This window comes from Streptomyces sp. NPDC091271, from assembly GCF_044757505.1.
In the GTDB taxonomy this organism is placed as follows: Bacteria; Actinomycetota; Actinomycetes; order Streptomycetales; family Streptomycetaceae; genus Streptomyces.
Genome location: NZ_JBIVVD010000004.1, coordinates 549,619 through 605,250, shown reverse-complemented (window position 1 = coordinate 605,250; position 55,632 = coordinate 549,619). Strand labels below are relative to the sequence as shown.

53 protein-coding genes, 2 pseudogenes and 1 riboswitch (2 of these 56 cut by a window edge) are annotated in these 55,632 nt (G+C 71.0%); of the genes and pseudogenes, 29 read left to right on the top strand and 26 right to left on the bottom strand.

The window, feature by feature from the left end:
- The 3 genes in view from ACIQM3_RS19255 to meaB are tightly spaced (at most 14 nt apart) and all read left to right on the top strand, a layout consistent with a single transcriptional unit that may run on beyond the window.
- Positions 1-82: the 3' portion of a methylmalonyl-CoA mutase family protein gene (locus ACIQM3_RS19255; protein WP_401625590.1), read on the top strand. The gene continues 1,727 nt to the left of window position 1, outside the view; only the last 82 of its 1,809 coding nucleotides appear in the window; the start codon falls outside the window, past its left edge; the stop codon is at positions 80-82.
- Positions 82-2,256, top strand: coding sequence for a methylmalonyl-CoA mutase (gene scpA / locus ACIQM3_RS19250; RefSeq protein WP_401625587.1), 2,175 nt, complete (start codon positions 82-84; stop codon positions 2,254-2,256). Before ACIQM3_RS19255 ends, scpA begins: the two co-directional genes overlap by 1 nt.
- 14 nt (positions 2,257-2,270) lie before the next feature.
- The gene (gene meaB, locus ACIQM3_RS19245) at positions 2,271-3,290 is read left to right on the top strand and encodes a methylmalonyl Co-A mutase-associated GTPase MeaB (RefSeq protein WP_401625585.1); all 1,020 of its coding nucleotides are present in this window, start codon (positions 2,271-2,273) and stop codon (positions 3,288-3,290) included.
- A 982-nt stretch (positions 3,291-4,272) separates the two neighbouring features.
- Here meaB and ACIQM3_RS19240 read toward each other — a convergent pair.
- Positions 4,273-5,238 carry a pirin family protein gene (locus ACIQM3_RS19240; RefSeq protein ID WP_401625583.1) on the bottom strand — a complete coding sequence of 322 codons (966 nt, stop codon included), beginning with the start codon at positions 5,236-5,238 and terminating at the stop codon, positions 4,273-4,275.
- A gap of 119 nt (positions 5,239-5,357) precedes the next feature.
- Here ACIQM3_RS19240 and ACIQM3_RS19235 point away from each other — a divergent pair, with 119 nt between their 5' ends.
- Complete coding sequence (locus ACIQM3_RS19235) at positions 5,358-5,735, top strand: tetratricopeptide repeat protein (protein WP_401625580.1); 378 nt, start codon at positions 5,358-5,360, stop codon at positions 5,733-5,735.
- A 47-nt stretch (positions 5,736-5,782) separates the two neighbouring features.
- Here ACIQM3_RS19235 and ACIQM3_RS19230 read toward each other — a convergent pair whose 3' ends face one another.
- Positions 5,783-6,478 carry a TetR/AcrR family transcriptional regulator gene (locus ACIQM3_RS19230; RefSeq protein ID WP_401625577.1) on the bottom strand — a complete coding sequence of 232 codons (696 nt, stop codon included), beginning with the start codon at positions 6,476-6,478 and terminating at the stop codon, positions 5,783-5,785.
- A 130-nt stretch (positions 6,479-6,608) separates the two neighbouring features.
- On the bottom strand, positions 6,609-7,358 hold the full coding sequence (locus ACIQM3_RS19225) for an SDR family oxidoreductase (protein ID WP_401625574.1): 750 nt from the start codon (positions 7,356-7,358) through the stop codon (positions 6,609-6,611).
- Between the two features lie 181 nt (positions 7,359-7,539).
- Between ACIQM3_RS19225 and ACIQM3_RS19220 the strand changes: the two genes are divergently transcribed.
- Positions 7,540-8,094, top strand: a complete 555-nt coding sequence (locus ACIQM3_RS19220) for a GNAT family N-acetyltransferase (RefSeq protein ID WP_401625571.1) — start codon at positions 7,540-7,542, stop codon at positions 8,092-8,094.
- 18 nt (positions 8,095-8,112) lie between these two features.
- Here the strand turns inward: ACIQM3_RS19220 and ACIQM3_RS19215 are convergent, their stop codons facing one another.
- Positions 8,113-8,784 carry a 4'-phosphopantetheinyl transferase gene (locus ACIQM3_RS19215; protein WP_401625569.1) on the bottom strand — a complete coding sequence of 224 codons (672 nt, stop codon included), beginning with the start codon at positions 8,782-8,784 and terminating at the stop codon, positions 8,113-8,115.
- Positions 8,781-9,686, bottom strand: a complete 906-nt coding sequence (locus ACIQM3_RS19210) for a metallophosphoesterase family protein (protein ID WP_401625566.1) — start codon at positions 9,684-9,686, stop codon at positions 8,781-8,783. The genes ACIQM3_RS19215 and ACIQM3_RS19210 overlap by 4 nt, the downstream gene beginning before the upstream one ends.
- A gap of 152 nt (positions 9,687-9,838) precedes the next feature.
- On the opposite strand from ACIQM3_RS19210, the gene ACIQM3_RS19205 reads away from it, so the two are divergent.
- The 4 genes from ACIQM3_RS19205 to ACIQM3_RS19190 all read left to right on the top strand — a co-directional run bounded on the left by ACIQM3_RS19205 (position 9,839) and on the right by ACIQM3_RS19190 (position 12,602).
- A complete protein-coding gene (locus ACIQM3_RS19205; protein ID WP_401625563.1) occupies positions 9,839-10,726 on the top strand; it encodes an SDR family oxidoreductase in 888 nt (295 codons plus the stop codon).
- Positions 10,727-10,847: 121 nt separating this feature from the next.
- Positions 10,848-11,219, top strand: a complete 372-nt coding sequence (locus tag ACIQM3_RS19200; RefSeq protein WP_401625560.1) for a VOC family protein — start codon at positions 10,848-10,850, stop codon at positions 11,217-11,219.
- Between the two features lie 111 nt (positions 11,220-11,330).
- A complete protein-coding gene (locus ACIQM3_RS19195; protein ID WP_401625557.1) occupies positions 11,331-11,867 on the top strand; it encodes an isochorismatase family cysteine hydrolase in 537 nt (178 codons plus the stop codon).
- Positions 11,868-12,002: 135 nt separating this feature from the next.
- Entirely contained in the window at positions 12,003-12,602 is a 600-nt protein-coding gene (locus tag ACIQM3_RS19190; RefSeq protein ID WP_401625554.1) for a flavodoxin family protein, read from the top strand.
- Between the two features lie 254 nt (positions 12,603-12,856).
- Here ACIQM3_RS19190 and ACIQM3_RS19185 read toward each other — a convergent pair whose 3' ends face one another.
- Positions 12,857-14,032 carry an epoxide hydrolase family protein gene (locus ACIQM3_RS19185; RefSeq protein ID WP_401625551.1) on the bottom strand — a complete coding sequence of 392 codons (1,176 nt, stop codon included), beginning with the start codon at positions 14,030-14,032 and terminating at the stop codon, positions 12,857-12,859.
- Positions 14,033-14,216: 184 nt separating this feature from the next.
- Here ACIQM3_RS19185 and ACIQM3_RS19180 point away from each other — a divergent pair, with 184 nt between their 5' ends.
- Positions 14,217-15,428 (top strand): phosphatidylserine/phosphatidylglycerophosphate/cardiolipin synthase family protein, encoded by a 1,212-nt coding sequence (locus ACIQM3_RS19180; RefSeq protein ID WP_401625548.1) that lies wholly within the window; start codon positions 14,217-14,219, stop codon positions 15,426-15,428.
- Positions 15,429-15,491: 63 nt separating this feature from the next.
- On the opposite strand, the gene ACIQM3_RS19175 is transcribed toward ACIQM3_RS19180, so the two are convergent.
- On the bottom strand, positions 15,492-15,779 hold the full coding sequence (locus tag ACIQM3_RS19175) for a DUF4190 domain-containing protein (RefSeq protein ID WP_401625545.1): 288 nt from the start codon (positions 15,777-15,779) through the stop codon (positions 15,492-15,494).
- A gap of 156 nt (positions 15,780-15,935) precedes the next feature.
- On the opposite strand from ACIQM3_RS19175, the gene ACIQM3_RS19170 reads away from it, so the two are divergent.
- Both ACIQM3_RS19170 and ACIQM3_RS19165 read left to right on the top strand, forming a co-directional pair.
- Positions 15,936-16,364 (top strand): hypothetical protein, encoded by a 429-nt coding sequence (locus ACIQM3_RS19170; RefSeq protein WP_401625543.1) that lies wholly within the window; start codon positions 15,936-15,938, stop codon positions 16,362-16,364.
- A gap of 120 nt (positions 16,365-16,484) precedes the next feature.
- Positions 16,485-17,078 carry a short chain dehydrogenase gene (locus ACIQM3_RS19165; protein ID WP_401625541.1) on the top strand — a complete coding sequence of 198 codons (594 nt, stop codon included), beginning with the start codon at positions 16,485-16,487 and terminating at the stop codon, positions 17,076-17,078.
- Between the two features lie 19 nt (positions 17,079-17,097).
- On the opposite strand, the gene ACIQM3_RS19160 is transcribed toward ACIQM3_RS19165, so the two are convergent.
- Positions 17,098-18,057: a MerR family transcriptional regulator gene (locus ACIQM3_RS19160; protein ID WP_401625538.1), complete on the bottom strand. Its 960-nt coding sequence runs from the start codon at positions 18,055-18,057 to the stop codon at positions 17,098-17,100.
- A 92-nt stretch (positions 18,058-18,149) separates the two neighbouring features.
- On the opposite strand from ACIQM3_RS19160, the gene ACIQM3_RS19155 reads away from it, so the two are divergent.
- The 6 genes from ACIQM3_RS19155 (at position 18,150) to ACIQM3_RS19130 (ending at position 24,907) form a co-directional block, all read left to right on the top strand.
- A complete protein-coding gene (locus ACIQM3_RS19155) occupies positions 18,150-19,673 on the top strand; it encodes an alpha/beta fold hydrolase (RefSeq protein ID WP_401625535.1) in 1,524 nt (507 codons plus the stop codon).
- Positions 19,674-19,777: 104 nt separating this feature from the next.
- A complete protein-coding gene (locus tag ACIQM3_RS19150; RefSeq protein ID WP_401625532.1) occupies positions 19,778-20,008 on the top strand; it encodes a DUF2945 domain-containing protein in 231 nt (76 codons plus the stop codon).
- Between the two features lie 138 nt (positions 20,009-20,146).
- Positions 20,147-21,412, top strand: a complete 1,266-nt coding sequence (locus ACIQM3_RS19145) for an NAD(P)/FAD-dependent oxidoreductase (RefSeq protein ID WP_401625529.1) — start codon at positions 20,147-20,149, stop codon at positions 21,410-21,412.
- The gene (locus ACIQM3_RS19140; protein WP_401625526.1) at positions 21,409-22,617 is read left to right on the top strand and encodes a lycopene cyclase family protein; all 1,209 of its coding nucleotides are present in this window, start codon (positions 21,409-21,411) and stop codon (positions 22,615-22,617) included. Before ACIQM3_RS19145 ends, ACIQM3_RS19140 begins: the two co-directional genes overlap by 4 nt.
- Entirely contained in the window at positions 22,614-23,348 is a 735-nt protein-coding gene (locus tag ACIQM3_RS19135; protein ID WP_401625524.1) for a class I SAM-dependent methyltransferase, read from the top strand. The genes ACIQM3_RS19140 and ACIQM3_RS19135 overlap by 4 nt, the downstream gene beginning before the upstream one ends.
- Complete coding sequence (locus ACIQM3_RS19130; RefSeq protein WP_401625521.1) at positions 23,345-24,907, top strand: FAD-dependent oxidoreductase; 1,563 nt, start codon at positions 23,345-23,347, stop codon at positions 24,905-24,907. Before ACIQM3_RS19135 ends, ACIQM3_RS19130 begins: the two co-directional genes overlap by 4 nt.
- 3 nt (positions 24,908-24,910) lie before the next feature.
- Here ACIQM3_RS19130 and ACIQM3_RS19125 read toward each other — a convergent pair whose 3' ends face one another.
- From ACIQM3_RS19125 to ACIQM3_RS19100, 6 genes are all read right to left on the bottom strand, one after another.
- A complete protein-coding gene (locus tag ACIQM3_RS19125; protein WP_401625518.1) occupies positions 24,911-25,918 on the bottom strand; it encodes a DUF5914 domain-containing protein in 1,008 nt (335 codons plus the stop codon).
- Complete coding sequence (locus ACIQM3_RS19120; protein WP_401625516.1) at positions 25,915-26,901, bottom strand: phytoene/squalene synthase family protein; 987 nt, start codon at positions 26,899-26,901, stop codon at positions 25,915-25,917. The genes ACIQM3_RS19125 and ACIQM3_RS19120 overlap by 4 nt, the downstream gene beginning before the upstream one ends.
- On the bottom strand, positions 26,898-28,433 hold the full coding sequence (gene crtI / locus ACIQM3_RS19115; RefSeq protein ID WP_401625513.1) for a phytoene desaturase family protein: 1,536 nt from the start codon (positions 28,431-28,433) through the stop codon (positions 26,898-26,900). The genes ACIQM3_RS19120 and crtI overlap by 4 nt, the downstream gene beginning before the upstream one ends.
- Positions 28,430-29,599: a polyprenyl synthetase family protein gene (locus ACIQM3_RS19110; RefSeq protein ID WP_401625509.1), complete on the bottom strand. Its 1,170-nt coding sequence runs from the start codon at positions 29,597-29,599 to the stop codon at positions 28,430-28,432. The genes crtI and ACIQM3_RS19110 overlap by 4 nt, the downstream gene beginning before the upstream one ends.
- 220 nt (positions 29,600-29,819) lie before the next feature.
- Positions 29,820-30,002 carry a hypothetical protein gene (locus ACIQM3_RS19105; RefSeq protein WP_401625506.1) on the bottom strand — a complete coding sequence of 61 codons (183 nt, stop codon included), beginning with the start codon at positions 30,000-30,002 and terminating at the stop codon, positions 29,820-29,822.
- Between the two features lie 51 nt (positions 30,003-30,053).
- Positions 30,054-30,542: a carboxymuconolactone decarboxylase family protein gene (locus ACIQM3_RS19100; protein WP_401625503.1), complete on the bottom strand. Its 489-nt coding sequence runs from the start codon at positions 30,540-30,542 to the stop codon at positions 30,054-30,056.
- A 140-nt stretch (positions 30,543-30,682) separates the two neighbouring features.
- Here ACIQM3_RS19100 and ACIQM3_RS19095 point away from each other — a divergent pair, with 140 nt between their 5' ends.
- Positions 30,683-31,666 (top strand): pirin family protein, encoded by a 984-nt coding sequence (locus tag ACIQM3_RS19095; RefSeq protein ID WP_401626465.1) that lies wholly within the window; start codon positions 30,683-30,685, stop codon positions 31,664-31,666.
- Entirely contained in the window at positions 31,663-32,001 is a 339-nt protein-coding gene (locus ACIQM3_RS19090) for a GNAT family N-acetyltransferase (protein WP_362937007.1), read from the top strand. The genes ACIQM3_RS19095 and ACIQM3_RS19090 overlap by 4 nt, the downstream gene beginning before the upstream one ends.
- 45 nt (positions 32,002-32,046) lie before the next feature.
- On the opposite strand, the gene ACIQM3_RS19085 is transcribed toward ACIQM3_RS19090, so the two are convergent.
- The gene (locus ACIQM3_RS19085) at positions 32,047-33,576 is read right to left on the bottom strand and encodes a glycoside hydrolase family 43 protein (RefSeq protein ID WP_401625500.1); all 1,530 of its coding nucleotides are present in this window, start codon (positions 33,574-33,576) and stop codon (positions 32,047-32,049) included.
- A gap of 253 nt (positions 33,577-33,829) precedes the next feature.
- Between ACIQM3_RS19085 and ACIQM3_RS19080 the strand changes: the two genes are divergently transcribed.
- Positions 33,830-34,729 (top strand): polysaccharide deacetylase family protein, encoded by a 900-nt coding sequence (locus ACIQM3_RS19080; RefSeq protein WP_401625497.1) that lies wholly within the window; start codon positions 33,830-33,832, stop codon positions 34,727-34,729.
- A gap of 120 nt (positions 34,730-34,849) precedes the next feature.
- A riboswitch (cobalamin riboswitch) is annotated at positions 34,850-34,920 on the top strand.
- 108 nt (positions 34,921-35,028) lie between these two features.
- Here the strand turns inward: ACIQM3_RS19080 and ACIQM3_RS19075 are convergent.
- A complete protein-coding gene (locus ACIQM3_RS19075; protein WP_401625494.1) occupies positions 35,029-37,377 on the bottom strand; it encodes a GH92 family glycosyl hydrolase in 2,349 nt (782 codons plus the stop codon).
- A 221-nt stretch (positions 37,378-37,598) separates the two neighbouring features.
- Here ACIQM3_RS19075 and ACIQM3_RS19070 point away from each other — a divergent pair, with 221 nt between their 5' ends.
- The gene (locus ACIQM3_RS19070; protein ID WP_401625491.1) at positions 37,599-38,771 is read left to right on the top strand and encodes a PP2C family protein-serine/threonine phosphatase; all 1,173 of its coding nucleotides are present in this window, start codon (positions 37,599-37,601) and stop codon (positions 38,769-38,771) included.
- A gap of 294 nt (positions 38,772-39,065) precedes the next feature.
- Positions 39,066-40,316 (top strand): MFS transporter, encoded by a 1,251-nt coding sequence (locus tag ACIQM3_RS19065; protein ID WP_401625488.1) that lies wholly within the window; start codon positions 39,066-39,068, stop codon positions 40,314-40,316.
- Between the two features lie 59 nt (positions 40,317-40,375).
- Here ACIQM3_RS19065 and ACIQM3_RS19060 read toward each other — a convergent pair whose 3' ends face one another.
- Entirely contained in the window at positions 40,376-40,738 is a 363-nt protein-coding gene (locus tag ACIQM3_RS19060; RefSeq protein ID WP_401626462.1) for a DoxX family protein, read from the bottom strand.
- A 36-nt stretch (positions 40,739-40,774) separates the two neighbouring features.
- Here ACIQM3_RS19060 and ACIQM3_RS19055 point away from each other — a divergent pair.
- Positions 40,775-41,581: pseudogene (locus ACIQM3_RS19055) on the top strand (LysR family transcriptional regulator); the annotation flags it as partial.
- 98 nt (positions 41,582-41,679) lie between these two features.
- Positions 41,680-42,636, top strand: coding sequence for a hypothetical protein (locus tag ACIQM3_RS19050; protein ID WP_401625485.1), 957 nt, complete (start codon positions 41,680-41,682; stop codon positions 42,634-42,636).
- Here ACIQM3_RS19050 and ACIQM3_RS19045 read toward each other — a convergent pair.
- The 8 genes from ACIQM3_RS19045 to ACIQM3_RS19010 form a co-directional block, all read right to left on the bottom strand.
- On the bottom strand, positions 42,623-43,150 hold the full coding sequence (locus ACIQM3_RS19045) for a hypothetical protein (protein ID WP_401625482.1): 528 nt from the start codon (positions 43,148-43,150) through the stop codon (positions 42,623-42,625). The genes ACIQM3_RS19050 and ACIQM3_RS19045 overlap by 14 nt on opposite strands.
- Positions 43,151-43,168: 18 nt before the next feature.
- The gene (locus ACIQM3_RS19040) at positions 43,169-44,239 is read right to left on the bottom strand and encodes a MerR family transcriptional regulator (protein ID WP_401625479.1); all 1,071 of its coding nucleotides are present in this window, start codon (positions 44,237-44,239) and stop codon (positions 43,169-43,171) included.
- An 81-nt stretch (positions 44,240-44,320) separates the two neighbouring features.
- Entirely contained in the window at positions 44,321-45,601 is a 1,281-nt protein-coding gene (locus tag ACIQM3_RS19035; protein ID WP_401625476.1) for a peptidoglycan DD-metalloendopeptidase family protein, read from the bottom strand.
- Positions 45,602-45,940: 339 nt separating this feature from the next.
- Positions 45,941-46,540 (bottom strand): class F sortase, encoded by a 600-nt coding sequence (locus tag ACIQM3_RS19030; RefSeq protein WP_401625473.1) that lies wholly within the window; start codon positions 46,538-46,540, stop codon positions 45,941-45,943.
- An 87-nt stretch (positions 46,541-46,627) separates the two neighbouring features.
- A complete protein-coding gene (locus ACIQM3_RS19025; protein ID WP_401625470.1) occupies positions 46,628-47,017 on the bottom strand; it encodes a hypothetical protein in 390 nt (129 codons plus the stop codon).
- Between the two features lie 101 nt (positions 47,018-47,118).
- On the bottom strand, positions 47,119-49,140 hold the full coding sequence (locus ACIQM3_RS19020; protein WP_401625467.1) for a sensor histidine kinase: 2,022 nt from the start codon (positions 49,138-49,140) through the stop codon (positions 47,119-47,121).
- Positions 49,124-49,846, bottom strand: coding sequence for a response regulator transcription factor (locus ACIQM3_RS19015; RefSeq protein WP_401625464.1), 723 nt, complete (start codon positions 49,844-49,846; stop codon positions 49,124-49,126). Before ACIQM3_RS19015 ends, ACIQM3_RS19020 begins: the two co-directional genes overlap by 17 nt.
- An 85-nt stretch (positions 49,847-49,931) precedes the next feature.
- Positions 49,932-51,224, bottom strand: a complete 1,293-nt coding sequence (locus tag ACIQM3_RS19010) for a YeeE/YedE family protein (protein WP_401625461.1) — start codon at positions 51,222-51,224, stop codon at positions 49,932-49,934.
- A gap of 983 nt (positions 51,225-52,207) precedes the next feature.
- Here ACIQM3_RS19010 and ACIQM3_RS19005 point away from each other — a divergent pair.
- Positions 52,208-52,381 (top strand): hypothetical protein, encoded by a 174-nt coding sequence (locus ACIQM3_RS19005; protein WP_401625458.1) that lies wholly within the window; start codon positions 52,208-52,210, stop codon positions 52,379-52,381.
- Positions 52,382-52,630: 249 nt separating this feature from the next.
- Here the strand turns inward: ACIQM3_RS19005 and ACIQM3_RS19000 are convergent, their stop codons facing one another.
- Entirely contained in the window at positions 52,631-53,671 is a 1,041-nt protein-coding gene (locus ACIQM3_RS19000; RefSeq protein WP_401625455.1) for an NAD(P)-dependent alcohol dehydrogenase, read from the bottom strand.
- 171 nt (positions 53,672-53,842) lie between these two features.
- Here ACIQM3_RS19000 and ACIQM3_RS18995 point away from each other — a divergent pair, with 171 nt between their 5' ends.
- The 3 genes and pseudogenes from ACIQM3_RS18995 to manD all read left to right on the top strand — a co-directional run.
- Positions 53,843-54,781 (top strand): helix-turn-helix domain-containing protein, encoded by a 939-nt coding sequence (locus ACIQM3_RS18995; RefSeq protein WP_401625452.1) that lies wholly within the window; start codon positions 53,843-53,845, stop codon positions 54,779-54,781.
- 52 nt (positions 54,782-54,833) lie between these two features.
- A pseudogene (locus tag ACIQM3_RS18990) lies at positions 54,834-55,178 on the top strand (ABC transporter permease subunit); the annotation flags it as partial.
- 37 nt (positions 55,179-55,215) lie between these two features.
- On the top strand, positions 55,216-55,632 hold the start of the coding sequence (gene manD / locus ACIQM3_RS18985) for a D-mannonate dehydratase ManD (protein WP_401625449.1). Its footprint extends 798 nt past the window's final position; only the first 417 of its 1,215 coding nucleotides appear in the window; the start codon lies at positions 55,216-55,218; the stop codon falls past the right edge of the window.

Below are 55,632 nucleotides of genomic sequence, written 5' to 3'. Positions count from 1 at the left end.
CGGTGTCGATACGTACGTCTTCAGGGGCTGCGACGCAGTCGCAGTGCTCTCCGCGGCCCTCGACCGCATGGGAGTGTCCTGATGTCCATCCCTGACTTCTCCGGGATCAAGCTCGGAACGCCGAAGGCCGAGGCCACCGTCGACGAGTGGCGTACGGCGGTCGAGCGAGTCTCCGAGGGCGATGACCTGCTCTGGGAGACGCCGGAGGGCATCGAGGTCAAGCCGCTGTACACGGGACGGGACCTGGAGGGGCTCGATTTCCTCGGGACCTACCCCGGCATCGCGCCGTACGTGCGCGGCCCGTACCCGACGATGTACGTCAACCAGCCCTGGACGATCCGTCAGTACGCCGGCTTCTCCACGGCCGAGGAGTCCAACGCCTTCTACCGCCGGAACCTCGCGGCAGGACAGAAGGGCCTGTCCATCGCGTTCGATCTGCCCACCCACCGCGGCTACGACAGCGACCACCCCCGGGTGACGGGTGACGTCGGCATGGCGGGCGTGGCGATCGACTCGATCTACGACATGCGCCAGCTCTTCGACGGCATCCCGCTGGACCGGATGTCGGTGTCCATGACGATGAACGGCGCCGTGCTGCCCGTGCTCGCCCTGTACATCGTCGCCGCGGAGGAGCAGGGGGTCGCCCCCGAGAAGCTGGCCGGGACCATCCAGAACGACATCCTCAAGGAGTTCATGGTCCGCAACACCTACATCTACCCGCCCGGCCCCTCGATGCGGATCATCTCCGACATCTTCGCGTTCACCTCCCAGAAGATGCCCCGGTACAACTCCATCTCCATCTCCGGCTACCACATCCAGGAAGCCGGCGCGACGGCCGACCTGGAGCTGGCGTACACCCTGGCCGACGGGGTGGAGTATCTACGGGCGGGGCAGGCGGCGGGCTTGGACGTGGACGCGTTCGCCCCTCGCCTCTCCTTCTTCTGGGCGATCGGCATGAACTTCTTCATGGAGATCGCGAAGCTCCGGGCCGCCCGGCTCCTCTGGGCGAAGCTGGTCAAGGAGTTCGGCCCGAAGAACCCCAAGTCCCTCTCGCTGCGCACCCATTCGCAGACATCCGGCTGGTCACTCACAGCCCAGGACGTGTTCAACAACGTCACCCGCACCTGCGTCGAGGCGATGGCGGCGACCCAGGGACACACGCAGTCGCTGCACACCAACGCCCTCGACGAGGCCCTCGCCCTGCCCACCGACTTCTCCGCACGCATCGCCCGCAACACCCAGCTCCTGCTCCAGCAGGAATCCGGCACGACACGCGTGATCGACCCCTGGGGCGGCAGCGCATACGTCGAGAAGCTGACACACGACCTCGCCCGCCGCGCCTGGCAGCACATCCAGGAAGTGGAGCAGGCGGGCGGCATGTCGAAGGCCATCGACGCGGGCATACCGAAGCTCCGGATCGAGGAAGCCGCCGCGCGTACGCAGGCCCGCATCGACTCGGGGCGGCAGCCCGTCATCGGGGTTAACAAGTACCGGGTGGAGACCGACGAGAAGATCGACGTCCTCAAGGTCGACAACTCCTCGGTGCGCAACCAGCAGATCGAGAAGCTGCGCCGGCTGCGCGCGGAGCGCGACGAGACGGCCTGCCAGGACGCCCTGGGGGCGCTAACCCGAGCCGCCGGGGGCGAGGGCAACCTGCTGGAACTCGCTGTGCACGCTGCCCGGGCGAAGGCCACGGTCGGGGAGATATCGGACGCCCTGGAGAAGGTCTACGGCAGGCACGCGGGCCAGATCCGCACGATCTCCGGCGTATACCGCAAGGAAGCAGGTCAATCCCCCTCCGTGGACCGCACACGGTCCCTCGTGGACGACTTCGAGGAGGCGGAGGGGCGGCGTCCGCGCATCCTCGTCGCCAAGATGGGCCAGGACGGACACGACCGCGGCCAGAAAGTGATCGCGACCGCCTTCGCCGACCTGGGCTTCGACGTCGACGTCGGTCCGCTGTTCCAGACGCCGGCCGAGGTCGCCCGCCAGGCCGTCGAGGCGGACGTGCACGTCGTGGGCGTCTCGTCGCTGGCCGCCGGTCACCTCACCCTCGTCCCGGCGCTGCGCGAGCAGCTCGCCGACCAGGGTCGCGAGGACATCATGATCGTTGTAGGCGGGGTGATCCCGCCTCAGGACGTTCCCGAGCTGCTGGAGATGGGCGCAGCGGCCGTCTTTCCGCCTGGGACGGTGATCCCGGATGCGGCCCACGACCTGGTCCGGCGGCTGGCCACCGCCCTCCGGCACGATCTCTGAAGGCCTCAATCACCATGGCGATCGACCTCGGCACGTACGTCAAGGGAGTGCTCGACGGTGAGCGGGCGGTCATCGCCCGCGCCATCACACTCGTCGAATCCACTCACCCCCGGCACCGGGCCATGGCCCAGCGGCTGCTGACGGAGCTGATGCCGCACAGCGGCAGGGCCCGGCGGATCGGGATCAGCGGGGTACCAGGCGTAGGCAAGTCCACATTCATCGACGCCTTCGGCACCATGCTGACGGAACGAGGGCACCGGGTCGCCGTCCTGGCCGTGGACCCTTCCTCCAGTCGAACCGGCGGCTCCATCCTCGGCGACAAGACCCGCATGGAACGCTTGGCCGTCGACACCGCGGCCTTCGTCCGCCCCTCCCCCACGGCCGGCACCCTCGGCGGCGTCGCCCGATCGACCCGCGAGTCGATCGTCGTGGTGGAGGCCGCCGGCTACGACGTCGTCCTGGTCGAGACCGTCGGCGTCGGCCAGTCCGAGACGGCCGTGGCGAACATGGTCGACTCCTTCCTGCTGCTTGCGCTGGCCCGTACCGGTGACCAGTTGCAAGGCATCAAGAAGGGCATCCTGGAGCTGGCCGACATCATTGCCGTCAACAAGGCGGACGGCCCTCAGCAGCGCGACGCCCGAGCCGCTGCACGGGAGTTGGCGGGCGCCCTGCGATTGCTGCACGGCAGGGACGCCTACTGGACCCCGCCGGTGCTCACCTGCAGCGCCCGGGAGTCGACCGGTCTCGATTCCGTCTGGGAGCGACTGGAACAGCACTGGACCCTGTTGGAGTCCACCGAACGTCTCACCGAGCAGCGCCGCACCCAGCAGATCGACTGGACTTGGACCATGGTGCGTGAAGAGCTGCTCGGTCGCCTGCACTCCAGCCAAGCCGTGCAGTCAGTGACACCCGCCCTGGAACAGCAAGTCAGAGACGGCGAGGTGACACCCACCCAGGCCGCCAAGCGCATCCTGAGCGCTTTGGCCGAACACAACGACTGCGGCGCCGCGCCCCGCACCAGCGACTCGGAGTAGGACGCTGGATCGCGTACTCGCCGCTGGGCCGCCGCTGGCACGGATGACCCTCCGGCAAGGCGGGCGGCGCGAGCTGGGATTCAGGTTGACCACGTCCAGGAGAGGCGTACACGGCCTCATCCTGTCGACAGTTACTGCACAGTGGGCACTCAGCCCGTCCGCAGCGCGAAGACGAGGACCGATCGATCGACTCGCACCTCCACACGGACTGGCATGCCACAATCCCTGTATATAGGCTCTGCTTACTTACGATTCACGGCAAGCGGCCCACTCGCTTCTCAGGAGCCCAGCCTCTATACCCCTACGCCATGTCGCGTACGCATCCTTGTCGCAGCCCATAAATGTTGACAGTTTTTCCACAGAGTCCCATAATGGTGCTCATGCCCCTCACCCCTCCCCGTCGCCCCCCTAGCCGCTGAGATGGCGCGGACGAGTTCGAGGGAACGCCCGCCCTCGGCGAGGGTGCCAAAATCCCGACAAGCATGCGCCCGATCGGCCGGATCAGGGCCGTTTTCGTCGCCGGTCCCGTCACGTCCCTCGGAAAGGCGTCACCTCTGCCCCGTCCGGAACGGAATGGCAGGGGCCAAGAACTTCCGCCGGTCCGGTGCTCCTGGACAGCCACCGGGCCGGCGGATCCGTCACCGTTCGCGTCGACCATGAGGCCACTCACACCCCGCCCCGGCCGCACCTGTCCGAGGTGCCCTGCCTCGCGGCCGGGGCGGTCAACTCGGCCCTCGGCACAGCTCAGCAAGCATGGTCGGCGTGAGGTCGGGAGCACGCCTGGACGAGCGGTTAGCTGACCACCCGTCAGCAGAGTCAGCATTGGTCCGTCCAGACCTGCACACACACGGCGAGACCTCCGCCTGACAGCCGACCCCGGACGGTATCGCAAAGCAAACTTGCAGCAGCAAGTCACGCCTGACAGTCAGGTGCGATCCACGCCCCCACTTCCGCTGACCTCTGGAGCCCTATAAAGCCCTGCTCAGCGAGTACGACCCCGCGGCTTCAAGGGCCCCGGCGGTAGCTCCGGGGCGGAGAGCCGCGCCCCTGCATACCCGTTCACCTCCCCGAACCTCACCCCCTTCACCCAGTCCTCGCGGGCCCTGCTGATGTCGTCGTGGGTTCTGGCCACGAAGTTCCACCACATGACGATCTCCTCCTCGAACGGCTCGCCGCCGAGGAGCATCAGCCCGGCATCGGACTCGGCACGCAGGGGAAGTTCGGTGCGGCCGCAGCCGAGGTAGAGCATCGCCCCCGCGAGGACCGGGACACCGTCGACATGGGCCTCGCCGGACATCGACAGCACCGCGTACTCGAAGTCGGGGTCGAGCGGCAGCCGGGCTTCCGCGCCGGCGGTCAGGGCCAGATCGGCTCCGACGATCGGGGTGTAGGAGCGGCCCGGCGATACTGCTCCGTCGAGTTCCCCCAGGATCACGGTGGCGGTGACCCCCGGCGCCGTGACGGCGGGCAGGTCGGTGTGGTGCTGGAAGTGCGGCTCGACATGCCGGTCGGCGTCGGGCAGGGCCACCCAGAGCTGGGCACCGTGCAGAAACCTGGCGTGTGGTTTCGGGCTCTCCTCGCTGTGGCTGATGGCCCTGCCGGAAGTCATCAGGCCCAGTTCCCGGGGCCGGATCTGCTGGAGGCTGCCCAGGCTGTCCCGGTGCAGCACCTCCCCTTCGTGCAGCCAGCTGACCGTCTGCAGCCCCATGTGGGGGTGCGGCGGCACCTGCATCCCGGGCTCGTCGGCGATGTCGTCGGGGCCGTAGTGATCCACGAACGCCCAGGCACCGACCATGCGGCGTCCCAGATTGGGCAGCAGTCTGCGCACCTCGGTGGATTCGCCGAGCTGGACATGGCGCGGGGTGAGGAGTTCACGTACCGGTTCGGCGACGACGAAGCCGCGTCCTCCGCAGACGGAGGGAGCGGCCTGGCGATCGAGATTGCTCATGGCGCACAACCTATTCCCGTACGGCGATGGAGCACCGGTCCCACGCCGAAATTTTAGTGGAATGTTCAACCACTGTGCGGTGTTGACGGGTCCGAAGGCATTACGGCCGAGGAGGAGAAGTGGACGACACCTACTACGAGTTCGGTACGCCCGCCGACCGCTGGGACCGGGCCCAGCTGTTCTTCGAGGCGAAGGAGTACATGACCGCGGCCCGGATCCTCGGCGGGCTGGTGCAGGAGGTACCGGAGCAGGTGGCGCCGCGGCTGCTGCTGGCCCGCTCCTATTACCACTCGGCGAGGCTCGGCAAGGCCGAGGCGGAGTTGCGCGAGGTGCTGGAGCGCAGTCCTGTCGAGGACTACGCGCGGCTGATGCTCGGGCGCACCCTCGAGCGTCAGGGTCGGCACGCGGAGGCGGCTCCCCACCTGCGGATGGCCCACGCGATGACCGGGGACCTCGGACCAGAGCTTCCGGCACGTGAGCAGCCGAACCAGGCGTGACACACGCACACCGGCCGGGGGACAACGCTTCAGTCCCCCGGCCCGGGTCACCTTTCCGCGTTCGACACCCGGTCCAGCCATTCGGTCATCAGCGCCGATTCAGCCGTACTGAGCCCTGATCCGTGCGACCGGCGCAACAGGGCCCCCAGCCTGGCGGCGGCGGAGGGGACTTCGGCGTCCACCGGCTCGCTCGCTCGCGCGTCCGGGGTGAGCACGGCGGCGTGCACGGCGTCGCGAACACGCACCGACACCCCGGCGTCCTGGAAGGTCGCGGGCCGGGAGACCAGCATCAGCGCGACACCCGTCGTGGCCGACATGATCATCTGGGCCGCCAGGTCGGGAGCTACGCGCAGCTTCCCCTGTTCGGCCGCCCGCTCCAGGTCCCGGGTCAGGATGCTGTGTGACTCGAAGGCGGCCGCCGGCGGCGTCCGCATCGCCGGGGAGTTCATCAGCCGGTACAGATTCGGGTTCCGGAGAGCGAAATCGACATGACTGTCCCAGCCGTTACGGAGATCCTCGACAGGGTCGGCGGTCTCGCCACGCTCCCGCTTGGTCGCCAGATAGGCGTCGAAGCCGTGGTCGACGACCGCCGACAACAGGCCTTCCTTGTCCCCGAAGTATCTGTAGAGGGCAGGTGCTCCGACCTGCGCCGCCTCGCACACGGCGCGCGTGGAGATGTCCCCGTCGGGGGACTCCGCGACCAGCCGGGCCGCGACTTCGAGGATGCGCGCTCGTGTACTCACCGGAGGGACGCTATCAAGCGCCCTACGGGGCGTTCCGGACGGTGGGGGCAGGGGCGTCCCACCCTCCGCGGCCTCCCCTTCGGCGCTTCGGCCCACGGCATATCGAGGCATGGCCGGACCGACCGCCCGCTCAGACGATTCCGCCGTTGGCACGCAGCACCTGGCCGTTGACCCAGCGGGCGGGACCGGCGAGGAAGGCGACGACCTCCGCGATGTCCTGGGGGACGCCCAGCCGCTCGAGGGGAGGCTGGGCGGCCATCCTCGCGATGGTCTCCTCGTCCTTGCCGTCCAGGAACAACGCCGTGGCGGTGGGTCCGGGGGCGACGGCGTTGACCGTGATGTCCCGGCCACGCAGCTCACGGGCGAGGATCAGCGTCATCGCCTCCACGGCCCCCTTGGTGGCCGCATAGGCGGTGTATCCGGGAATGGCCAGCCCCAGCACCGAACTGGAGAAGTTGATGATCGCCCCTCCTCCGCGCAAGCGGCGTGCAGCCTGCTGGTCGACGACGAAGGTCCCGCGGATATTGGTGCGGTACATCCGGTCCAGCGCGTCCAGGTCGAGGTCGACCAGCGGGGATAGCGACATGACGCCCGCGGCGTGAACGACGACGTCGACTCCCCCGAAGGCCTCCTCGGCGGCGTCGAAGAGAGCGGAGACCGCCGCCTCGTCGGCGACGTCCGCCTGGTGCGCGACCGCCTCGCCACCTGCGGCGACGACGGCGGCCACGGCCGCTTCGGCCTCGGCCTTGTTTCCGGCGTAGTTGACGACGACCGCGAACCCGTCCGCCGCCAGCCGCTCGACACTCTCGCGGCCGATACCTCGCGAGCCCCCGGTGACAAGCGCGACCCTGCGTGCGGGGGTGGTGTGCTGCTCGGTCATGACGTTGCTCCTGTGGCAGAGAACTTGCCGTCGGTTCCACGAAACCCTGACAAGAACAACGCTAACACTGCGCCGGTAGCACCGCTACCTCAAGGCCGTAGCGACGTTACTAGCGTCGCTACCCTCGCCGGGAGCGAATATTCGCGTGCGCCCGCCCTCCGAGCGCTGACAGTCAGGCGTCATGGACCTGGACATCCTCATGACCACCCGTCTCGCCCTGCATCCACTGACCGCCGCGCAGGCAGCAGTGGTGGAGGCCGGTGACACGCACACCTCTCCGGACACGGCACGGTGGGCGCCCGGTTACCCCGATGAGGGCGACCGGGCAGGCGCCCGCCGCTTCCTGGCGGCCTGCGCGACCACCGGAAACCCGCAGCCCTTCGGCCCGTACGAGATACGACGCCGTACGGACGCGATGGCGATCGGCGGCGTGGCCTTCCACGGCAGACCGGACACCGCAGGCCAGGTCACCGTCGGATACGGCGTCATCAGCTCGGCACGCGGCCGGGGCTACGCCTCCGAGGCGCTCAGGGCGCTGCTGGCCTTCGCCCGGTCCCAGGGGGTCCGTTCAGTGAAGGGTGACGCCGATCTGGACAACATCGGATCCCATCGCGTCATGGCGTCGGCCGGCATGCGCCTGGTCGCGGTGGACGACCGGCTGAAGCACTACCGCGTCGACTGGCCCGGCACTTCGCCGGGGAACGAAGTGCTCTGGTCCGACAGTGCGGTCCGGTGAGAAGGGACGCGCCCGCTGTCACACGGAAGAGCTCTCCGGGAGCACGATCGCGGTCACCGCGAAACCGTCGTCGATCAGCCACCTGCCCTCGTACGACTTCGGCATCCCGGGCGCTGTCAGCAGGAGTTTCGCGACGAACGTGCCTTCGGTGGCGGCATCCGGGCTCGTGCGGAATCTGATCTCCGCCTCTTCGAAGCCGAGTTCGATCCGGGTGAGCGGGAACCACGTCTTGAAGACGCTCTCCTTTGCGCTGAACAGCAGCCGGTCCCAGTGGATCGCCGGGCTGTCCGTGTCCAGGGGCACCCTCGCCCGCTCCGAAGGCAGTGAGATCACCTCCCACACACCGGGCGGAAGCGGCTCGTTGGGCTCGGCGTCGATCCCGATCGCGCGTACGTCGGACGCTCTTGCCAGTACCGCCGCGCGATAACCCACGCAGTGAGTCATGCTGCCGACGATCCCGTCCGGCCACAACGGCACCCCGCGATGGCCGGTCATCACCGGGGCCGGAGGCAGCCCCAGGGCGGCCATGGCCCGTCGCGCACACACGCGGACCGCCGCGAACTCGTGCCGGCGTCGGTCCACGCTCGCGGCCACCAGGCGCGCCTCCTCCGGGTACAGGCTGCCTGCCGGAGCGTCCGCGTCGTACGTGTCCGCGCACGCGACGTACGCGGGAAGGAGCCGTTCGATCACGAGGCGTCGCCCCTCACGCCCTGGGGCCGCTCTCCGTCGTACGGAAGGATCTGCCGCAGCAGCCCGCGCGGATGGCCCCGCTTCCGCCACTCCCGGGGGTAGCCGATCGAGACCTCTTCGAACCGTACGCCGTCGTGCCAGGTCGTCCGGGGGATGTGGAGGTGCCCGTAGACGACGGCCGCGACGTTGAAGCGGCGGTGCCAGTCCGCGGTGAGCTCCGTTCCGCACCACTGGGCGAACTCCGGGTACCACATCACGGAGGTGGGATCGCGCAGGAGAGGCCAGTGCCCGGCGATGACGAGCGGTACATCCGGGTCGTGCGCGGCGAGCCGCTGCTCGGTCAGCGCCACCCGTGCCCGGCACCAGTCGTCCCGGGTCGGATAGGGGTCGGGGTGCAGCAGGTATTCGTCGGTGCAGACGACGCCCGCCTCGTGGGCGCGGGCCAGGGACTCCTCCTTGGTCGTCGTCCCCGGGGCCCTGAAGGAGTAGTCGTACAGAAGGAACACAGGGGCGATCGCCACAGGCCCGTCCGGGCTCTGCCACAGGGGGTAGGGGTCCTCGGGTGTGGTCACGCCGAGCTCGCGGCACGCCTGGACGAGGTGCTCGTACCGCGCGTGGCCACGCAGCCGTACGGGGTCCTTGTCCACGGTCCACAGCTCGTGGTTCCCGGGAGTCCACACCACATGGGCGAATCGGCCCGCGAGCAGTTCCAGCGCGCGTTCGACCTCCCCCGCCTGTTCGGCCACGTCCCCCGCGACGATGAGCCAGTCCTCGTCGGAAGTCGGGTGCAGCCGGTCGGCGATGGGCCGGTTGTCGGCGATCCCGACGTGGAGATCGCTGACCGCGAGGAGCCGGCCGCCGCGTCCCGACGGGTGGGGGACCGGCCCGGTGGTGGAACTCATTGTTCGAATTTACCGTCTTCGCGGTTCCGCCGAGGCCACTCCGCCCGACATGCCCGCCGTTCACCCGCCCGAGATGATTGACCAGCCGCCTTGGGGGAACGCGGCGGCACGTGGCAGCACACCCGTAGACGTCGATGGAGAGGCAGACGCCGGTGACAGACGCCGAACAGCCGCAGGACCCGACACGGCGCTATCCGCAGCCGGATTTCCCCCAACAGGAGCAGGAGCATCCGGGCCGGACCGGCGCGATGGATCCGCCCCCTGACCATGGAGAGGACTCCTACCGGGGCAACGGTCTCCTGCTCGACCGCAGGACGGTCGTCACCGGCGGCGATTCCGGCATCGGCCGGGCTGTGGCCCTGGCCTTCGCGCGGGAAGGGGCGGACGTGCTGTTCACCTACCTGCCCGCCGAGAAGAGCGAGGCGGAGGAGACCTCCCGGCTCGTCGAAGAGGCAGGCCGAAGGGCGGTGGCGGTCGTTTGCGACATCCGTGACGAGATGCAGTGCCGGGCCCTCATCGAGGAGGCCGTGTCGGAGTTCGGCCGGATCGACATTCTGGTGAACAACGCCGCCTACCAGATGTCTCAGCCCGACGGCATCGCCGCCATCTCGACTGCCCAGTTCGACCGTGTGGTGCGTACCAACCTGTACGGGATGTTCTGGCTGTGCAAGACCGCCCTGCCCCACATCCCGGCGGGGGGCTCGATCATCAACACCACCTCGGTACAGGCCTACAAGCCCAGCCCTCATCTGCTGGACTACGCCATGACCAAGGGTGCCATCGTCACCTTCACCCAGGGGCTCGCCCAGATGCTGGCGTCCGACGGAATCCGCGTCAACGCCGTCGCCCCCGGGCCGGTCTGGACGCCTCTCATCCCCGCGACCATGCCCGACACGACGGAGTTCGGAAAGCAGAGCCCCCTGGGCCGGCCCGCGCAGCCTGCCGAGATGGCGCCGGCCTACGTCTTCCTCGCGTCCTCGAACGCGTCGTTCATCACCGGCGAGATCATGAACGCGACCGGCGGTACGCCGCTGCCCTGACGGTGAATGGTCCGACGGATCCCAGGGAAGGCGCTGGTCATGCGTGCAGATCATCATCAAGCACCCTGACCGCGCGGGGCCCCTGAGGGTTACGCGCGACACGACGGAAAGGAACTGACGCATGCCCATCGCCACGTACACCCTCGTCGCTCTCGACTGCCGCGCCCCTTGGTCCCTGGCCGGCTTCTACCAGGGCGTTCTGGGCGGTGAGATCAAGAAGTACGACGACGACTGGTACGACCTGCGAGTACCGGGCGGCGCCCATATCGCGTTCCAGAGGGCGGCCGACCACCGGCCGCCGGAGTGGCCGCGAGGAGACCGCAATTCGCAGCAGGCACACCTGGACTTCGACGTGCCGGACATCGAGCGCGCGCAGGAGGAGGTGCTGGCGCTCGGTGCGACACCGCTGGACCTCGACGACCGGGGCGGTGAGCGCAGGTTCCGCGTGTACGCCGACCCGGCGGGGCATCCGTTCTGTCTCTGCTGGCAGTGAACCCTCGGCGCATCCGGGCGGCCGCCCGGCCCCGGTCACGGGCAGCCCGCTGATCCGACGGTTCGTGTCGTCGCCGCGCCTCGCGTGCCGGCACGGCGAGAATGAGGAACCATGAGCCGAAGCGCACTCATCGTCATCGACATGCTCAACACATACAGCCACCCGGACGCCGAGATCCTCATTCCCTCCGTACGCGAGGCACTCCCCCGCATCGTGGGTCTCATCGAACGCGCCCGTGACGGGGCTGTACCGGTGATCTACGTGAATGACAATTTCGGGGAATGGCGGTCCCACCACGGCGAAATCATCGACACGACGCTGTCGGGGCCGTACAGCGAGCTGGTGGAGCCCGTTCTGCCGGACGACGATTCACTGTTCGTCGTCAAGGCCCGGCACTCGATCTTCTACGAGACGCCGCTCACCTACCTTCTTTCGCAGCTGGACGTGGACCGTGTGGTCCTCTGCGGTCAGGTCACCGAGCAGTGCGTCCTGTATTCCGCCCTCGACGCCCATATCCGCCACCTGAGTGTGACGATTCCTGACGATGCCGTTGCCCATATCCATCCGGATCTGGCAAAAGCATCTCTCCAGATGATGGAGCGCAATATGGGCGCGTCGATCCGGAAGTCCGTGGACGTCGAATTCTGATGTGCAGTTCTCGCGGGTACGACCGTGGTGCCGTACGGGGCATTTCTGCGGCCGTACCGAGTGGATCACGTATTCGGAGGGCACAGTGGCGCCGAAACCGAAGTGCGGTACTTGCCCGAAGGAGTGTTCCCAGCGATGCGTGCTCTGGCTTTTGTCTGCACCCTGAACTCCTCGCCCACCCCCTCCAGCAGCCATCTCATCGCCGACCAGGTGATGGCCGAGTTCGAGAGCCTCGGGGTGAGTGGCGAAGTGGTCCGGGTGGCCGACCACGACATCCGGCCGGGAGTGCAGCTCGACATGGGCGACGGTGACGCCTGGCCTGCCCTGCGCGAGAAGGTCATGGCTGCCGACATCCTCCTCATCGCCACCCCCATCTGGCTCGGCCATCCGTCCAGCGTCTGCCAGCGCGTCCTGGAACGGCTGGACGCCGAACTGTCCGAGACCGACGAGCAGGGCCGGCTGCTGACCTACGGCAAGGTCGCCGCCGCAGCGGTGGTGGGGAACGAGGACGGGGCGCACAAAGTGAGCTCCGACCTGTTCCAGGGCCTCAACGACCTGGGCTTCTCCCTGGCTCCGGGAGCCGTCACGTACTGGGTGGGCGAGGCCATGCAGGGCACGGACTACAAGGACCTGGACGGCCCCCCGGAGGCGGTCGCGTCGACGACTCGCACCCTCGCCGTCAACGCGGCTCATCTGGCGCGGCTGCTGACCGGCGGTCCGTACCCTGCCTCCTGACCGCCGCCCTGTGCAGCCCGGCAGTCAGGAAGGCTGGACCTCGTCGAAGAGGGCGAGGGCCCTGGAGGGGTCCGGGCGCACGAGGCGTTCCGGACCAGCCGTCGTGATGTCCGCCCATCTGCCGCCGCGTACTCACGTCGGTTCTCCGAATGCGCGGACGGCCTCGTCCAGATCTCCGGGGCCGACGGCGGAGACAGCCTCGGCGAGTTCGGCGCCTTCCAGCGTCGCGAGGTCCGCGCGGGGCGGCGCCACCCTCAGGCGCTCGCCGCCGTGCGGTAGGGGCGGAAGAAGGCCCGGAGCTCCTCCGCGTAGATCTCGGGCTCCTCGAACGGCGCGAAGTGTCCGCCACGCGTGGGTTCGGTCATGCGCACCATGTTCGTCGTGCGCTCGAGCCATGCCCGCGGCGGGCGGACGACGTCGCCGGCGAAGATCGAGAAACCGGACGGCACCTCGACCCTCCGTTCGTACTGTGCGGGCGGAACGGCGGCGTTCGCGTGGTACATGCGCATGGACGACCCGATCGTGCCGGTCAGCCAGTAGAGCGTGATGTTCGTCAGGATCTCGTCCTTCGTGAAGCTCCGCTCGACGTCACCGCCGCAGTCGCTCCAGCCCCGGAGCTTCTCCAGGATCCAGGCCGCGAGCCCGGCCGGTGAGTCGTGGAGCCCGAAGGCGGCTGTCTGGGGCTTCGTCCGGTGGATCGCGGCGTAGGCACCCTCGGTCCCGCCCCAGGCCGTGGCGGACTCGATCCAGGCCCGCTCCTCCGGCGCGAGTTCCGCCGGGTCACCGGTGAACCTCGGCAGGCCGCCGTCCGTGCGGTGCACGGCCACGACCCGTGCGGGGTGGTCCAGGCCCAGAAACCGGCTCACGTGGCTGCCGAGGTCCCCGCCCGCCGCGCCGAACCGCTCGTAGCCGACGACGGTCATGAGCTCGGCCCAGAGGCCGGCGACGGCGATCGAGTCGAGGGGCGGCCCGACGGGCCGATCGGAGTATCCGAAACCGGGCAGGTCGGGCACGACCACATCGAACGCGTCGGCCGGATCCGCGCCGTGCGCGCCCGGGTCGGTGAGGAGCGGGATGACCTTCGAGTAGCGCCAGAACGAGTCCGGCCATCCATGGCTGAGGACCAGCGGCAGGGCCGGCCCGGCGGACTCGGCGGCCCTGGCGTGCACGAAATGGATCCCGAGGCCGCCCAGCGGAACGCGGAAGCGGGGAAGCCGGGTGAGCGCCGCCTCCTGAGCCTGCCAGTCGAAGTCCTCCGCCCAGTAGGCGACGAGCTCGCGGAGGTAGGCCAGGTCTGTCCCCAGCGACCACCCGGCGTCTTCGGGCGCGTCGGGCCAGCGCGTCGCGCGGAGCCGTGTGCGCAGGTCTTCGAGCGCCGCGGGGTCGGTCTGCTGGACGAACGGCTCGGGGCGGGGCTGGGCTTCCGGCATAGACGCATCCTAGAAGGCCGCGGCGCACCGCGGATCGGAAGCGGGAAGTGTTCCGCCGTCGGGGCAGGCCCCGGGGCCGTCTCCCGGCCCACAGGTGGCCGGACCTCAGTGGGCCGTTCCGGAATGCGCGCTCCCCAGGAGTACAGTCGCCCTGCCCAGTCGCCCCAGGTCCACCAGGTGAGAGATGTCCAGCCACATAGATGAGCGGTCCACGCACGACAGACGCGATGCCGATCTTTACGCCGCGCGGGCGCAACGGCTCCGGCGGCGGCTGGAACGTCTGATCGGCATCGCCGCGACGGAGGGCAACAAGCTCGTTCCGCTCCGCAACGGCGACCAGATCTTCGCGTCGATGCTGGAGTCCATCCGTGGTGCGGAACACACCGTGGACATGATGACGTTCGTGTACTGGCGCGGGGATATCGCCCGCGAGTTCGCCGAGGCGCTGTCGGAGCGGGCGCGCGCCGGAGTGCGGGTGCGGCTGCTGCTGGACGGGTTCGGCTCCCGCCTCATCGAGAAGGGCCAGCTCGCGATGATGGACGAGGCCGGGGTGGAGGTGGCGTGGTTCCGCAAGCCGTTGTATCTCTCGCCGCTCAAGCAGAACCACCGCTGCCACCGCAAGGTCCTCATCACGGACGAGGAGACGGCGTTCACCGGCGGGGTCGGGATAGCCGAGGAGTGGTGCGGCGACGCCCGTGACGAGAAGGAGTGGCGCGACACCCATGTGCGGGTGCAGGGCCCGGCGGTGGACGGACTGGCCGCCGCGTTCGCGCAGAACTGGGCGGAGTGCCACGACGAGCTGTTCACCGAACGGGACAGGTTCGTCGACGCCACGGATCACGGTGACGCCGTGGTCCAGGTGGTGCGGGGCTCCGCCGGCTTCGGCTGGCAGGACATGCAGACCCTGCTGCGCGTCGTTCTGGAGTCGGCCGAGGAGCGGGTCCGGCTCTCCACGGCGTACTTCGCGCCCGACCCGTACTTCATCGGTGTGCTGTGCGACGCGGCCCGCCGGGGCGTCGAGGTGGAGATCCTGCTCCCCGGGCCGCACACGGACAAGCGGGTGTGCAGGCTGGCCGGGCAGCACCACTACGAGGAGCTCAACGCCTGCGGTGTGAAGATCTACCAGTATCAGCCGACCATGCTCCACACCAAGACGCTGACGGTGGACGGTATCGCCTCGCTGATCGGGTCGACGAACTTCAACCGCCGCTCCCTCGACCACGACGAAGAGGTGATGCTCGCCGTCCTGGACCGGGAGTTCACCGCGACGCTCGACGGTCACTTCGACGAGGACCTGGAGCGGAGCACCCTGATCGACGGCGCCCGGTGGAAGCGCCGCTCGCCCGTGCAGAGAATCCGGGAGACCGCGGTGCTGCCGATCCGCCGGTGGCTGTGACGCGTACATACGGATGCGCCACCACGAGCCGTGGTGGCGCATCCGTGCTTCTCTGGCGGCCGGTCAGCCGCCGACGTACCAGCTGAAGCCGCCGGACGAGGCGGCCACGACCATCAGGACGACGAACAGGATCACGTCGATGATGCCGAGGACCAGTCCGGCCTTCGCCATCCCGGCACCGCCCTTCGCGGGCACCTGACGCAGACCGAAGGCGCCGAGAACGATGGCGACCGGGCCGAGGATCACGCTGAAGAAGACGAGCCCCACGATTCCGCAGACCAGGCTCGCGACAGCGAGACCATTGGTCCCGGACCTGGGAGTGGCCATGGACGAACTGTCGTAGTGCGACATCACTCTCTCCCGTCGGTTCATCGTGCTGTGTGCTTACGGTGAAGAGCGGGTGCCCCTCTTCCGATGCCCCAATCACCCGGTTCCTGGGGGTGTGACGGCAGCCGCCGGGGGCATACGGGCTGTCACCTGCCGCTTGTCAGGTGAAGGGAGTGGTCCATGAGCGAGTCTGTCGAGACACGGCCGGATACGACCGCGGTGATGACGGAGCCCGTGCCCGATCTGCAGCTCCAGCTGCTGATCCAACTGCTGGACAGAGAGATGCGGTCCGGCCTGCCGATCACCCTCACGCTGGCCGGTGGCGTACTCCACGGAGACGTGATCGGCCACGAGGCGTGGAAGGCGGACTGGGCGCGGAGCCTGCGCCAGGTCGAGGGTGAGGGCGCGAACCTGATTGCGGAGTTCCCGGAGACGGTGGACCAGGGGATCAGGGAGCTGAGCACCGGGGAGGGGACCACGCAGCTGCCGCGCTGGATCCATCTCAGAGACGCCACCTTGGTCCTCGGCGGCACAGGGTCCCTGCGACTGCCCCTCTGGCGCGGGCGTCTTGCCGATGTGTCGGGCTGGGCGCTGGGACGGCCGCAGTGAGAGTGAGCTTGCGGTACGGCCGGCGGGGCGGATCACGCATCCGCCCCGCCGGCTGACCGCCGTCGGTCGTCCTGGAAATATCCGGGCGCGTGAGCGGGCCCCACTGACATGATCGGTGGCATGAAGATACTCGTGATCGGTGCGACCGGGACGATCGGCAGTGCTGTGGTCGGAGCGTTGGAGGCCTCTCATGCCTCTCATCAGGTCGTCAAGGCCTCCCGTAGCGCCCCGGTGAAGGTCGACCTGGACGTGCCCACCTCGCTGGACGCGCTCTTCGGCGACGTGCCGGCCCTCGACGCGGTGGTGTGCTGCGCCGCCAGCGGTCCGCTGGTGGACCTGGCCTCGGTGACGGACGCGGAGATCGCCGACGGGGTGCGGGGCAAGCTGCTGGGCCAGGTCGCACTCGTCCGGCGAGCCGTACGTCATCTGCGGGACGGAGGGTCGGTCACGCTGACCGGAGGCACCTTCTCCGCCCCGCTGGCCGGCGGCTCGCTGGGTGCGCTCGTCAACACCGGCCTGGAGGGCTTCGTCCGCAACGCCGCTCCTGAGCTGCCGAGGAATCTGCGTCTGAATCTCGTCAGCCCCGGCTGGATCAAGGAGACCCTGGAGAGCATGGGCGCGGACGGGGCGGGCGGCACGCCGGTCTCCGAGGTCGCCCGCGCCTATGTGACGGTCGTGGAAGGCACCGCGCAGGGCCTGACCGTACGTCCGTGACCGCCGCCGTGCGACGGTCCTAGGCGGTCAGCGTGGCCCCCGACCGGGACTCCAGCGCGGCGAGAAGCCAGTCGTGCGCGGACCCGGGTGTCGGCTCGGGCCTGCCGGCCGGCGGGCTGACCAGCTCGGCCGTCAGTTCCCAGTACCGGTCGATGCGCGGGTCGGCGGCGAGCTGCCGGGCGAGAGTGCGGCGGAAGCCCGGGGTGTCCGCCGTGTTCCGGGCGCTCGCGTATGCGTCCACGAAGCCGTCCAGCGCCTCCCCCGGGCAGGGCAGCCTGCCCTGGCGCATCTCGGTGGCCGCGAGGTCGTACGCCTCTGCCAGGCCCGCGTACAGCACGGCCGACGCACGGGCTCCCGCGGCTCTGTGCGCGTGGGGCTGGGTCGGCTCGTCCCTGCCGCACGGGCGGGTCACCATCGCGTACAGCTGGGCGAAGGCGAGCACCTGGGGCGGATCGGGATCCTCGGGTGGCTGCGGGACCGCGATCTCCAGGAACGCGGTGACGGCCCTGGCCGGCATGCGCGGCGGCAGCCATCCGCGCCAGAAGCGGGCCAGGGGTGTGGTGTCCGGCGGCGCGGTCACCGCACCGATCAGGCGCAGCCGGTCGGGGCGTTCGGCCGCCGGACACTCCTGCACCGAGCGGAGTGCCGCCTCTCGCCAGCGCAGCGCCCTCAGCCGGGAGCCCACTTCGCGCAACTGCCCCGCGACGGCATCCTCCAGGGCTCCGCCCGCACGCCCCGCGGTCTCCTCCTCGTCCAGGATGCGGCGCACCGCGGAGACCGGCAGGTCCATGGTGCGCAGGGAGCGGATCATCCGTAGCCGCTCGAGGGAGTCGGGGCCGTACCTGCGGTGACCGCCGGCGCTGCGGGACGCCTCGGGCAGCAGGCCGCTGTCGGAGTAGAAGCGGACCGTCTTGACGCTGACTCCCGCCCGCTCGGCGAGTTCACCGATGCCGCACAGTCCGTCGTACGACGAGAACACTTGAACCTCCCTCAGGGGGAGTTCCTACGGTACCCGCGAGAGGGACCGGCCGATCTGGCCGGTCCGCTGACGACGCGTATCGAGGAGAGATTATGACCGTGTTCATCCTGGTGTCCGGTGTGTTCACCGGCCCGCACGTGTGGGACGAGGCAGCCGCGCGACTGGCCTCGGCGGGAGCCGAGGTCCATGCGGTGGCCCTGACCGGACTCGGTGGGGCCCGCCCGTCCGCCGGTACGGAGACCGACCTGGAGACACACATCGCGGACGTCCTCGCGGTGATCGACTCGGTCGGACAAGGGGCAGGCCGGGAGATCGTGCTGGTCGGCCACGACTACGGCATCCATCCGGTCGTGGGAGCCGCCGACCGGCGGGCGGGGTCGGTCGCCCGGATCGTGTACCTGGACTCGGGGCTGCCCCAGGACGGTGTCCCGGCCCTGGCCGCCGTGCCCGACCAGGGTCTGCGCGAGGAGGCGCTGCGGGCCTCCGGGAGCGGGACGCCCGGCGCGGCGCTGCCGCCTCCGGCCCGTGACGCGTGGCAGCTCTGGGGCAGCACCGCCGGCGTTCCCGGCACGGCGCTCGACCGGCTCACCGCACTCGCCTCGCCGCACCCACTGGGCACGCTGCTCCAGCCACTGCGGCTGACGGGTGCGGCGGCCGAGATGCCCATGACCGGAGTGCTGTGCACCGGTAACGGAGCGAGCATCGCGATGGTCCAGGCCCGCGTGAACCTCGGCGAACCCAGCCTGCGGGCGCTGACCGGCCCTCGGGTCACCTTCTTCGAACTGCCCACGGGTCACTGGCCGATGCTGTCGAATCCCACGGCACTGGCGGTGACCCTGCTCAAGGCCGCGAGGGGCGAGGGGCAGCGGCTGACCCCGGTGGACGCCACGAATCCGCCCTCGCACCTGCTGCCGTTCCTGCTGGACGTGCCCGAGCTGCCCCGCGAGCGGACGGACACCATCGATCTGTATCTGCCGCCCGACAGCGACGGTCCCCGTCCGGCGGTGGTGTTCGTCCACGGCGGCCCGGTGCCCGCAGAGGCACGCCCCACCCCCCGGGACTGGCCGGTCCTCACGGGATACGCCCGCTACGCCGCCGGCCACGGAGTGGTGGGGGTGACCCTGGACCACCGTCTGCACGCCGTGGCCGACTACGAGCGGGCCGCCTCCGATGTCGCGGACGCGGTGGAACGGGTCCGCGCCGATCCCCGGGTGAACCCGGACCGGGTCGCCCTGTGGTTCTTCTCCGGCAGCGGCCCGCTCACCGCGGACTGGATGGCGAATCCCCCGTCGTGGCTGCGCTGCCTGGCGGCCGACTACCCCATCATGGCGCCGCTGCCGAACTGGGGGCGGCTCGCCGGCCGGTTCCACCCGTCGGAAGCGGTCGCACACGCGGGGTCCCTGCCTCTCGTACTCGTCCGGGCCGGGCTGGAGACCGCTGATATCGCGGTCACCGTGGAGGAGTTCCTGACCGCGGCGGACCGGTGCGGGGCCGACATCGAGGTGGTCGACGTGCCGAACGGCCACCACGCCTTCGAGACGATCGACCGGACCGAGGAGTCACGCGACGCCGTGCACCGCGCCATGGGCATCGTTCTGCGTCACCTGACGACCTGAACCCGTTTCCCCCGGGACCGTCGGCGAGCGGGTGCGAGGTCGCGCGATCTGCACGACGCTGGGATGGGTGTCGCAGGATCGACCAACCGTTCGAGGAGGTAGCTGTGACGAAGAAGAAGGACAGCCTGGGCAAGGGCGACAAGGTGGCCTGGAAGAGCCACGGCCACGACGTGACGGGCAAGGTCACCGAGAAGCACACGGACCGTACCCGTGCCGCGGGACGGACCGTCGACGCCTCCGAGGAGGAACCGCAGTACGAGGTGGAGAGCGACAAGTCCGGCCGGTCCGCCGTGCACAGGCCCGACGCCTTGCGGAAGAGGCGCGGCGGCTCCTGATCCCGGTGAACGGGGCCACGGGCGGGCAGTCGGGTCACACGAAGAGGCGATCCCCGTGGCGGCTGCTGGCTTCGGAGCCCGGAACGTGATCGGGTTGACACCCCGTCAGCCGTACGGGGACCGAGCCGAGGGACACGGATGACGAACCGACAGCACCCGCCGGCACCGGACGTTGTCGTCGTGGGCGCGGGCCTGGCCGGCCTGGCCTGCGCGCTCGACCTGTTCGGTGCCGGCCTCCGCGTCGAGCTGCTGGAGGCCTCCGACGGAGTGGGCGGCCGGATGCGCACGGACCGCAAGGACGGATTCCTCCTGGACCGCGGCTTCCAGGTCTTCAACACCTCGTACCCACAGGTGAAGAGGCGCCTCGACCTGCGCGCGCTGCGCCTGCGGCCGTTCACCCCCGGTCTCATCGCCCGTACGCCCGCCGGGCGGGTGCGGGTCACCGACCCCACCCGGCGGCCCAAGGACGCGGCACAGCTGCTGCCCGGACGTGTTCTCCCGGCCCGTGACCTCGCAGCCCTCGGTCTGCTCACCGCGCGGGACGTCCTGCTTCCCGCGAAGCGGCTGGGACGCACGCCCGACCGCACCGCGTCGGAAGCGCTCGTCCGGGCCGGGCTGTCGCCGCGCGCGATCGAGGACCTGCTGCGGCCGTTCCTCTCCGGAGTGTTCCTGGAGGAGGGGCTGGAGACCTCGGCGCGCTTCCTGCACCTGGTCTGGCGCAGTATGGCGCGCGGCACGCTCTGTCTGCCGGCCCGGGGCATCGGCTCCGTGCCGGCCCAGCTCGCGGCCGGGCTGCCGGAGGGCGCCCTCCGGCTCGGTACGGCCGTCGCCGAGGTCACGGACTCCGGGGTGCTCCTGGCCGACGGCGGTGAACGGCCTGCCGCCTCCGTCGTGGTGGCCACCGACTCCGCCACGGCCGGCCGCCTGCTGCCCGGCCTGCCGGTACCGGACAGCCGCACGGTGACGACGTACTACCACGCGGCCGACCGGTCACCGCTGAGCGAACCGACCCTGCTGGTGGACAGCGGTCTCGCCGTCCTGAACAGCTGTGTCCTCACCGAGGTCGCCCCCACCTACGCTCCGCCGGGCACGGCGCTGATGTCGACCTCCGTGCTCGGCTCCGGGCCGCCCGGCGGGGACACCACGGTCCGAGCGCGCCTGGCCGAGCTGTACGACGTGGACACGAGCACCTGGGACACGGTCGCCGCGTACACCGTGGAGGGCGCCCTGCCCGCCATGCGGCCTCCCTGGCCGCTGAGCCGTACGACCCGTTTCGCGCGGGGCCGGTACGTCTGCGGGGACCACCGGGCCACCGGCTCGGTGCAGGGCGCGCTGGCCTCCGGGAGCAGGGCGGCGCGCGAGGTGCTGGCCGACCGTGCGGCGGCGCGGACCCCCGGGACGTGACCGGACGCTTCCAGGGGCGGGTGGACGACGCCGTCCTCGTGGGCGGCGGCGCCGCCGGACTCTGCCTGGCCGACCGGCTCATCAGGGCCGGTACGGCGGTGACGCTGGTCGAGGCCCCCGACGGTCCACTGCGCCCCGCGGAGCGCACCTGGTGCTATTGGGAGGCGGGCGCGGGCGAGTTCGAGGACGCCGTCGTCGCCTCCTGGGAGCGGCTGCGGGTGCGGGAGCCGGGCGGCGGCGTCATCGAGTCGGACCCCGCACCCCTGCGTTACCGCATGGTGCGTTCGGGCCCCTTCGAACGGCTGGTCCACTCCCGGCTGGCGGCGTCCCCGGTGGCCCGCGTCGTCCGTGCCACCGCACACGAGGTGCGCGACGCACCGTGCGGCGCCGAGGTGCGCTGCACGACGGCCGACGGCGAACCGCTCACCCTGCGCGGCAGATACGTCTTCGACTCGCGGCCCGTGCGAGGTGCACCGCCGCACCGCACGCTGCTGCTGCAGCACTTCAGGGGCTGGTTCGTGCGCACCGCCCTCCCCCGCTTCGACCCCGGCGTGGCGGACCTCATGGACTTCCGGGTCCCGCAGCCCCGCCACGGCCTCGCGTTCGGCTACGTGCTCCCGCTCGCGCCGGACCTGGCGCTGGTGGAGTACACCGAGTTCTCCCGGGCCCCGCTCACGACAGCCGCGTACGAGGCGGCCCTGCGGCAGTACACGGGGGACGTCCTGCGACTCGGCCGGTTCGCCGTGGAGTCGGCCGAGCAGGGTGTCATCCCCATGACCGACGCCCGCTTCCCCCGACGGGCCGGCCGCGCCGTCTTCCGTATCGGGGCCGCCGGGGGCGCCACCCGCCCGGCGACCGGCTACACCTTCGCGGCGGTGCAGCGCCAGAGCCGCGCCATCGCCGCCGCCCTGCACAGCGGGTCCCCGGCGGTGCCGCCGCCGCACGGCCGCAGGGCGCTCGCCATGGACGCCGTGCTGCTCCGGGCCCTCGACACCGGGCGTGTGGACGGGCCGCGCTTCTTCACCGACCTCTTCCGCCGCATCCCCATGGAGCGGCTGCTGCGTTTCCTCGACGGCGGGAGCACGCCCTGGGAAGAGTTCGGGATCGGCCTGCGTACGCCCGTGGGCCCGATGCTCCGCACCGCGGCCGAACTCCCCTTCCTCACCCGCCGGGCCACCGGCCGATCCGAAGAGAGCCCCCGATGACCCTCCTGAGGGACCACGATCTGGCACACGCCTTCGATCACGCGTCGCACACGTACGACCGGCTCACCGCGCTGAATCCGGGTTACCGTTCCGACCTCCTCCGCTCGGCCCACCGGCTCCGGCTGCCGCGCGGCGGAAGGGGGCAGCGGGTGCTCGATCTCGGCTGCGGGACGGGCGCCTCCACGCGGGCGCTGCTGCGGGCGGCCCCGTACGCCGAGATCACGGCGGTCGACGCCTCCGCGGGCATGCTGGAGCGGGCGCGTGCGAAGCGCTGGCCCGCGAACGTCCGCTTCGTGCACCGGTCCGCGGAGGACCTCGCCGTCACCGACGACGACGGCTCGTACGACGCCGTCTTCGCCGCCTATCTCTTCCGCAACGTGGCCGAACCCGGTGCGGTCCTCGATGCCGTGCGCGCTCTCCTGCGCCCCGGTGGCCGTCTGCTCGTCCACGAGTACAGCCTCAGCGGCTCGCCCGTGCACCGGGCCGTGTGGAACACGGTCTGCCGGGGTGTCATCGTCCCGGCGGGCACACTGACCGGCGACCGCGCGCTGTACCACCATCTGTGGCGCAGCGTCCTGGCGTTCGACACGGCCCCCGCCTTCGAGCGACGGATCGCCAAGGCCGGATTCCCCTTCGTGCGGACGGTGCCCGGCGGTGGCTGGCAGACCGGGATCGTCCACGTGTTCCTGGCCCGGAACGGCGTGGACGGCGTACGGCCCGAGGCGTCATGACCGTCCGCGGGCGCCGCCCCGATCCCGCCCGGCACGGTCGTGACCGCCGGGCCGAGGTGCTCCTGCCCGGACCCGGGCGCGAGCGCTTCACCGGCGAAGCGCCTTCGGCCGCGGTCATCGGCGGCGGCATCGCCGGGCTCGCGGCGGCGACCGCGCTCGCCGAACGCGGTGTACGCGTGACTCTCTACGAACAGGGCGAGGCGCTCGGTGGCCGTCTCGCCGGGTGGCCCGTCCGCCTCGCCGACGGGTCCGGGGTGACGATGAGCCGCGGCTTCCACGCGTTCTTCCGCCAGTACTACAACCTGCGCGGCTTGCTGCGCCGTTCGGATCCCGGGCTGGCGGCACTTACCCCGCTGCCCGACTACCCGCTGAGGCACCGCGACGGGATGTCGGACAGTTTCGCCCGCGTGCCCAGGACCCCGCCGTGGAGCGCGCTCGGATTCGTGGCGCTCAGCCCGGCGTTCGGCTGGCGCGACCTCGCCGCGATGAACCCCCGTGAGGCCCTGCCGCTCCTCGACGTGCGGGTCCCCGAGGTGTACGAACGCTTCGACGGGGTCAGCGCCAAGGACTTCCTGCACCGGATCAACTTCCCCGAAGCGGCCCATCACCTGGCCTTCGAGGTGTTCTCCCGCAGCTTCTTCGCCGACCCGCGCGAACTGTCCGCCGCCGAACTGCTGCTGATGTTCCACATCTACTTCCTCGGGTCGTCCGAGGGGCTCCTCTTCGACGTGCCGCGCGAGCCGTTCCCCCAGGCCCTCTGGGAACCGCTGGGCGGCTATCTGCGGCGGCTGGGAGCCGAGGTGCGCACCGGCACCCCGGTCCACCGTGTCCGGCCGGCCGCAGGCGGGGACCTGACCGTGGAGACCGAAGGGGCGGCCGACCGCCATCAGGCCGTGGTCCTCGCCCTGGACACCAGTGGCCTGCGTCATGTCGTGGGTGCCTCCGAGCAGTTGGGGGACGCGTCCTGGCGTGCGGACATCGCGGCCCTGCGCACGGCGCCGCCGTTCCTGGTGTCCCGGCTGTGGCTCGACCGGCCCGTGCGCGAGGACCGTGCGGGGTTCCTCGGCACCAGCGGCTTCGACGGGCTCGACAACGTCAGCGTCCTCGACCGTTGGGAGGGTGAGTCGGCCCGCTGGGCGGCGCGGACGGGGGGCTCCGTGGTGGAACTCCACGCGTACGCCGTCGACGAGGGCGCTGAGCGGAAGCAGGTCCAGCGCCGGATGCTCGACCGGCTGCACGAGGTCTATCCCGAGACCGCGGACGCCGGAGTCGTCGACGTCCGCCATGAATGGCGCGCCGACTGCCCCGTCTTCCCCGTGGGCGGTTACGGTCGGCGGCCCGCCGTGCGAACGCCTCACCCCCGACTCGCACTTGCGGGCGACCTGGTCCGCACCGGCCTCCCCGTCGCCTTGATGGAGCGGGCCGCGACCTCGGGTTTCCTGGCCGCCAACGCGCTCCTCGCCGGCTGGGGCATCCGGGGCCAGGTGCTCTGGACCGTCCCGCGCGCCGGGCGCTCCGGGGTCCTGCGCGCCCTCGCCGGCCTGGCCGCGCGGCGCTGACGGTCAGCCGGGGAAGCGCCCGGTGCTCCGCAGCGACCAGCGGCGCTCGGCGTACGCCAGGTCGTCCCGCCAGAGCCGGCCCGCGGTCCGGCGCATCAGGGGGCGCAGGGCGGGCGCGGCGACGCGTGCCAGAGCGAACCCCCTTCGGCCCGACGCGGCGACGACCGCCTCGACGACCGCCGTCCGCGGTTCCGCGGCGCCGGGCGCCGTGAGCGGCGTGGCATGGGTCTCCACCACCGACCCGGCGCCCTCCCCGTCGGTGATCTGCATGACCACCGTGCGCGGCCCGGGCGCGGTGAACACCGCCCGCACCGGCACGACGAACCGGCCGGCGACCTTGAACGACACGTCGACGGCGAACCCGTCGCCCCCGCCGTCCTCGGGGGTGCCGGCCACCTTCAGGCCGACGAACGCGTACGGGTGGAACCACGAACCGTGCCAGGGGTCGAGCCGGTTGGCGACCACGTCTTCGGGCTCGCACCGGCCCACGGCCGTGAACACCGCGTCCACCGCGTCCACCGGTCGCGGCCTGGGCGGCACGGCCGGGCGGTCCAGCGCCGGCTCTCCCCCGGCCCGGTCCAGTCGCACCCAGACCAGGACCCCGTCGTCGTACACCGGGTACGGTTCCCACCCGGCGAACGGGCCGCCGTCCAGGGCCAGGCCGTGCCAGCGGCACAGGAGCGTCCCGCACACCACGCGGCTGTCGCGCAGCGGGGCTCCCAGGTGGGGGCACTCCCCCGGGCCGGCGCGCAGCGCCCCGTCCTCGGCCCGCCACAGGACGACTTCAAGGCCGGCGATCGTCCGGCCGTAGGGGCGGGCCCGCGCCACGATCGCCCTGGAGGCCCCGACGGCGTACCAGTTGCCCGACGGGCGAGCGGAGGCCCGCTTCAGTGCCTCGGCGATCACGGTGGGCTTCGCCTCGCGCCAGGTAGGGACCTGCCGTTCCCAGCGGGGCGCTCGCCGTACCCGCAGGGGTGACGTCCACGACCTGCTTCTCCGCGGGGTGTTCATCGCGGGGATCCCTCCGCCCCGGCGACCGTGTCCGGCACCGAGGCGGGCGGGCGGGTCCGCATCCGCGCTCCGAGGATCCGTACGAGGCCGCCTGCCGCGGTGGCGGCCCGCCGCCGGCGTGGCACCACGGCGCGTCGGTGCGTCACCCGGTAGTCGTCGGCGGCGATCGCGTCCAGGATGCCCCGGTACAGGACGAAGGCCGTACGGATGCAGGGCCGTGCCCGCGGCTCCAGCATGGCGATGCCCGGTGCGGCTTCCCGGTACACGGAGCGGATGAGCGTGTCGGCTTCGGCGAAGGCGGCCCGGAGGCGCGGGTCGTGCCGCCCGGTGCGGCGGCTCCACTCCAGCAGGCGGCGGTCCACACCGTGGGCTGCTAGCAGGTCCGCCGGCAGGTAGACGCGCCCACGGTCCAGGTCCTCGCCCACGTCCCGCAGGAAGTTGGTCAGCTGGAAGGCCACGCCGAGCGCCGCGGCGTGCGGAGCCGCTTCCTCACGGGCCACGACCGTCCCGAGCACGGGCAGCATCTGGAGGCCGATCACCCCTGCCGAACCGTGGGTGTAGGCGCAGAGATCGGCGTACGTCGGATAGTCGGTGACCGTCAGGTCGCTGCGCATGGACACCAGGAAGTCGGCGAACAGCCCGTGGTCGATGGCGTATCGGCGTGCGGTGTCCGCCACGGCCCTCACCACGGGCTCCTCCCCGCCCCCCGTACGCAGTCCATGGGCCAGGTCGCTCTCCAGCAGACGCAGCAGGCGGTCACGTTCGGTGGCGGGCTGCCGGCGGTCCAGGTCGTCCACGATGTCGTCGGCCCACCGGGCGAAGCCGTACAACGCGTGCACGGCGCTGCGGCGTTCGAGCGGGAGCAGCCGGGTGGCGAGGAAGTACGTCCGGCCGTGCTGCGCGTTGAGCCGTCGGCACCGGGCGTACGCGGCGCGCAGGGCGGGCCCGGTGATCCCTGCGGCGTCCAGTTCACGGTGGTTCATCGGCTCTGCCCTTCGAGGACGGGGGGTCGACGGTGCGCGCTCTTCGCGGAGGAAAGGCCGGTGATGCGGGCCGCGGCGAGCTTGCCGCTGACGAGTACGGTCGGCACGCCCACCCCGGGTGTGGTCCCGCACCCGGCGAGGACGACGTTGTCGTAGCCGCGTACGAGGTTGCGTGGCCGGAAGGGGCCGGTCTGCGCGAAGGTGTGGGACACGGAGAACGGGGTGCCCGCCGCGTGGCCCCGGGCGGTCCAGTCCACCGGCGTGATCAGCAGCTCCCGGTCCATGGACGCCTCGAAGCCGTCGAGGCCCCGGCGCTCCAGCTCCGCCAGCAGGGCGTCCCGGTAGCGCGGCCCCAGGCCACGCCAGGTGACCGCCGACGGGCCGGTCGTGGTGTTGGGGCACGGGGCCAGGACGTAGTGCAGGTGTCTGCCCTCCGGGGCCAGTGACGGGTCGTGCGTGGTCGGACGGGTGATCAGCAGCGACGGATCGCTCATCACCCGTCCTGACCGGGTGAGTTCGTCGAACGTGCGCTCCCAGGCGGCACCGAAGGAGAGCGTGTGGTGCGCCAGTTCGGGCCAGGTGCGGTCCGTGCCGGCGTGCAGGACCACGGCCGACGGCGCGTGACGCAGCGGCACGGGGCGTCGGGGTGCGCGGCCCAGAAGCCTGTGGGCCACGGGGAGATCCGGTGTCAGGACGACCGCGTCGCAGGCGATCCGCTCGCCCGAGGCCAGGCGGACGGCCCGTACCCGCCCGGCGGCGCGCTCCAGCCCGGTCACCTCGGCCGACCAGTGGAACTCTCCTCCGGCGTCGGCGGCCGCGTCCGCCATCGCCCGGGGCAGTGCGTACATGCCGCCCTTGGGGAACCACACGCCCGCGACCGTGTCCATGTAGGCGATGACGGCGTAGGCGGCGAGCGCGCGGGCCGGGGCGACTCCCGCGTACAGGGCCTGGAAGGAGAACACCCGGCGCAGCCGTGGGTCCGAGAGGAATCTGGCGATCTGCGGGTCGAGCCGGCCGAAGCCGCCCAGGGCCGCCAGCCGGGCGAGGTCCGGGTGCAGGAGCTGGAAGGGCGAGTCGAAGTTGGTGTCGATGAAGCGGTGCATCTGCGCCTGGTACATCCGCTCCAGCCAGCGCCGCAGCCTGCGGTAGCCCGCGGCCTCCGCTCCCCCGGCGAAGCGGCGGACCTCGGCCTCCATGGCGTCGCCGTCCGTGTGGACGTCCAGCCGGCTGCCGTCCGCGAAGCGGGCCCGGTAGGCAGGGTGCAGCGGAATCAGCTCCACGCGTCGATGGAGGCTGTCCCCGACAGCGGCGAAGGCCTCGTCGGCCAGGTGCGGCATGGTCAGCACCGTCGGCCCGGTGTCGATCCGGTATCCGCCGAGTTCCACCCGTCCCGCGCGGCCCCCGGGCCCGGAGCCCTGTTCGACGACGGTCACCCGGCGTCCCGCGCCGAGCAGGTGAAGGGCGGCGGCGAGGCCGGACAGCCCGGCGCCGACCACCACCACATGGTCCGTGGGGCCGGACACGGTCCTCATGCGCCCTCCCCGTCGGGGGTGGTGCCCACGGCTCTGGCCACCAGCGCGGCGAACTCCTGCCGGGCACGGGCGTCCGTCCCGGCGGCCGCGAAGTGACGCAGGCTCGACGCCGAGAGCTCGGCGATCTCCTCCTCCACCACCGCACGCGCGCCGGTACGTTCCAGGGCGGCACGCATCCGGTCGACCATCCCTCCACCGCCGCCTTCCGCACCGAGTACGGCCAGCGCCTCGGTGTCGTCCGACTCGGCGGCGAGCCGGAGGGCGACCGCGAGGAGACAGGTGAGCTTGCGCGCCCGCAGGTCCTCGTCCGAGGACTTTCCCGTGACGGCGGGGTCCCCGAAGGCGCCCAGCAGGTCGTCACGCAGCTGGAAGGCGAGTCCCGCGCAGCGTCCTGCGGACCGCAGCCCGCCCATGACGCGGGCGTCGGCGCCCGCCAGTGCCGCGCCCAGCGCGAGAGGCCGCTCCACGGTGTAGAGCGCGCTCTTGAGCGTCGCGATGTTCCTGGCCCGGTCCAGGTCACAGGAGCCGGTCGCCTGGGCCCGCATGTCCAGGTACTGCCCGGCGACCATCTCGCCGCGCATCGCCTGCCACTCCCGGTGAAGCTGCTCGCCGTACAGGGAGGCCAGAGCGGTCTCGGTGAACAGATCGTCGGCCCACGCCAGCGCCAGGTCCCCGGCGAGCACCGCGGCGGTCGCCGAGAAGGACGCGGCGGAACCGCGCAGGCGGCTCGTCCGGTGCATGTGCGCGAAGTCCGCGTGCACGGCGGGTGCGCCCCTGCGTACCGGCGACTCGTCCATGACGTCGTCGTGGACCAGTGCGCAGGCCTGCAGCAGTTCCAGGGCGGCGCCGATACGCAGCGGCGTCCCGGGGTCGCCGGTGCCCCCGGCGGCCAGCCATCCGCACCGGACGAAGGCTGTCCGCAGCCGTTTGCCACCGTTCAGGACGAACCCGGCCACCCGTGAGGCCACCTCCTCGGCGAACACGGCGTCCACGCGCCGGGCCTCCTGGAGCCTGGTGTGCAGATGCTCTGCGAGGACGGCGTCGACGGCCGAGGCCGCCTCGTCCGCGGGGTGCGGAAGACCGCCCGGGCGGGGGCCTCCGCCGAGGTCGGGGCGGGGGCCGGAGCCTCCGCCGGTGCCTGCCCGCGTCGCCCGTGGACCGAGCATGGACCGCCCCTTTCGCTCGGTTGTCCGCTTCCGCGTCCACCGCTGGTTCCGGCCGCGAGGACCGCGGATGCCCCTATGCCTGCCCGTCACCCGGCCTGTTCGGAGCGGACTTCACCCGGACGGCGGGCGGAACGGCGGCGCCGAACGGGGGCAGCCGGGCGCGGCGGCTCGGCGCCCCCCTGAGCTTTCGGGAGCGCCTACGGAGCTGTCGGCCGAGGGATCAGCCGCTGTCCGACACCCAGGACGTACGGTCCTCGTGCCGGTGGACCCGTGTCCGGGGACGGGGCCTGATGTCCACCGCCACGACGGAACGGCGGTCGCGTATCCGGGGCGGCAGCAGGAGGCTCCCCCGGAAGAGCGCGAACACGCCCCCGAGGATCAGCCCGGCCACGGGCTCGGCCACGGCTCCAGCATGGCTGCCCGGGGGCGCAGGCGGAAAAGGAGCGTGGCCGCCTCACTGCCGGGGGACACCGCGCACGGGGTGCTTACTCATGATGGAGACCCGGTTGAAGGCGTTGATGGTGACGGCCACCCAGATCACAGCGGCTGTCTCGTCGTCGGACAGGGTGAGGCGTGCCGTGGCGTAGGCGTCCTCCTGCAGGGCGGCGTCGGCGGGGTGCGTGGTCGCCTCGGCCAGGGCGAGGGCCGCACGCTCCTGTGCTGTGAACACCTCGGTGTCACGCCAGGCGGCCAGCACTCCCAGCCGCTGAGACGTCTCGCCGGCACGCAGCGCCGCCCTGGTGTGGACGTCCAGGCAGAACGCGCAGCCGTTGATCTGTGACACCCGGAGGTTGACCAGTTCGACCAGGGTGCGGTGGAGCCCCGCCTCCTGGGTGACCGTGCGTACCGCTTCGGCCGTGGCGGTGAGCGCCTTGTAGGCCTCGGGACTCTGCTTGTCCACGTAGACCCTCTTCTTCGTACGGTCCGCGTCGGTACCGTTCATTCCTGCGCTCCTCACCGGGACGTACCCGTCCCCTCACCGTGCCGTGCGCCCCGAGTGCGCGACGGCTTATGATCAAGCATGATTGTTGAACATGCAAACACCTTGGGAGTGCCGGGGGGTCCTCGATGAGCGGCGCCGGCATGGGCCGGGTCGCGCCGCCCACCGGGGCCGACGGCCAGGGCCCGGTGCCCCGACCGGGCGTGGAGGTGCTGACGGCACGGGACGTACCGCTGGGCGGTCCGAGGGCGATGACGGTCCGGCGCACGCTGCCGCAGAGGGCCCGCACGCTCATCGGGGCCTGGTGCTTCATCGACCACTACGGCCCCGACGACGTCGCCGTGACGGGCGGGATGGATGTGGCCCCGCATCCGCACATCGGCCTGCAGACCGTCAGCTGGCTGTTCAGCGGCGAGATCGAGCACCGCGACAGCCTGGGCAGCCACGCCTTCGTACGCCCCGGAGAGCTGAACCTGATGACCGGTGGCCGGGGAATCAGCCACACGGAGGTCTCCACCCCCGGCACCACGATCCTGCACGGTGTCCAGCTGTGGGTGGCGCTCCCCGGGGGGCACCGGGAAGCGGGGCGCGACTTCCGGCACCATGTGCCGGATCCGGTCCGCCGGGACGGCGCCGTGATCAGGGTGTTCCTCGGCACCCTCGCCGGAGACACCTTCCCGGTCCCGGCCTTCACCCCTCTGCTCGGCGCCGAGATCGTCCTGGAACCGCACGCCACCGCGATCCTCGACACGGACGCGGCATTCGAGCACGGCCTTCTCGTCGACCAGGGGAGCATCCGCCTGGACGGAACGCTGCTGCGGGCGGCCGAGCTGGGCTACCTCGGCCCGGGGAACGGCGAAGTCACCCTGGTCAACGAGTCGGACACCCCCGCCCGGGCCGTGCTCGTGGGCGGAACGCCGTTCGACGAAGAGATCGTCATGTGGTGGAATTTCGTGGGCCGCAGTCATGACGACATCGTCGAGGCACGCGAGGAGTGGGAGGCCGGCTCCGACCGTTTCGGCCACGTCGACGGCTACCCCGGCGCCCGCATCCCCGCCCCGGCTCTTCCCAACGCCACCATCACACCGCGTGGCAACCCCACACGCCCGAAAGGGAGCACACGATGACCCAGGCCGCCGCCCCCGTCGTCCGTAACGTCGACGCCAGGCACCGCTACGAGATTCTGGTCGACGAGGCGAGCGCGGGGTTCACCGCCTACCGTGACCGCGACGCGCAGCGCGTCTTCTTCCACACCGAGATCGACGATGCCTTCGCGGGCCGGGGGCTGGCCTCCGTCCTCGTGCGGGAGGCGCTCAGCCACGTACGGGACACGGGCAAGCGGATCGTGCCGGTCTGCCCGTACGTGGCCAAGTTCCTCAAGAAGCACGAGGAGTTCTCCGACATCACCGACCCGGTCACGCCCGAGATCCTCCAGTGGCTGGAGACCACCCTGGCGCGCTGAGCACCCGCGCCGCTGCCCGGACGGCGGCCGGGCGGCGGCGCTCCGTCAGGCCGGCCGCAACTCGAACCAGTCGAAGGCGAGAGTGCCCCGGGTCGCGTACATGCCGATGACCCGGCCGGTGAACCCGCCCGCGACCTCGGTGGTGAGGTAGCGGCCGTCGAGCTCGGCGAGGATCTCGAAGGAGCCGTCGTCGGTCTCGTACCCCAGTCGAAGGGTGTCGGGGCCGCCGACGCGCAGGCCCGCGTCGGCATCGGGGTCCTCGGGACGGACGGTGACGGTGGGCGGCAGGACTCCCGTGGTGGTCACGTCGACGCGCAGCGTCAAAGGCCCGGCGGGCACGGTTCGTTCGGCGACCGTCCGGCGCAGCGGGCCGATGCGGGCGACCGCACGGACCACGCCGCCCTCCGTCTCCACCTGGTAGTGGTGGGCCTCGTCCAGCCGTACGGCGAGGCCGCCCCGGCCTCCCTCGCCGGCCTCGACCCGCGTGCGCGCCTCGCAGTCGGGGTCGCGCTGACGCCGCCCCACGAACAGTGCGCCGGGCTTGTCCATGCTGTCCGCCCGGGCGTGCAGCACCAGATGGCCCGGCCGCTCGTCGAGTCGTAGGTCAGCTGGATCGCGGCGTCTCAGCGTCACCCAGCAGGGTGCCGGCGCCGGGGAGTCGAAGTCGTCGCGGTGCGGCTCGGCGGGCCAGGTGTGCTGCGCCAGGCCCGGCGCCTCCGCGCGGAGTTCCAGTGGTCCCGGCAGCGGCCACTCGTCCTCCCACCGCACCGGTGCCAGGAACGTCTCCCGCCCCATGCCGTGGAACCCCGGGGTGTCCCCGCGGGGCCGGGTGCCCAGCAGCACCATCCACCAGCTGGAGTCGTGCGCCTGCACCAGATCGCCGTGGCCGGTGTTCTGCACCGGGTGTCCGGTGCTGCGGTGGGAGAGAACGGGGTTGTCCGGGTGCGGTTCGAAGGGCCCCGGCAGCGAGCGGGCCCTGGCGACGGACATCGCGTGCCCGCGCTCCGTTCCGCCCTCCGACAGCAGGAGGTACCACCAGTCGCCGATCCTGTAGAGGTGCGGGCCCTCGGGGTACTGGAGCCCGCTCCCCGACCACATATCCACGGGCTCGCCGAGCAGTTCGCCCGTCTCCGGGTCGATGCGCACCCCTCGGATCCCGCCGTCGGAGTACACACACCAGCAGGCCCCCTCGTCGTCCCAGGCCAGATCGGGGTCGATGCCCGGTATGCCGACCCGCACGGGGTCCGACCAGGGGCCTGCGGGGTCCTCGGCGGTCACCAGGACGTTGCCCGCTCCGGCCACCACGGTCGTGATCATCCAGAAGCGGCCGTCGTGGTGCCGCAGCGTGGGGGCGTAGACCCCGCACGACGACGGGGCCGTGTCGGGGAGGGCCAGCTGCGACGGTCGGTCCAGGGCGTGCCCGATCAGCCGCCAGTGCACCAGGTCCCGGCTGTGCCACAGCGGCACCCCGGGTACGTACTCGAAGCTGGACGTCGCTACGTAGTAGTCCTCACCCACGCGGCAGATACTCGGATCCGGGCTGAAGCCGGGTATCACGGGATTGTCGAAGAGCATCAGGGCTGTCCTCCGGCTCGGGCCAGGACGCGGTCTCAAGGCCATGATCGTCGAAACGCTTCGAAGATGGCAGCCCGGCGTAGGAGTGTCAATAGACCCGCCACAAGTGAGGTCTGAGTGCCGGATGTTCGGGGAAACGGAGTCCGGCGGAGGGGGCTATGGGCACATTCCGCGCCTCCTCGGGGAGATCGCGTCGAAGCGCTTCGATGAAATGTGTGTGCGTAACCGCCAGGACGGGGGCCAGACTGCGGGCATGGATGAAGGTGCCGTCGGGCCCTCGCTCGTGACGTCCTCGGCGCGGTGGAACCGGCTTCTGGGATTCCCGGCCGATGCCCGCCTGCTGATCGTCAACTGCGACGACTTCGGCATGTGCCCCGCGGTCAACGCCGCGGTGATCGAGTCGATCGAGGAGGGTATCGCCGTTTCGTGCAGTCTCATGACCGTGTGCGCGGCTGCGCCGGACGCGATGCGGCTGCTCCGGCGACGGCCGGGGATTCCGTTCGGGATCCACCTCACCATGGTGTGCGAGACGCCCCACCGACGCTGGGGGCCCCTGGCCGCAAGGGAGACGGTTCCCTCCCTGCTCGACCCGGCAGGCAACTTCTTCGAGCCGACATCCGCAGGGCGGACCGCCCTGCTCGGCCGCGTCCGGCCGGACGAGGTCGAGACCGAGTTCCGCGCGCAGATCGACGCCGTCGCCGATGCCGGACTCACGCCGACCCACCTGGACTTCCACTGCCTGGCCGACGGAGGCCGCGACGACATCCTCGACCTGACGGTGGGGCTGGCAGCCGAGTACGGCCTCGCCGTCCGCGTCTGGCTGGAGCCCGGGCTGCGGGCCATGCGGCGAAGAGGACTGCCCGTGATCGACCATGACTTCCTGGACAGCTTCTCCCTCCCGACCGAGGGCAAGGCGGCCCGTTACGGCCGGCTTCTCCACGACCTGCCGGCCGGGCTCAGCGAATGGGCCGTCCATCCCGGTCTCGCCGGCCGGGAGTCGCGGGGCGCCGGCAGCGACCGCCATGTGCGGAGTACGGACCATGAGTTCCTCACGTCGCCGGAGGCCCGGGAGGCCGTGGCCCGGGAGGGCGTCACGCTGATCGACTACCGGGCGGTTCAGCGCGCATGGGCCCGGAACACGGGTCCCGTGTGAGCCGGCGCAGGCACCGTCCGCGTCCTGGGCCTGGCGCGCCGCGTCCTCGTACGGCCCCGTAGGCAGCTGGGTGCGGCTGGTTCGGCCGTCCGCCGGGCGGGGTTGAGTCGTAAGGGGGACCCCGGTGGAATTCCGGGACTGCCCCGCAGCGGTGAGCGGGAACCACCGCTCGCCGGGGAACCGCGTGACCGCGGCCCGCACCGTGCGAGGCGAGCTCTCGGCGTCCTGACGACCGGAACCGGCCGGGGCGCTGGGTGCGCCCCGGCCGGTTCGGCTGCGGACAGAGGTTGTTCAGTGGCTCACTTGAGGGCGGGCGGTGCCGCGTCCGCCGAGGTGCCCCACCGGGAGGGCTCCGTACCGACCTCGAAGGACAGGTCGCGTGTACCGCGGATGTCCTCGGTGGTCAGGTAGGTCTTCCCGTACGCGGCGCCGTCCGTGCGCGCCGACTGGATGTAGCGCGCCGAGTCGGAGGTGCCCGGGGCCTTCACCGTCAGCCGGCCCGTGGGGTAGTAGCGCCGGTCGAGGGTCAGGTCCACCCGCTCGAAGACGGGGGTCGAGAGGCCCCAGGTGTCGGTGCCCGGCTGGACCGGGAAGATCCCGATCGAGGACAGGACGTTCCAGGCGGACATCGTCCCCAGGTCGTCGTTCCCGGTCATGCCGGTCGGCGCGTCCGTGAAGAGCGTGAGCGCGGCGTGCACCACGTCGGTCGTCTTCCAGGGCTGTCCCGTGGAGAGGTAGGTGTAGGGGGCGATCAGGTCGGGCTCGTTCTGCGGGTTGTACTTGTCCGCGTTGTAGTAGTCGTACGGCCCGTTCACCCACACCTCGCGGGCGGTCTTCGCCGGGTCCTGCAGCAACTGCTCGTAGGCGAAGAAGGAGTCGAGTCGCTCGTTGGCGGACTCGGTGCCACCGATCAGGGAGACCATGCCGGGCAGGTCCTGCGGGACGAGCCACTGGTACTGCCAGGACGTGCCCTCGTGGAAGCCCTCGCTCTGTGCCGGGTCGGCGGGGCCGGTGAAGACGCCGTTCGCGTCCCGTGCACGGAAGAAGCCGGTCGAACTGTCGAAGATCTTCCGGTAGTTCTGCGCCCACTCCGCATAGCGCGCGGCGTCGTCGTCGTGACCGAGTTCCTTCGCCATCTGCCCGAGCATCGCGTCGGACAGCGCGTACTCCAGGGTCGCGGAGGCGCCGTGGTCGTAGTCGGAGTCGCCCGGCTTCACATGCGCCCGGTCCTTGATGTACGGCGCGAAACCGTCGGCGAGGTACTCCTTGTTGGCCTCACGGCCCACGGGGGCGGACTCGGCGGGCGGCACGCCGTCGGCGTTCTTCTTCAGCGCGCGGTACGCCTGTTCCTCGTACCCCTTGAGCAGGCCCTGCTGGTAGGCGTTGGTGAGGAACGGCGTGACGGGGTCACCGGTCATGATGTTCGTCTCGACCGTGCCGTAGCCCCACTTGGGCAGCCAGCCGCTGTCCTCGTCGATCTTGATGACGGAGATGGCCATGTCGCGGGACTCGTGCGGTGCGAGCAGCGACAGGAGCTGGGCCTGGGTGCGGTAGGTGTCCCAGAGCGACCAGTTCTGGTAGTAGGTGAATCCCTTGGCGCGGTGGATCTTCTGGTCCCAGCCCGTGTAGCGGCCATCGACGTCGCTGCCGATGTTCGGCGCGAGGAACGAGCGGTAGAGGGAGGAGTAGAAGGTCCGGCGCAGGGTCTCGCTGCCGCCCTTCGCCCGGACGTCGTCGAGGCGGTCCTCCCAGGCGGCCTGGGCGGAGCGTGCGACGCGGTCGTACGAACGGCCGCCCTCCGCACGCAGGTTGAGGGCTGCCCCCTTGGCGTCCACGTACGAGATCGCAGTGGTCGCCTCGACGGTACGGTCCTTGGAGGTGTCGAAGCGCACGAAGGCGCCGTTGCGCTCGGCAGCCGCGGACGAGGACTTCGAGCCCTCGGTGACCTTGTCACCCTTCCAGGTGCCGGAGGTGGTGAACGGCCGGTCGAAGCGGGTGATCGTGTACACGGTGTACGGCTTGGTGTCCTGGCAGAAGCCACTGCCGGTGATGGCCGTGCGTACGGTGCGGTTGTCGAGGATCTCGACCTCGGTGTCCACGGTCTTGTGCAGCGACTGGCCCGCGTTGATGAGGACGTTGGCCTTGTCCGTGGCGGGGAAGGTGTAGCGCTGCACTCCGGTGCGCTCGGTGGCGCTCAGCTCTGCCTTGATGCCTGTCTTGAGACCGACCTCGTAGGTGCCGGGGCTCGCCTTCTCGTCGTCGTGGCTGAACTCCGCCGCGTATGCGGCGTTGTCCGTCGACGTGATGTCACCGGTCGTCGGAAGCACCGGGAGGTCTCCGCCGAGGCCGCAGCCCACACCCGAGATGTGGACGGTGGAGAAACCCCTGATGTGGGTCTCCGAGTAGTCGTAGCCGGTGTTGTGCCCGGTGTCGGGCGAGAACTGCACCATGCCGAAGGGCACTGCGGCGCCGGGGTAGGTGTTGCCCTCGTTCTCGGTTCCGATGAACGGGTTGACGAGATCGGTGAGCCGGGCACGCTCGGCGTGCCCCTCTCCGTCCGCCGCGGCAGGCGCGGCGACGGCGCCGCCGAGGAGGGCGGCCGTGGCGGCCACCGTCCCCGCCCCGCGAATCCAGTGGGTCCATCTCATGGAATGAGCGCCTCTCGGACGTAGACAACGTTGTCATGCGCACTGCGCGATCATTCTTGGCCCGCATGCGTGTACTCGTCAAGAGCTGCGGCAGGCGGACGGCTCGGCGCTCGTCGGCGCCCGGCTTCCGCGTGCGGGAGACGGCTTCCGGCTCCAAGGTCGAGACAGGACGCAGAGCCTGCCGGACGGAGGCCTGCCTGTTTCACCCCGGAGGCGATGCCGTGAGCCCGCACCGCACCACGACAGGGCTGACGTCGCACACACCGCGGAACGAGAGCGATCTGCTCCCCCGGTGGTCACGGTTCGCGCCGTTGGCCCTGGTGGCACTCGGACTGGCGATCGACCTGCCCACGCCGGGAGCGTTCAGCGGGGACGTCTTCCTGATCCTGAGCTCCATGATCGCTGCCTGCGTGTACTCACTACGGGCCGTGGTCGGGGTTGCCGTCCTCAACAGCGTGGCCGGACTGGTGTTCCTGTTTGCGCGGCACCTGCCGTCCGACGGCGAGCACGCGGTGGTCGACTACGTCGCCATGGTGGTCCTCGCCTGGGCATCCGTGCCCCTGTGCCGGCTGCGGCTGTCCCTCCTGCGCCGGCTCCTGGGAGCCGAGCGTGTGGCGGAGAGCGCCCAGCGCGCAGTTCTGCCACCCGTACGGGCGTGGTGGGGGAACACCTGGATCGCGGTGCGCTACGAGGCCGCGTCCGCCGCGGCCTCCGTCGGAGGCGACCTGTACGCGGCGGAGCACACCTCGTACGGTGTGCGCCTGCTCATCGGCGACGTACGCGGCAAAGGACTGAACGCCGTTCCCGACGTCGCCGCCCTGGTGGGCAGCTTCCACGAAGCCGCGCACCACACCCCGACGCTGCCCGAGCTGGCCCGCCATCTGGACGAGGCGGTGTCCCGTCACACCAGGGAGACCGCCGCGGTCGGCGGTGGGAGCAACCTGAGCGGTGAGCACTTCATCACGGCAGCCATCGCGCAGATTTCGGACGACGGCACGGAAGTGCGGCTCATCAGCCGAGGGCACTGCCCGGCGTTTCTGATGAGCGGGACCGACCTGCAGGTCTGGGAGCCCGAGCATCCCGGCCTGCCCTTGGGACTCGGTGAATTCGACACGGGCCCGTGGGCCGACGAGTCACGCCCCTTCGGCCCGGGGAGTCTGCTTCTGCTGTGCACGGACGGGCTCCTGGAGGCGCGCGACGCCGACGGGCGCTTCTACACACCGGACGAGGTCCTGCGGGAGTCGTGGCGCCTGGGCCCGCCGACCGTGGTGGACAGACTCGCCCAGGCGGTCCATACCCACACGGACGGCGTTCTGAGGGACGACCTGGCGTTGGTCGCCGTCACCCGTGCGGAGCACGCTCCGCACGGGCCGGAACAGGAGCGCCGGCGCTGAGCCCCACTCGCTCCAATACACGGAGCGAACTCAGTGCCCGGCGACTGACGTCCTCCGGGGCCGCGTCGATGACGACATCGGAGCGCGGCCTTGGAGGCCTCGAGGTCGGCTATGGCCTGAGCGATGCGGTCACGCTCCTGGTGGAGTTCGGCGACCAGGTCCGAGCAGGTGGGAACAGGACGATCACTGCCTTCCGCCCGCCCCTGCACGGGGACCACGCAAGCTCGCACCACCGACGGCGTGTGCGACCGCTGCTAGCCTGCGCCCATGATCAAGGGGAGCTCGCCCGGTCGAATGGCTCACATAGCGGGGAGTAACAGGCCGGAGCGTGTGCTGATCCTGGCCAGCTTCGTGAACCGGGTCGGCAACGGGCTCTTCAACACGGCGTCGGCGCTCTACTTCACCTTGGTCGTGGATCTCCCGCCGGTGCAGGTGGGTGCCGCCCTCACCATCGCCGGCCTGATCGGCCTGCTCGCCGGGATACCGGGCGGTCATCTGGCCGATCGACGTGGCCCGCGCACGGTCATGATGCTCGCCCTGGCGGTCCAGGCTGTGGCGATGTCCGCTCTCGTGCTGGTCGAGAGCTGGGCCGCCCTCACGGTCATCGCTGCCGTTGACCAGCTTGCCGCAGCCACTGCCGGCGCGGCCTGGGGAGCCCTGGTGGTCAGGGTCGGCACCGACCGCCCGGCGCTGTTCAGAGCGAAGCTCCGTACGTACGTGAATCTGGGCGTCGTCCTGGGCACCGTGGGTGCCGGATTCGCGGTCGCGGCCAACACGCGTACTGCCTACATCGTGCTGATTCTCGGCGACGCGACCAGCTTCGCGTTGTGCGCCCTTCTCCTGTTCATGCTCCCCAGCTACAGGGCGTTGGCGCCGTCTTCGCAGGGGGCCCGCCGCTGGATCGCTCTCACCGACCGGCCGTTCGTGGCCTTCACAGCCCTCCACGGTGCGATGGGACTCCAATACCCGGTGGTCTCCCTGCTTCTGCCGATCTGGATCTCGGAGCACACGGACGCGCCGCGCTGGACCGTGGCCGCGGTCTCCGCGATCAATGCCGGAGTCTGCGTCCTGTTGCAGACCAGGATCGGATCCCGCATCGAAACCCCTCGCGATGGCGGCACGGCGTTCCGCACGGCAGGGCTGCTCTTCCTCCTCAGCTGTCCGATGATGGCCCTGACGGCGCACGCTCCCGTGTGGGCGGCTGCCGGCCTCGTGGTCGCGGCGATCTTCGTGCACAGCCTCGGCGAGATCTGGGAGTCATCGGCCGGCTTCGCCCTTGGCTTCGGCCTGGCACCGGACCATGCCCAAGGCCAGTACCAAGGGCTTCTCGGGCTCGGCTTCAGCGCAGGCCAGGCGCTCGCTCCCGCCATCCTCACGACCGTCGTGCTCGGGATGGGCACGACCGGCTGGCTGCTCCTCGGCGTGTTCTTCGCCGCCGTGGGGGCGGTCGGTCCCTCGATCGAACGCTGGGGCACACGAACGCGGTCCCGGCAGGGAGCCGCCACTGCGGAACCCGGCGGAGAGCTGGACGAGGCGCACACGTAAGCGCCCCCGGGGCCCGGTGAACGCGTTGCCCTGTGCGCACGGCCGGCGACCGTGCCCGGTCACAGCCAGGTGGAGGCCGGCCACATGACCACGGCCGCGGCCACGAGCACCCCGAGGTTGAGTGTGATCCGGCGGTCCTCGCCGGTTCTGTGGACGGCGATCGCGCCGAGTTGCAGGAGCACGAACCCGATGGCCGCCGCAAGCGCCGGCCGGGGTGCGATGCCGGTCAGCGGAGGAAGGATCAGCCCGGTCGCGCCGAGTATTTCGACCGCCCCCAGTGCCCTTACGGCCGACAGGGGTATGCGGTCGACCCGAGCCATCATCGGGCGGAGCTGATCGCTGCTGCGGACCACCTTCAGCGCGCCTGCGTACAGGTAGAAGAGCGCGAGCGGCCCGGCGATGACCCAACATGCGATGTTCATGGTTCCAGTGCACCGGCGGCGCCCCGCGAATGTCCGCTCCACTTCGGTCGGGCCGCCACGCGACTGCACATGAGTCAGCCGCCGCTGAGCCGGGCGATCAAGCAGCTCGAGACCGAGCTCGGTGCCCTGCTGCTCGTCCGTTCGCCTGTCGGCGTCACGCTCACACCGGTGGGTACCGTCCTGCTCGACGAGGCGCGTGCTCTGCTCGACCATGCCGACCGCGTACGCCGGCACGTGACCTCGGCGGCCGCCCGGGCGACCATCACCGTCGCCCTCCTCGGTGACAGCACCGACCTGGCGGCGACCAGACTGGCCGCCGCTTACCGCCGCAGCCACCCCGGCATCGACATCCGCATCCGCGACGCCGACCTGACCGACCCGATCTGCGGGCTGCGCGCCGGACTTGTCGACGTCGCCCTGACCCGGGCGCCGTTCGACGAGACCGCCCTGACGGTGCGGGGCCTGCGTTCCGATCCGGTGGGCGCGGTGCTGCGCGCCGACGATCCACTGGCCTGCCGCGACAGCCTGCGGCTGGCCGACCTGAGCGACCGCCACTGGTTCCAGTTCCCGCAGGGAACCGACCCGCTGTGGCGGTCGTACTGGAACGGCGGCGAGCCGCGCGAGGGGCCGGTGGTGCGCGTGGTCCAGGAATGCCTGCAGGCCGTGCTGTGGAACGGCACGGTCGGCCTCGCCCCGCTCGGTCACGACATGCCGGCAGGGCTGGCCGCGGTGCCGCTGACCGACATGGCTCCCAGCCGGGTGGTGGCGGTATGGAAAAAGGGTGACCGCAACCCGTTGATCCGTTCGTTCATCGAGATCGCGACAGCCGCGTACCGCCGCTGACTCTCTGCCACCTGGCGCGGTCAAGCGGCCGGTGTATCCGCCGGCGTGCGAGAAAATCCGTGGCCGAACCCGCATCCTGGCATTGATAATCGCCGCTCATGAAGCGACATCAGCCCGATGGAGATGCTCCGGCCAACCCGGCCTTACGACGCGTGCTGGGACGGCCTGGCGGCCCTGAACTGCTGGACCTGCTGAGCAACGGTATGTCCGGTGCCGATCTGACCACACTGCTGCTCGAGGTGTTCCGGCGCCGAGCGGATCAGCGCACGCCGGCGGAGGTGATGCGGCGCTACCGCGACGACCGGTTCGTAGCACCCGCACCGACCGGCTTCACCGCACTCCGCCGCACCGAAGACGCTCTGGTGTCCGCACTGCCCGACGGGTTCGAGACTCTCGTGCTTGCCCCTGTCCTGCCTCTGGCAGCCCATTCGGCCGTCGCGACGGTGGATCCGCGCAAGGTGATCGCAACGGTTCGCGGCAGCGAGGTGGCGGCTGACCCGACGAACGCGTTGGCCCTGGAGGCCTCCCTGCGACGTTCCGTGGCCCTGGCCGCCGATCCTCGTTCAAGGGTGCCGGTCAGGTTGGCCGCCATTCAGAGAGTGACGCGGGCACAGCACTTCGACGCTCCTGGGATGCTCGCCCACTTCCAGATATTCGGCCTGGTGACCGCCGGTCGAGATACCGGTAACCGGTCCTTCGAACACCAGCAGCTGACCGAGCATCTGCGGTTCGCCGCTCGAGCGCTGACCGCCGCCGGGGCACAGCACACGGAGATCCGGCTCACCTGCCTGGAGGACGCGAGCCGCCCGGTCATCGACCGGATTCGCGGTGATCTCGCCGCGTTGCCGGGCATCGCCGTGATCGAGGATCCCGACCGTACGACCGGACGCGGCTACTACACGAGCATGTGCTTCAAGGTCTGCACCAGCGTGGACGGCCACTACCTGGAAGTCGCCGACGGCGGCTTCGTCGACTGGAGCCAACTGCTCACCGGCAACCGTAAGGAACGCCTTCTGATCAGCGGCTACGGCGTCGATCGACTCACTGAACTCTGACGTCGGCGCCGCGGGAACCGGGTGCGGAGCCTCTCTGTGCGCGGTCCCGCCCGGCGATGGCCTCGGCGACCTCTTGGATCGCGCCGCGAAGAAGGTCACCGTAGGAGTTCCGAGGAAGGTCGGGGGCCAGCGCTCCGGCCGCGTCTATGTGCTCGGACGCCGCTTCGAAGGAGCCGAGTCGGCGAAAGTTGTCGGCCAGGTTGAGGTGCAGTGAAGGGTAGAAGCCGGCGACGTGCAGGCCGGCGTGGTGTTCCTGGACGCGCTGATCGGTCACGGCGTCGGCGGCGTCCAGAGCCCGGGTGTCCCAGACGAGGGCCTGGGCGGGGTCCTCGTAGAGATCTGCGAGGTAGTGGGCGAGGGAGCAGCGGTGCAGCGGGTCGCCGGTGACACCGATCTCGGACCACAGGGCCAGGAGTTTTCGGCGGGCAGTGACGATGTCACCGGTTCGGCCTTCGGTGACGGCCTGGCCGATGGCTTCCATGGTCGGGTCGGGAGCGGCGGGTGTGGTGGTCATGGAGTGTTCCTCGTTTTCTCAGGCGGAGTGGTCGGGTTTGACGGGCATGGCCACGGTGGTGAGATCGCCGCGGTCGGCGGAGCGGATGGTGACGGGCCGGTCGCTTCCCCTCAGGTCGAGCATCACGTCGGGGCCGATCGCGGTACTCACGGCGGGATAGAGCGTGGTCAGCTCGAACTGGATCTGGAGGGCCTGTCCCGTCGTAGCGGCCGGAACAGGGACGCCGGGGTGTTCGTCATTCGCCGACACGACGTTCACTCCGTGGTCGGCAACCTGCAGCGCCATGCGCGCGCCCGGGTGTTCCTCCAGCGCTCGTAGGAGCAGCTCTTTGGAGACCGTCACACGGGCGGTGACCTCGCCCAGCGACGCGAGCATCAGGCGGTGGTCGGGGAACTCCTCGGACAGCAGCCGGCAATGCCGGTCCTCCCGGCCGGCCACGCGGAGCCAGATCCCGTGAGGCACCGCTTCGAGTCGCACCTCGGCGCTGCGGCGGATCTCTGCGACCGCGATCCTCAGCTCGTCACCATCGACCGTGCCGGCCCACGTCTGTCCCGGTGGTTCAGCCGGCACCAGGGTTCGGGTGGAGAGACGGTAGCGGTCGGTCGCGGTCAAGGTGACCGTCTCTGGATTCGCCTCGATGCGCAGGCCGGCGAGCACCGGCATCCCGGGCTCATGTGCGGTCGCGGTCAGGACCTGCTCGATCGCATGCGCCAGCACGGGACCCTTCAGCACCGCGATCGGAAGACCTGGCACGTCGCCGAGCGCGAACTTGATGGCAGCGGCCTTCTGCCGTGCCGCTTCCGCGTCCCCCACGACCTTCGATACATACTCGTCCAGCAGCCGGGACGCGTCGTCGGCTCCTGCGTCGAGAACCGTCTCGACAGCCGCAAGGGGCATAGCCATCTCGCGCAGCTGACGCAGCACGGTTGCCCGTGCCACCTGGTCAGCGCTGTAGTACCGGTATCCCGAGACCGGGTCGACCTGGGCAGGGGGCAGCAGCCCGGAGTCGGCGTAGAACCGCAACGCGCTGGGCGTCAGACCACTGCGACGGGCGAAGGCCCCGATCGGCATCAGCTCAAAATTCGGCACCCCGCCATCATCGAGCTTCAACCAACTCGAAGGTCAACTTCGACGGGTGGAGCCCGGGATCCCTCGGTGGTTCCGGCCGGCTCAGCCGCCGTTGTCGAGCCAGGCGATCGGGTCCATGTACTGGCCGTCGAATAGAACCTCGAAGTGGAGGTGCGGGCCGGTGGACAGACCCGTCGAGCCGACCAGCCCGACGGGCTGGCCCGTGGTCACGCTCTGACCGGTTGTCACCTGGAGGGCGGACAGATGGCTGTAGGTGGTCTCCAGCCGCTTTCCGTCGATCGTGCCGTGGTCGATCACCACGCGGTTGCCGTAGGCCGGGGTCATGCCCGCGGACTCGACGCGTCCGTCCCGTGCCGCGGACACCTGAGCCCCCTGCGGCGCGCCGAAGTCGACGCCCGTGTGGAGCTTGGTGACCCCGGTCAGCGGGTGTGTGCGCGAACCGTACGACGAGGTGACGGTGAGCGTGGTGACGGGCGGAGCCAGAAGCGCGCCGGAGGCCGGGCCCGCCTCCTGCTCGGGGTTCCCCCGGACCAGTGCGTCGTACTGCGGAAGCCGCTTCTTGACGTCGGCGACGAAGGTGCGGGCCGGGGCGGGGACCTTGCCGGCCTCCTTGACCTGGCCCACCCCGGACGCAAACGCGGCGAGCGTGAGGTCGGCGACGTCGCCGTTGACGGTGCCCTTGGTGCGGAGCGCGGTCACCTTCTCCGCCAGGGAGCAGTCCTGCCGCCCCAGCGCCATGATCGCGTCCCCGGCGTCGCGCGGCGAGGAACTGCCGTTGCCGTCGTCGTCCCGGCCCCAGGTCTTCCAGCCGGCGTCCGTGAATCGGGCGATGCCCTGCTCGGAGAGGCTAGCGGTGTTGTCCTGCCATCCGGAGAGCTGGTCGATGTGCGCGGCGAGGAGTGCGGGGGTGATGCCCGTGCAGTCCGCAGTCGCCCTGCGCAGCCATGGGACGTAGGAGCCGTCCACATTGCTCACAGCTGACTGGCTCGGGCCCGGATCCTGCGGCGGTGCCAGGTCGAGGCCGCCGGTCAGGGCGAAGAGGAGGGCGACCCCGGGAAGTATCACCAGGCTGGGCAGCACGATCAGGGTGACGGGGCGGGGGCCGCGCCTACGTCTTGGGGCGGTGCGGCTGCCGGACGCGTCGACGGCCGGAGAGGTACTGGCCGACTCCGTGGCGAGCGGCTGCCGTTCGGGCTCAGCCGCGGCGTCCGCCGTGGGTTCGTGCCCGGTGGTTCCGGGCCGTCCTGGGCGGCTCTGCGCCGGATCGGGGTGCGGTGCTGCGGGGCGCGGCCGGAGGCCGTCGTCGTGCGCGGTGGTTCCCACCAGGTGGGGGAACGCCGTGCCTTCCCTGTCCTCGGTCACGTGGCGGGCCGGCTCCACGAGGGCGCCAGGGCGGGGCGTGATATCGGCGGGGTGTATCGGCTCACGCACAGACGCTAACCAATTGGTGACGGGGCGTCATCGGCCGCGAGGACAGGATGAACTGCCCGATGGGGCACAGTCGATGCCCGGTGGACTCCTCCTCGGTACCTGTCCCGGCTCTCGAACCGCCCCGGCGACCCCACGCCGCGCCGCCACCGCCCACAGCGGACCGGGGGCGCTGGAGCTCTTGCGGGGCACGTGATCACGAGCCCGCGAGTCTCCGGCGCTCCCCCGTTCCGGTGCGTATGCGTGGGTGGGACGCTTGCGGCCGGCTCGCCGTCAGCGCAGTTTCGCGTACACGATGAGGTTGTCCACGGGGTGACCGTCGGCGTCGAAGGCTCCGTCGCACGTGATCAGCCGGAGCACGCGCTCGTCGGTGGCTCCGTAGACCTTCTCCGTGGGGAAGGAGTTCTTGCTGACGGTCTCCGTGCCGGTGACCGTGAAGTGAGCCGCCTCCCGTCCCCCGCCGGACACGGCGATGTCCGCCCCCTTGGCGATGGTGTGCAGGTCGTGGAAGACGGCCTTGCCGAACCGTGTGTCGTTGTGGCCGATGAGCACGGCCGCGCCGGGCTCGCCGGGCACGGCTCCGCCCGCGTACCAGCCGGCCGTCATCCCCTTGTCCGCGGGCGGGACCTCGACCGTGCCGTCCTCGTTGAGTCCCAGCCGCAGTAGCGTGCTGTCTATCCCGAGTGACGGGACGGTCAGCCGCGTGGGCGCCGGTGCTTTGGGCGCCTCTTCGGACGGGGGCGCGTCGGAGGCCATCCTGACGGACGGCTCGGGGGTGTCGGACGCACCGCAGCCGGTGAGCGGGGTGAGCAGCAGAGCGGCTGCCGTCACGGACGCGGCCGTCCGCCATGACGAGTTCAGGTTGAGGGGCATGAGCACTCCGGGTGCGGGGCGAGCTGAAGGGGGGGAGGAACGGCGGGTGGCGCCGCCCCCGGGCGGGAGCGGCGCCACCGTGCGGGATCAGCCGTTGCGCTGTGCGGCGGACCGGCGGCGCAGCACGAGGACACCGGCGCCCGCGAGCAGCACCGCTCCGGCCGCGGAACCGTAGAGCGCGGTGTCACCGGCGCCCTGGGCCGGGCGCTCCCCGGCGTCGACGCCGCCGCGCGGAACCGTGCCGGCCGGCACGGACTCGGCCGGGACCGGAGTCGCCGCCTCGGTGGGTTCGGCGCCTTCGGGCGCGGGGGTGGGGGTCGCGCTGCGCTCGGCGGGCTCCGGGGTGGAGGTCGCGCTGCGCTCGGCGGCGGCCCGCGGGGGCGTGGCGTCGGCGACGGCCACGGTGGACGGCAGCAGGACCGCGCCCAGGCCGACAGTGGCCAGGACCGCGGTGCGCAGGGTCGGACGAAGGGACATGAAGGACTCCGATTCCAGCTCGGCGTGGGTGGTGCCCGCGCACGGATGCGCGTCGGGCGCCGGGCATGCCCACAGACTGGAGTGAAGTTGTGAGGAAGCTGTCAGACCGCCATGTTCATCGGATCAGGGCCGGCCGGCGGCAGCCGCAGGGTGAACACCGACCCTTCGCCCACCGTGCTGACCACGTCGGCCGTCCCGCCGTGCGCCTCTACGAGCTTGCGGACGATCGCCAGCCCGAGGCCACTGCCACCCGTACGCCGGCTGCGTGACTTCTCCGCGCGCCAGAACCGGTCGAAGACGTACGGCAGGTCCTCGGGCGCTATGCCTCTTCCGGTGTCGGCGACCTCCAGCACCACCTCCTCGTGCGCTTCGCCGGGCCCGGTCGCGTAGGCGCGCAGGGTGACACGCCCTCCCGCCGGGGTGTGGCGTACGGCGTTGGACACCAGGTTGCCGATCGCCTGCCGCAGCCGGACCGGGTCGGCGGTGAGTTCGGGGACCGGCTCGTGTCCCTCCGGGACGGTCGCTGTGAGGCCGACCCCGGCGACATCGGCCTGGGCCTGGTGGGCCGCCACCGCATGGGCGAGCAGCTCCTCGATCCGTACGGGTTCGGGGTGCAGACGCAGGACACCGGCATCGGCCGCCGACAGGTCCTGGAGGTCGTCGATGATGTGCTGCAGCTGCACCGCCTCCTCCAGCAGCGAGGAGACGAACATCGCGTCCACGTCGGCGATGCCGTCCTCGGCACCCTCCAGCCACCCGCGGATGTTGCTCAACGGGGTGCGCAGTTCGTGCGCCACATCGCTGACCATCACCTTGCGCTGTTGCTCCAGCCGTGCGCGGTGCGCCGACATGTCGTTGAAGGCGGCGGCCAGCCGGCCGATCTCGTTGTCCGCGGCAACCACCACATGCGACGGTTCCTCGCCGTCCCGCATGCGCTGGGCCGCTCCGGTGAGCGCGTGGAGCGGACGCACGAGCCGTACCCCGGCGAGGATCGAGGCGCCGACGGTGAGCGCGAGGACGAGCGCCGCGACGCCGGTGATCTTCGCCGTGTTCGCAGGGGAGAGCTCGAAGCCGGGCACGGCGCCGCCGCCCGGGTCGCCGATGAACAGCAGGGCGGGTGAGGCGACGTACGAACTGAGCTGCTCCTGGCGGGCGATGCCGACGCATGAGGCGATGTCGCGGTCGTTCTCGCTGTCGAGGGGCGCGGGGGTGGAAAGCTCTGTCGGCAGGGCCTCGCGCGGAACGCCGATGCTGGGCACGGGCGTCGGCTCGGGGGTGGCGGTCGCTGCGACCGGCTCCTCGTCAGTTCTCCACGAGAGGTCGAGATCGAGCTGTACGGCCTCGCGCCCCTGCCGGTCCAGGCACGCGTTGACGAGCTCGTTGAGGGCGGTGAGCGCCTTCGTCTCGGTTGTGGTGGGGCTGTCCAGGGCGTCCGTGGAGCACTGGCTGCCGCGCATGCGGTCCGGATCGTTGCCCACGACCTGGATACGGGGCCGCCCGCTGGGCCCCTCGACGACGTCGGAGGCGATCCCGGACCGGCTGAGACACTGCACCGCCTCGTCGGCGGCACGCCTCAACGACGTACGCTCGGCCTCGGGCAGCCTGAACGGTCCGACGGCCCGAGGGTCGACCCTGTCGTTGCCGGAGCGCTGCGCCCCTTCCGTGCCTGGTGCCGCGACCGTCACGGAGCCGGAGTCCGAATCGGCCTCCGAGGTGGCGGCCACGGACAGCGGGTCCACGACCGCCGAGGCCTGGGGAGGCAGGGCCGGAGGCGGCGAGGAGGAGGACGCGGCGGAGTCCGCGAGGATCTGCCGGCTCTGCGTCGTCAGCGTGATCCGCCGGTCGGACGCGTCGGCCAGTTCCTTCACCGTGGCCCCCACCCCGTCCCAGGAGGGGTGTTCGGCCGCATAGGCGAGGAGGGCGTCGAGGACGCGGGTGTCGGCGGCGAGGTTACGGCCCTGCTCCTGCTCGATCGCCCCGGATGTGGTCTGTACGGCCAGCCACGCGGTCGCGGCGACCGAACAGGCCGCGACGAGGGCCGACACCGCCAGCAGCCGGCCGAGGAGGCTCTTGCGCAGCGGGAGCCTCAGGCGCGGTCCGCCGCGCTCAGCGCGCCTCGGCACGCGGGGCGCCCTTCTGCGGGTCCATGAGCTTGTAGCCGACTCCGAAGACGGTGAGGAGCCGGACCGGCCGCCGGGGCGCGCGCTCGATCTTCTTGCGGAGGTTCATGATGTGCACGTCGACGGTCCGGCTGCTGATGTACCGGTCGAACCCGTGGAGTTCGGCGAGCAGCTGCTCGCGCGTGAAGACCCGTTCGGGCTCCGCGGCCATCGCCGAGAGGAGCCTGAACTCCCCCGGTGTGCACTCGACTCCTACGTCGTCGACCGCCACTTCGTGACGTACGGGATCGACGGCGAGCGATCCCACCCGCAACACGTGGCCGTCCTCGCGTCCGCCGTCCCGCCGGGTGCGCCGCAGGAGGGTGCGCACACGTGCCATGAGCTCCCGCGGGCTGTAGGGCTTGGTCATGTAGTCGTCCGCGCCCAGGTCGAGCCCGAGCAGCAGATCGTCCTCCGTGGCCCGGGCGGTCAGCATGAGGACCGCCAACTCCCGCTTCTCGGAACGCAGTATGCGGACCACGTCGAGCCCGTCCGCCCGGGGCATCATCACGTCGAGCACCAACAGGTCCGGAGCCCCCTGCCGCGCCTGTTCGAGGGCGGCGAGGCCGTCGGACACCACCGTGACCGCGTGGCCTTCGCGTTCGAGGTAGCGGCGGACCAGCTCGGCCTGTTTCGCGTCGTCTTCAGCGACTATGACGTTTGCGCACACGGGGGTGATCGTAGAGGAGGGCCCGGGCCGCCGGCTTCTGCCGTCTGGACGGGCAGGTCCGGCGGCCTGCGGGAGGGGGCTGCGATCAGCAGACGCCGTCCCCCGGCTTGGGGTTGCCCAGGCCGAACAGGGGACGCAGTTTGAGCCCGATCCACGTACCGGCCAGCGCGACCGCGCCCCACAGCCAGCCGCTGAGGCTGCCCGAGGCGACGCCTGCGAGGTAGGCGCCGATGTTGCAGCCTCCGGCCAGCCGTGCGCCCACGCCCATCAGGACACCGCCGAGCACCGACGCGACAGCCGTACGCCACGGGATACCACGGTGCAGGGCCCAGGTACCGCCGAGCGCGGCGGCCACCGCCGCACCGATCATGATGCCGATGTCGGTGAGGCTGGTCTTGTCCGCCAGCACGGGACCGGACAGCATCTCCGCGTTACCGGGCTGCCGCCACCAGGCCCAGTTCTCCGGGTGGCCGCCGAGGGCGCTCACCAGTTCCGAGCCCCACAGGCTGAACGCACTCGTGACGCCCCAGGCGCCGCCGGACACCAGCAGCACTCCCGCGCCGAGGACGGCCAGCACCAGGGCGCCGGCGGCGAGCGGCCAGGAGCCGCGGAAGGCCCGGACGGCCGAGGTGCGCGCCGAGGGTACGGCGCCGAGCGGCGGCGGGTTACGACGGGCCTGGACGCGTCGGGTGACGACGACCACCAGCAGCAGCGCGGCGATCGTCACCGCCCACGAGCCGAGCCAGCCGATGTGGTCGGAGAGCACGACCGGCTCCCAGGCGGGGAGGTCCTTCCACAGGTCGAACTGCCAGGCTGCGAGCGTGGCCCCCGCGATGAAGCCGCCGAGGGTCAGCAGCACCGAGGTCTGCCCCGAGCCGACGGCGAAGAGGGTGCCGGAGGCGCAGGCACCGCCGAGCTGCATCCCGACGGCGAAGAGCAGCGAGCCGACGGCCAGGCCGACGCCGATCGCTCCGCCGGACGGTGCCGGCTGCGAGCCGAACAGCCCGGTGCTCGTGCCGATGACGAGCGCGAAGAGGGTGGCCGTGGTGCCGAGCAGCAGCGCGTGCGCGCGCAGCCCGGTGCCGTTGCCGACGGCGATGAGCTGCCGCCAGGCGGAGGTGAAGCCGAACCGGGAGTGGAAGAGAGCGACGCCCAGTCCGAGCCCCAGCAGGAGCAGCACACCTGGTTTGGCGCCATGCGCGGACCACACGTACGCGGTCAGCGCGACGGCGAGCAGTCCGGACACGATGAGTGGCGTCCTGCGTACCGGGGGCAGCGGCGGCGCCTCCGGTCGCGGCACGGCGGTGGGAGAGGGTTCGAACAGGGCGGGCAGTGCGCGCGGCGGCGCGGCCGGCCCGGCAGGTGGCGCGGTGGTCACGAAGGTCTCCGGGATGATGCTCGGCGGACAGCGGCATTGGCTGTCGACAGCGCGGCACGCGCCGCCGACGCGGGGCTCAGCCGCGACAGAGGCCGTCGTCGACGCACCACGCCGAGTGCGCGAAGAGCGCGAGGCACAGTGACAGGGCCGATGCAGACATGCGTACGAATATACGGACGAGGACCCTCCGCATGCCGGGCCGTCTCGGCATGCGGAAAGCCTCTGAGCCTTCGCAGCCCGATGCGCGTTCGCCGGAGGCGTACCCGGCCGGTCCGACCAATCCGCGGAGCCTTCGGGTCCGAATTGATGGGAGGGCTCCGCCGTGCCGGACTTATCAGGCACGCGTGGCACGGGCCCGGGAAGAGGGCGCTGCCGGCCTGGGGGCCAGCAGGCCGGGACCGAGGGAGAGGCACGTGGGCATACGCAGCGGCACAACGAGCGGTCTACGGGGCATATCAGGCGGTGGGGTGGGAGACGGCGACGAACCGGGCAGCGGACACCCGGCGGGTTCGGCCCACCGGGCTGTCGCACCGCTCGCCCGGCCGGTGTTCGTCGACACCACGGGGAGACGCAGCCGAACCTGGCGTCGTGCAGGGGCCTTTACCGCGATCTGCTGCGCCTGCTACGCCACGACGGTCGTGGCCACGCTGGTCGGGGGTGATTCCAGCGCACCCCTTCTCCAACTGCCCCGGGCGATGGGCCTGGAACGCGAGTCGGGGGCGCGGTCCGTTAAGGACGAGGGACCCGAGACCTCGGCCGTCGAACCCGGGCCCACCGCACCGGGTCCGGCGACGCCCCGACCGGCGCGGTCGTCGGCGGCCGCTCTGCCGCTGCCCCTCGTGCCACCTCCCGGCCCCACGCACCCGCCCTCCGCGGACGCCGGGCCCATCGGACCATCCTCAGGTCCCCGGGACTCCGGGCCACGGACCTCCGGCCCCACGGACGACGGAACCACGCAGAGCGGGGCCGACGTCGAGGAGACCGTGGACCGGCCCTCCTCTCCCGTTCCGGAGACCGACGGCGGCTCCGGATCCGAGCCCCCGTCCCCCGGTGACGACGACGCCGAGGAGCCGGAGGCCGAATCCACGGCCGCACCTGGCGGGCAGTCGGGCGGCCTGTTGGGAGGGCTGCTCGGCGGACTGCTGGGAGGCGGCTGACCTCTCCGGCCAAAGGCCCACGTGGCTTTGCCGGAACTACGCGGAGATGACTCCCGCCTTCGGCTTGCCGGTCGAGCACGACAGCCGGGTCCGGGCGGCGGTGGCCACCCGCACAGCGGAGTTCAGGGCCTCGCCCTCAAGCCTTCAAGCCCTGAAGCTCTCAAGACAGGCCCGGTACGGACCGGTTCGGAGACCGCGCCGCGTGAACCCCGTCACCCCGGCCCCGGGCCGGGCCCGGGGTGACGGGCCTCAGATGGTCGCGGTGTCGATCACGAACCGGTAGCGGACATCGCTGTTCAGCACGCGCTCGTACGCCTCGTTGATCTCGGCCGCGCCGATCAGCTCGATCTCCGCGCCGAATCCGTGCTCGGCGCAGAAGTCCAGCATTTCCTGGGTCTCCTGGATGCCGCCGATCCCGGAACCCGAGAGGGACTTGCGGCCGCCGATCAGGGAGAAGAGGTTGACGGAGATGGGCTCCTCCGGGGCGCCGACGTTCACCAGCGCGCCGTCCGTCTTGAGGAGGGAGAGGTAGGCGCCGAAGTCCAGCGGAGCCGACACCGTGGACAGGATGATGTCGAAGGTGCCGCGCAGGTCCTCGAAGGTCTTCGGGTCGCTGGTGGCGTAGTAGTGGTCGGCGCCCAGCTTCAGCCCGTCCTCCCGCTTGCGCAGGGACTGCGAGAGAACGGTCACCTCGGCACCGAGCGCGTGCGCGATCTTGACGCCCACGTGCCCGAGACCGCCCATGCCGAGGACGGCGACCTTCTTGCCGGGGCCGGCGTTCCAGTGCTTCAGGGGGGAGTACGTGGTGATGCCGGCGCAGAGCAGCGGCGCCGCCTCGTCCAGCGCCAGGCCGTCGGGGATACGGACCGTGTAGTTCTCGTCCACGACGATGTGCGTGGAGTAGCCGCCGTACGTGGGGTCGCCGTTCTTGTCCAGGGCGTTGTACGTGCCGATGTTGCCCTTGGCGCAGTACTGCTCCAGGCCGGCCTTGCAGTTCTCGCACTCACGGCAGGAGTCCACCATGCAGCCGACGCCGACGCGGTCGCCGACGGCGAATCGGGTGACGCCGGAGCCCGTCTCGGTGACGATGCCGGCGATCTCGTGGCCGGGCACCATCGGGAAGATGCCCTCGCCCCAGCCGTCGCGGGCCTGGTGGATGTCCGAGTGGCAGATGCCGGCGAACTTGATGTCGATCAGGACGTCGAACTCGCCGACCGCGCGTCGCTCGATGGTGGTGCGCTCCAGCGGAGCCTTCGCGGAAGGGGCGGCGTACGCAGCGACAGTGGTCATGCGGGAATTCTCCTAAGGAGTGGTCCTGCGCCCGGCAGCTTTCGGTCCGGGCACGTCGTCCAGCCTGCCCTGTCTCTCCGCATTCACCCAGGCCACAGCTCTGCCTACGTCCAGTGGTCCTACTACTGGCGGGGTCAGGATGGTGTGCCTACGACCATGGATACTGGACCCATGGAGGAGCAGCCTGTACCCGAGCGGCAGTCCGCAGACGTCCCCGGTGGCGGCGCGGGTCACGCCCTCGACCGGCGCGCCGAGCTCAGCGAGTTCCTGCGCAGCCGACGGGCGCGGCTCAAGCCCGAGGATGTGGGTCTGCCCGACTTCGGGCGCCATCGCCGGGTCCCGGGGCTGCGGCGCGAGGAGCTCGCCCAGCTGGCCGGGGTGTCCGTGGCGTATTACACACGTCTCGAACAGGGCAACGGACAGAACGTGTCCGGGGAGGTACTGGGTGCGATCGCGTCGGCGCTGAGGCTGACCAGCGCCGAGCAGGCGCACCTCACGCACCTGGCGAAGCCCAAGCAGCACAGGAAGAAGCCCTCGACGCGGCAGCAGCGGGTGCGTGGCACCCTCTGTCAGCTGCTCGACACGATGGAGGGCGTTCCGGCGTACGTCATCGGGCGGCGTTCCGAGATCCTGGCCTGGAACCGGATGGCGGCGGCGGTCTTCGGCGACTGGTCGCAGCTTCCACCGCAGGAGCGGAACTGGGCGCGGCTGACGTTCCTGAAGCCGGAGTACCGGGACCTCTTCGTGGAGTGGGACCAGAAGGCGGCGGACATCGTCAGTTACCTGCGGATGGACGCGGGCTGCCACCCCGACGACCCGCGTCTCTCCGCGCTCGTCGGTGAGCTGTCCGTGAAGAGTGAGGACTTCCGGCGGCTGTGGGCCAGGCACGACGTCAAGGAGAAGAGCCACGGCGTCAAGCGGCTGCACCATCCACTGGTGGGTGAGCTGACGCTCTGCTTCGAGACGTTCGCTCTGCCCGACGACGCGGAGCAGTCGGTGGTCGCCTATCACCCGGAGCCGGACTCGGCTTCCGCCGACGCACTGCGCCTGCTGGCGAGCTGGGGCGCGGACGCCACCCGGGCGGGCAGGTCCGTCCCCGAGGGGCCGTAGTCCGAACCGCTCCTCCGGCCGCAGGAATGACTGATCCGCCTGCCCATGGCCAGCCGGCCTGCCGGCCGAACCGGAGGAAGCCGTGCGCACCGACGGGCTGAGCGCATTCGGCGCCTTCCGCCGCACCGCACTGCCCCTCGCGGCCCCGTGGACGGCGACCGCACCCCTTCTCGCCTTCGTCTTCAGCTGGAACAACTTCATGTTCGCGCTGATCTTCGCCGGCGACCGCACCCAGACGGTGCCGGTGACCCTCTTCGGCTTCATCTCGTACGCGAGCACCGACCGGGGCGGTCTGATGGCCGCCGCGACGCTCATCACCGTCCCCGTCGTGCCGGCCGCCGTCCTCGGACAGAAGTACCTGGTGGCCGGCCTGACCTCCGGCGCCTCCAAGGGCTGAACGGCCCTCATCACCGCATCCGGAAGAAAGCACCCCCATGAAAATTGTCGACGCGAAGGTCCTCGTCACCAGCCCCGGCCGTAACTTCGTCACGCTCAGGCTGACGACCGACGAGGGTCTCACCGGCCTCGGCGACGCCACCCTCAACGGCCGGGAACTGGCCGTGGTCAGCTATCTCGAGGACCACGTGGTGCCCCTCCTCATGGGGCTGGACCCGCACCGCATCGAGGACACCTGGCAGTCCCTGTACAGGGGTGCCTACTGGCGGCGCGGCCCGGTGACGATGGCCGCGATCGCCGCCGTCGACGTCGCGCTCTGGGACATCAAGGCGAAGGCCGCCGGCCTCCCGCTCTACCAGCTCCTGGGCGGGGCGAGCCGGGACCGCGTGGGGACCTACGGCCATGCCAACGGGCGTGACATCCCCGAACTCCTCGACTCGGTCCGGGCCCGCCTC

Bases quoted from the DNA above. Each gene is read 5' to 3' on its own strand.
- ACIQM3_RS19025 (WP_401625470.1), bottom strand. From the start codon at position 47,017: ATGTCCCTTCGTCCGACCCTGCGCACCGCGGTCCTGGCCACTGTCGGC.
- ACIQM3_RS19195 (WP_401625557.1), top strand. From the start codon at position 11,331: ATGAGCCGAAGCGCACTCATCGTCATCGACATGCTCAACACATACAGC.
- meaB (WP_401625585.1), top strand. From the start codon at position 2,271: ATGGCGATCGACCTCGGCACGTACGTCAAGGGAGTGCTCGACGGTGAG.
- ACIQM3_RS19110 (WP_401625509.1), bottom strand. From the start codon at position 29,599: ATGCTCGGTCCACGGGCGACGCGGGCAGGCACCGGCGGAGGCTCCGGC.
- ACIQM3_RS19175 (WP_401625545.1), bottom strand. From the start codon at position 15,779: ATGTCGCACTACGACAGTTCGTCCATGGCCACTCCCAGGTCCGGGACC.
- ACIQM3_RS19050 (WP_401625485.1), top strand. From the start codon at position 41,680: ATGAAGCGACATCAGCCCGATGGAGATGCTCCGGCCAACCCGGCCTTA.
- ACIQM3_RS19225 (WP_401625574.1), bottom strand. From the start codon at position 7,358: ATGACCGAGCAGCACACCACCCCCGCACGCAGGGTCGCGCTTGTCACC.
- ACIQM3_RS18995 (WP_401625452.1), top strand. From the start codon at position 53,843: ATGGAGGAGCAGCCTGTACCCGAGCGGCAGTCCGCAGACGTCCCCGGT.
- ACIQM3_RS19125 (WP_401625518.1), bottom strand. From the start codon at position 25,918: ATGAACACCCCGCGGAGAAGCAGGTCGTGGACGTCACCCCTGCGGGTA.
- ACIQM3_RS19220 (WP_401625571.1), top strand. From the start codon at position 7,540: ATGGACCTGGACATCCTCATGACCACCCGTCTCGCCCTGCATCCACTG.
- ACIQM3_RS19075 (WP_401625494.1), bottom strand. From the start codon at position 37,377: ATGAGATGGACCCACTGGATTCGCGGGGCGGGGACGGTGGCCGCCACG.
- ACIQM3_RS19045 (WP_401625482.1), bottom strand. From the start codon at position 43,150: ATGACCACCACACCCGCCGCTCCCGACCCGACCATGGAAGCCATCGGC.
- ACIQM3_RS19095 (WP_401626465.1), top strand. From the start codon at position 30,683: ATGGGCCGGGTCGCGCCGCCCACCGGGGCCGACGGCCAGGGCCCGGTG.
- ACIQM3_RS19030 (WP_401625473.1), bottom strand. From the start codon at position 46,540: ATGCCCCTCAACCTGAACTCGTCATGGCGGACGGCCGCGTCCGTGACG.
- ACIQM3_RS19185 (WP_401625551.1), bottom strand. From the start codon at position 14,032: ATGCCGGAAGCCCAGCCCCGCCCCGAGCCGTTCGTCCAGCAGACCGAC.
- ACIQM3_RS19080 (WP_401625497.1), top strand. From the start codon at position 33,830: ATGGATGAAGGTGCCGTCGGGCCCTCGCTCGTGACGTCCTCGGCGCGG.
- crtI (WP_401625513.1), bottom strand. From the start codon at position 28,433: ATGAGGACCGTGTCCGGCCCCACGGACCATGTGGTGGTGGTCGGCGCC.
- ACIQM3_RS19180 (WP_401625548.1), top strand. From the start codon at position 14,217: ATGTCCAGCCACATAGATGAGCGGTCCACGCACGACAGACGCGATGCC.
- ACIQM3_RS19100 (WP_401625503.1), bottom strand. From the start codon at position 30,542: ATGAACGGTACCGACGCGGACCGTACGAAGAAGAGGGTCTACGTGGAC.
- ACIQM3_RS19000 (WP_401625455.1), bottom strand. From the start codon at position 53,671: ATGACCACTGTCGCTGCGTACGCCGCCCCTTCCGCGAAGGCTCCGCTG.
- ACIQM3_RS19120 (WP_401625516.1), bottom strand. From the start codon at position 26,901: ATGAACCACCGTGAACTGGACGCCGCAGGGATCACCGGGCCCGCCCTG.
- ACIQM3_RS19090 (WP_362937007.1), top strand. From the start codon at position 31,663: ATGACCCAGGCCGCCGCCCCCGTCGTCCGTAACGTCGACGCCAGGCAC.
- ACIQM3_RS19130 (WP_401625521.1), top strand. From the start codon at position 23,345: ATGACCGTCCGCGGGCGCCGCCCCGATCCCGCCCGGCACGGTCGTGAC.
- ACIQM3_RS19085 (WP_401625500.1), bottom strand. From the start codon at position 33,576: ATGCTCTTCGACAATCCCGTGATACCCGGCTTCAGCCCGGATCCGAGT.
- ACIQM3_RS19145 (WP_401625529.1), top strand. From the start codon at position 20,147: ATGACGAACCGACAGCACCCGCCGGCACCGGACGTTGTCGTCGTGGGC.
- ACIQM3_RS19210 (WP_401625566.1), bottom strand. From the start codon at position 9,686: ATGAGTTCCACCACCGGGCCGGTCCCCCACCCGTCGGGACGCGGCGGC.
- ACIQM3_RS19240 (WP_401625583.1), bottom strand. From the start codon at position 5,238: ATGAGCAATCTCGATCGCCAGGCCGCTCCCTCCGTCTGCGGAGGACGC.
- ACIQM3_RS19060 (WP_401626462.1), bottom strand. From the start codon at position 40,738: ATGAACATCGCATGTTGGGTCATCGCCGGGCCGCTCGCGCTCTTCTAC.
- ACIQM3_RS19135 (WP_401625524.1), top strand. From the start codon at position 22,614: ATGACCCTCCTGAGGGACCACGATCTGGCACACGCCTTCGATCACGCG.
- ACIQM3_RS19190 (WP_401625554.1), top strand. From the start codon at position 12,003: ATGCGTGCTCTGGCTTTTGTCTGCACCCTGAACTCCTCGCCCACCCCC.
- ACIQM3_RS19170 (WP_401625543.1), top strand. From the start codon at position 15,936: ATGAGCGAGTCTGTCGAGACACGGCCGGATACGACCGCGGTGATGACG.
- ACIQM3_RS19065 (WP_401625488.1), top strand. From the start codon at position 39,066: ATGGCTCACATAGCGGGGAGTAACAGGCCGGAGCGTGTGCTGATCCTG.
- ACIQM3_RS19200 (WP_401625560.1), top strand. From the start codon at position 10,848: ATGCCCATCGCCACGTACACCCTCGTCGCTCTCGACTGCCGCGCCCCT.
- scpA (WP_401625587.1), top strand. From the start codon at position 82: ATGTCCATCCCTGACTTCTCCGGGATCAAGCTCGGAACGCCGAAGGCC.
- ACIQM3_RS19155 (WP_401625535.1), top strand. From the start codon at position 18,150: ATGACCGTGTTCATCCTGGTGTCCGGTGTGTTCACCGGCCCGCACGTG.
- ACIQM3_RS19165 (WP_401625541.1), top strand. From the start codon at position 16,485: ATGAAGATACTCGTGATCGGTGCGACCGGGACGATCGGCAGTGCTGTG.